Here is a 57,671-nt window from a genome sequence, read left to right as displayed (position 1 = left end):
TCGGGGTCTACATCGGCAATGCCTTCACAGGCTTCAACAGCAAGCTGATGGATTCGGCTGGCATCCAGCGGCTGCAGACTGCCGTCTGCACCCCGAACATGGAGCTGCGGGGCTTCTTGTACGGCGGCCGACTCGGCCTGCTTCGCAGCCCGCTTTTGCGCCTGTTGGTCGCGGTACAACACATAGGAGCGTGCCACCTTGTGTTCACCAGAGCGCATCAGCGCCAGTTCGACTTGGTCTTGGATGTCTTCAATGTGAACGGTGCCACCGCCGGGCAGGTTCCGGGTCACCCCTTGGCTGACTTGTTCGGTGAGCTGCGCCACCGTGTCGTGAACCCGCTTGGATTCCGCTGCTTGACCACCTTCTACAGCCAGAAAGGCCTTGGTCAATGCGACCTTGATCTTGCTGGGGTCATAAGGTGTGACTTTGCCATTTCGGCGAATCACCTTATAGGTGCCAGGAGCAGTGGCGTTGACTTCGGTGTTGGCGGGCTTTGCGCTCGACTGCGGTAGACGACCGGCAGGAGCAGCAGGAGCTTCGGTGGTGGCATCCATGGTTTTGTTCTCGCAAGAGTGAAGCGGCAAGTGTCTCGACCGTGCTTTATTCGGCACGGGTGCACAATATCTTGTGTTCGGGATGCGCTGTCAACCCACCATCTTGTGTTCATAAGGGGTGGGACACACTATGCATAGTCTGCGAAAAAGCTGTGGATAAGCGCCAAAAATCCGCCAGAAGCAGGGCCTTGCGAGCCCGCCTTGCTATGCTCCGCGCTTCACCAAAAAAAATATTTTTTTATGCTGACTTGTGTGTTGCTGACCGGTGGCTCCGGAACACGGCTTTGGCCGCTGTCGCGGCGAGATTTTCCCAAGCAATTTTTAGCTTTGGATAACGAGGCCAGCTTGCTGGAAAACACGGTGCAGCGCATGCGCGGCATCTGCGCTGATCAGCAGTTGCTGGCGGTGGGTGGTGAAGCGCATCGCTTCATTGTGCGCGAGCATTTAGATCGCCAAGACGCCCATGCAGCACCCGTGCTCCTTGAGCCCTGTGCGCGGAATACCGCGCCAGCCGTGACCTTAGCGGCCTTACACGCCGCCGCAACCACTGGGCCCGATACCATTTTGCTGGTCAGTCCTGCGGACCACGTGGTCCGTGATCAGGAGGCTTTTAAAGCGGCGGTGCGCAGCGCCATGCCCCTGGCTCAGGCCGGCGCTTTGGTTACCTTTGGCATTCAGCCCGATCGCCCTGAGACCGGCTATGGCTACATCCAGGCTGGCGCGCAGCGGCCGGATGGGGCCTTCGACATTGCGCGCTTTGTGGAGAAACCCGATCTGGCCACCGCCCAGAGCTACTTGCAAGATGGGGGCTACACCTGGAATGCGGGGGTTTTTGTGTTTACCGCAGACACGTTGCTCAGCGAGATGCGCCAGTTCGCGCCAGACATCGTGCGTGCCTGCGAAGAGGCTTTGGCCGGAGAAACGCAGGACGGTCTGTTTGTTCGCGTAGATGCCCAAGCCTTCGCGGCCTGTCCGGAAGACTCTATTGACTATGCCGTGATGGAGAAAACCGACAAAGCCGTGGTGCTGCCCTTGGATTGTGGCTGGAACGATGTGGGGTCCTTCAACTACCTGCGTGAGCTCGGCAGCCCGGATGCCGAAGGCAATGTGCAGCGCGGCGATGTGCATATGCAGGATTGCAGGAATACCTCGGTGCTGGCCCGCTCGCGTTTGGTGGCCGCGGTGGGTTTGGATGATCTGGTGGTGGTGGAAACCGATGACGCGGTGCTGGTTAGCCGTGCAGATCGCCTCCAAGAGGTCAAAACCGTTGCCAAGGGCTTAGATGCGCAGGGGCGTAATGAAGCCGTACACCATCCCCAAGTGTTCCGCCCCTGGGGGTCCTATGAGGGTGTGGATGCGGGACCGCGCCACCAGGTAAAGCGCATTGTGGTCAAGCCAGGGCAGAAACTGAGCCTGCAGATGCATCATCACCGCGCGGAGCATTGGATCGTGGTCAAGGGCACTGCCAAAGTGAGCTGTGGCGATAAGACCTTTTTGCTCACCGAAGACCAATCCACCTACATCCCGCTGGGCACCACGCACCGCCTAGAAAACCCCGGCACCATTCCTTTGGAGCTGATCGAGGTGCAAACCGGCAGTTATTTAGGTGAGGACGATATCGTGCGCTTTGAAGATGACTATGGACGTAAACAATGACCTTAGATGATCTCAAAGCCGCTTTTGAGCTGGCGGGCGATTGGGAAGAGCGTTACGCCATCATTATTGACCTGGGCAAAAAAATGCCTGGGCTGCCTGCCGAGCTGCAGGTCGAAGACAATATCGTGAAGGGCTGCATGAGCCAGGTCTGGATGGTGGCTGAAGTCGACGAGCAGGGCCGTTTGCATGTCCGCGCGGATTCCGACGCTTTGATCGTCAAGGGCTTAATCGCGGTGCTGCTCCTCATCATTGCCGATAAAACTCCGGCTGAGGTTGCCCAGCTCGATATAGCGGCCGAAATGGATGCTCTGGACCTAGCCCGGCACGTAAGTGTGAACCGCCGTAATGGCCTGTCCTCCATGGTGCTGCGGGTCCGCCAACTGGCGGCAGAATCGCTGGCGGATTGAGCGTATTCCTGCGGGCGGTTTGGTCGGAAGTGCCGCTGCGGTCGTCGGTGTGGGGGCGTGCCGTCTCACTGTAGGAGCCGCCCCGTCCGGGCGCAGGATCAGGCCCCGCAGGGGTGGCGGACAGGAGGTCCGCCACTTTCAGTGGAGGCAGGATGCCGACTCTGAAAGCCCCGCAGTCCGGGCGGAATAGGCGGCGACGTGTGAGACGGTACGCCCCCACAGCGAAGGTCAGTGACTGCCTTTAGAGACGGGCCTCCACAGCTTGCATGGTCCCACGCCTGCCTCTTCTGAATTGACGCGGCCGTCGCGACTCTTACAGTGAGATTTCACGCCCCCACAACGGCCATCATCGACCACAGACCGAGCATGCCTCCACAGCCTGCTTGGTCCCCCTCTGGTATCTGCTGCACTGACGTGGCCGGTGCGACATCCTTAGTTTGGTATGTCTCGGGGCCGCAATGGCCTGGAATCGTCTTTCCGATTGCATAGGAGGCGACTCCTTCATCGTGAGCGCAGTCGGGACACTGGGTGTTCAACGCGACAATCGCGTTTCCAGAATCACCGAAGTTTGGGTGCGCAAAATACCCTCCAGGGCACTGACTCGGTCTAGCACCTGATTCAACGCGGGCGGCCCGTCTGCTTCGACTTCTACGATCAGGTCAAACTCCCCGCTGATGGCATGCAGGGCTACGATTTCTGGAATGCCCTCCAGCAGGCGATTGAGACGGGGCGTTAATCGCTGCTCCACAGTAATGAGCACATGGGCCCGCATGCGCCCCTCCAAATAGCGATCGCCTAGGACCACCGAGTAGCCCTGAATGACACCCTCCGACTCCAATTTCTGAATACGGCTTTGCACGGTTGAGCGCGACACTCCCAGGGTTCTTGCTAAGGCGGAGGTGCTCATGCGGGCGTTGTGTCTGAGCGCTGCGAGTAGCTGCCGATCCAGCTCTTTCATCAAAATGTATAAGAGTTTCGTCAAATTGCAGTATAGAGCAGCGCAATCGACCAAAGTTTTCACTAGGAATCGACACCGTCGCTGCTTAAACTGGAGAGCTTGCTAAAACCACATGTAACAAAAGTTGTGTGGGTGATGCTCAGCCCTTTTATTCGCGCGACCCCTTAGTTGCCGTCATTCTTGGAGAAAATTTGATGACCGTGGACCGCACCACTTTTGATGCCGTAATGGCTCCGAATTACAACCCCGCCGCGGTCATTCCGGTGCGTGGTAAAGGTGCGCGACTGTGGGATCAAGAAGGCCGCGATTTCATCGATTTTGCCGGTGGCATCGCGGTGAACTGTTTGGGGCATGCCCATCCCAAGTTAGTGGCCGCCTTGGAAGAGCAGGGCCGCAAGCTTTGGCATCTCAGCAATGTTTACACCAATGAGCCCGCACTGAAGTTGGCGCAAACCCTCTGCGAGGCCACTTTTGCCGACAAGGTGTTTTTCTGTAATTCGGGGGCTGAAGCCAATGAAGCGGCGTTGAAACTGGCGCGGCGCTGGGCTTATGACAAATTCGGTGAAGACAAAGACCAGATTATTGCCTTCAAGCAGGCCTTTCACGGCCGTACCTTCTTTACCGTCACCGTCGGTGGGCAGCCGGCCTATGCCGAGGGCTTCGGCCCCAAACCCGGCGCTATTGACCACGTGCCCTACAACGATCTGGCCGCGCTGGAAGCGCTGATTTCCGAGCGTACCTGTGCGGTGATGCTAGAACCCTTGCAAGGGGAGGGCGGTGTGATTCCGGCCGACCCCGATTTCCTGGCAGGCGTGCGTGCCCTGTGTGATAAGCATCAGGCGCTGATGATCTGCGACGAGGTGCAGTCTGGTGTCGGGCGCGTGGGTTCTTTGTATGCCTACCAGGAATACGGAGTGACACCCGACATTCTCACCACCGCTAAAGCCTTGGGCGGAGGCTTCCCCATTGGGGCAATGCTGAGCACGGCCGAGATCATGGAGCACCTCAAGGTAGGTACCCATGGCAGCACCTATGGCGGCAACCCACTGGGCTGCGCCGTGGCTCAAGCGGTGCTGGATGAAGTGAATCAGCCGGCCTTCCTGGCCGGCGTTAAAGAACGTGAGCAGCTGTTCCGCGAGCATCTCGAGGGCATCAAGAGCCGCCACGGCGTTTTCGCCGAAGTGCGCGGCAAAGGCTTGCTGCTGGGCGCCGTGATGGCCGAGGAGTATCAGGGCTGCGCCCGTGATGTCCTCAACGCAGGGGTTGCCCATGGTGTGATGGCCTTGGTTGCCGGGCCGAATGTGGTGCGGATGGCACCGGCGCTGAACATTACTCCTGAGGACATCGCCGAAGGAATGCAGCGACTAGATAAGGCTGTGGCTCATTGGCTGGAGCAGCGCGCAAGCGCCTGAGGCCCATCATGATGATGCGCATCCGCCCAATTGCCGCACCGGATTACCCGGCTCTACTGCACTTTGCGGAAGAGTCCGGGCATGGGTTTACTTCGTTACCCAAGGACGAGGGGCAACTCAGCGACCGTATTGAACGGGCTGTGGCAGCGGTGAACACCAGCGAGGACCATACTGGGGCGGCTGGATACCTCTTCGTGATGGAAGACATCGACTCCGGGGCCGTAGTGGGCACCACGGGTATCGAAGCCCGAGTGGGCCTGCAGGATGCCTTCTACCACTATCACCTGAGTAAGGTCGTGCATCACTCGCGAGAGCTGGGCATTTACAACACCCAGGATGTGCTGACGCTGTGTAACGACTACACCGGCGTGTCAGAACTATGCACCTTGTTTTTAACGCCGGCGGCTCGTGCGCGGCAAAACGGGCATTTGCTGTCGCGCTGCCGCATGCTGTTTATGGCCGAGCACCCACAGCGCTTTGCTGATCGTGTCATCGCCGAGCTACGTGGCGTCAGTGATGCTCAGGGGCGGTCTCCATTTTGGACTTGGCTGCAGAAGCACTTTTTCAGCATGGATCTTGCCGATGCCATTCACCGGGTTGGCATGGGACAAAAATCCTTCATCGCTGAGTTGATGCCGCATTATCCGGTGTACGTGAGCTTGCTCGACCAAGCAGCGCAAGATGTGATCAGCGAGGTTCACCTGGAAACCCGTCCTGCCCGCCGTTTGCTAGAAAAAGAAGGCTTCACCTTCCGCGGTTATGTGGACATCTTCGATGCCGGGCCTTCGGTGGAGGCTTACCGTAAAGATATTCGCAGCGTGCGCCATTCAGAGCGCTACATCATCGCCGCGGGTAACGGCTTGGCTGGTGCCCCTATGATGCTCATTGCCAATACGGCCGTTGCCGATTTTCGCGCCACGCTGGCGCCTGCGCGGGTCAACCCCGACACAGACACGCTCACCGTTGATCCAGAAGTTTTGCGGGCACTGGAACTAGGCTCCGGCGATGCGGTGCGCGCACTCCGTATTTAGCCTGCCTCCCACAACACAGCAGCGGTTCACATGCGGCCGCGCACTGCGTCGGCCGAAGTTGCACAGCCAGACGCTTATTCATACTTAGGAGAACCTGAATGACTACGCACTATTGGTCCGGCCAATGGCATGCCGGGACTGGCGCTGAGCAGCAATCCACAGACCCCGCCCATGGCCGCGTACTCTGGACCGGTCGTGCTGCAGGGCCCGAGCAGGTCGACGCCGCAGTTCTTGCCGCGCGCCAAGCTGCGCCAGACTGGGGGCGGCGCCCCCTAGAGCAGCGCCAGGCTTTGGTAGATGCCTTTGCGACGGCGCTTCAGCGCCATCAGGAAGACCTCGCGCAGCTCATCGCCGCGGAGGTGGGTAAACCATTGTGGGAGGCGCGGACTGAAGCCGCGGCCATGGTGGGCAAGGTGGGCTTGTCGCACAAAGCCCAGGCTGAACGCGCGGGGGAGCGTGCTCAAGCCATGGGGGCCGGCCAAGCTGTACTGCGCCATCGCCCGCATGGTGTGCTGGCCGTATTCGGTCCGTATAACTTCCCGGGTCACCTTCCCAATGGTCACATTGTTCCCGCCTTGTTGGCCGGCAATACCGTGGTCTTCAAACCCAGCGACCTCACACCCGCAGTCGGTGCCGCCATGCTGCGCATTTGGGAAGAGGTGGGCTTACCTGCAGGCGTACTGAACCTCGTCCAGGGCGGGGCTGAAACTGGAAAGGCCTTGGCCGGTCACGCGCAGATCGACGGCCTGCTATTCACAGGAAGTTCGCGCACCGGCCGACTGCTTCATGAACAGTTTGCGGGGCAAACAGGCAAGTTGTTGGCATTGGAAATGGGGGGCAATAATCCCTTAATCGTCGATGAGGTGGCCGACACTTCGGCTGCTGTGCACTCCATTATCCAGTCCGCGTTTATTACCAGTGGACAACGCTGTACCTGTGCGCGGCGGCTGTTTTTGCCGCAAGGAGCTGCTGGTGATGCCCTGCTGGCAGACCTCATCGACAAAACGGCGCACATTCAGCAAGGGGCCTGGGACGCTGAGCCTCAGCCCTTCATGGGGCCGGTGATCTCAGCCGCTGCGGGGCAGGCGCTGGTCGCCGCGCAAAGCCGCCTGCAGGAGTTAGGCGCAAGCACCCTGCTGAGCATGCAGGCCCAAGCCGACAACGCCGCTTTTGTATCGCCAGGCATTGTGGATGTGAGTGCGATCAGCGACAAACTGCCAGACGATGAATATTTTGGCCCTTTATTGCAGGTGATTCGCTACACCGATCTGGATGCGGCGATTCAGGGAGCGAATGCCACCCGCTATGGGCTGGCTGCAGGCTTCATCGGTGATGATGAGTCCCGCTATCGCTATGCATGGGAGCGCATGCGCGCTGGGATTATCAATTGGAACGGCCCCACCACAGGGGCCAGTGGTTCGGCCCCATTTGGCGGTATTGGTGACTCCGGTAATTTGCGGCCCAGCGCTTGGTATGCGGCCGATTACTGTGCTTATCCCGTGGCCTCCGTTGAACTGTCGCAAGCCTCGTTGCCGGCCAGTCCCGTCGCCGGTTTGCCTTGGACTGTGGAGGAATAAGCGTCATGCAGCAGCAAGATTTTTTTGCCCGGCTATGGGCGGACTACCTCAGTTTCGCCCCCAGCGCCCAGCCCATACACGCGCTACTCGGCCAGGGCCATCCCATTGTGAATGACCACATCGCCTTGCGGACCTTCAATACGCCAGAGTTGGGCTTAGAGGCCTTGGATCCACTGTTCACACACATGGGTTTTGTCATTGGCGACCATTATCGATTCGCTGCCAAAAAGCTACGCGCCCGGTACTACATCCACCCCGATCCAGAGGTGCCCAAAATCTTCATCAGCGAGCTGTTACTCGAAGAGTGCAGCCCACGCTTGCAGGAGTTGGTTGCGCCCTTGTGCGCCCAGGTGCCGGTAGACGCTACCCAGAGTCCGGCTTTTTTGGCCTCTGGCCGCCATTGGGATCTGTCTTTTGCGGTATATGAAGAGTTGCTTCAAGAGAGCGAATATGCGGCTTGGTTGGCGGCCTTAGGCTTTCGCGCGAATCATTTCACGGTGGCCGTGAATCAGCTTCCGGGTTACGACTCGGTCGCGCAGGTGAACGCTAGGCTCAAGGAGGCGGGCTATACCCTGAATACCTCCGGAGGCGAGATTAAGGGCTCGGCCGAGGTGATGCTGGAACAATCATCGACCTTGGCAGACCGAGTGTCGGTGTCATTTGCTGACGGCGATAAAGTGATTCCGGGGTGCTTTTATGAGTTTGCTTACCGTTATCCACAAGCGGATGGAGAGCTCTACCAAGGTTTTGTAGAAGCCAGCGCTGACAAGATCTTTGAAAGTACAGACCTGCGTCGCTGACCCTTGGAAGGAGCCTGAGTAGATGGATACCCCGCTGACGCTGCTACAGCAGCAGCTAGGTGCGGCTGATGCTGTGCTCCGTGCCGAGGACGACCGACGTCGCTACGCTGGGGATCGCTCTCGGCTGCAGTCCGAGTTGCCCTTGGCGGTGGTGCGCCCCTCCAGCGTGGCTGAAGTTCAAGCGGTCGTGCGCTGGGCACGGGAGCACAACATTGCCTTGGTGCCTGCTGGTGGGAGAACGGGTTTGTGCGGTGGAACCCAAACCACCAGTGCTGAGGTTCTGCTGTGCCTGGAACGCATGAATCAATGCCTGGGGCGTAGCGTGGTGGATCAAAGTCTCAGTGTTCAGGCCGGCATGGTCACGGCCCAGGTGCATAGTTTGGCTGCGGAGATGGGTCTGCACTTTCCTGTGGATTTTGCCTCTAGCGGTTCATCCCAAATTGGCGGCAATGTGGCCACCAACGCCGGTGGTATTCATGTGATTCGCTATGGGATGCTCCGAGATTGGGTACGCGGTCTCACGGTAGTTACGGGGGCCGGAGAAGTGCTGAAGCTGCAGCAAGGCCTCATCAAAAACAATGCAGGCTACGATTTTCGACACCTGATGATTGGCTCCGAAGGCACCCTGGGAATCATCTGTGAAGTGACATTAGGCCTGACAAGCCCGCCGGTAGATACCAGCGTGGCCGTTTTGGGCTTGCCAGATTTGGAGGCCGCTACGCGAATCTTGCCCGCTGCGCGCACCAAACTACCCATCACGGCGTTTGAGTTCTTCTGTGCGCGCTCACTGCAGGCCGTTCAGGCTCACTGCGGGGTCGCGCCGCCTTTTAGTAGTGCTTGCCCCTACTACCTGCTCATGGAGTTTGAGCATGCGGAGCACAACCAAGCCCTGATGCTGGCTCTCTTTGAGGAGCTTCTGGAGCAAAACCTCGTGGTCGATGGCGTCATCGCCGGTTCTGGCGCCGATGCCAAACGCTTGTGGGGCCTGCGGGAGAACATCTCCGAGAGTTTGTCGCCACTCAAGCCCTATAAGAACGATGTGAGTGTTTGCGTGTCGCAGCTGCCGGACTTTGTGACAGCGGCTCAAGACTTTTGTAGGGAGCAAGCCCCAGAGCTAGAGATAGCGTGGTTTGGACATATCGGCGATGGCAACCTGCACATTAATGTGTTGCCGCCTGTGAGTTGGACCGCGCAGCAGTTCCACCGACACTGTACCAATCTGGCCCAGGGTTTGGCGGCATTGCTGCATGAATACCGGGGCAGCGTATCTGCCGAACATGGCATCGGGCTACTGAAAAAGGCTCAGCTTGGCTTTACTCGCAGCGCGGCCGAAGTGCAGCTCATGCAGGGAGTCAAAGCTGTATTCGACCCCGATGGCATTCTCAACCCCGGGAAGATATTCGATGTGCCAGCGCTGGCCGTGGGCTGAGCTAGTACCCTAGCCTTTGGAGAACTTGGCGGCCTAGCGAAAGTCGTGATGGAAGACTCCCGGCTCGCTGCTGCCCTCCAAAGAGAGCATCTTCTGCGCTACGGCCATGGCTGGTGTGGCTCTGTAGGGGCGTAAGGGGCCCTGCAGTAGGGGGTGGAGCAAGGGCATCAGCCGTTGGCTGAGCGCTTCGGCAGGGCGGCGTTCCTGGCGCGGGCCTAGCAGTAAAGAGGGGTGCAGAATATCGACGCGCTCAAAGCCTAAGCCGGCTAGAGCGGAGTCGACCTCGCCTTTAATGCGGTTGTAATACACCACAGAGCGCGGATTCGCGCCCAATGCAGACACCTGAATCCAATGCTGTACCCCGGCCGCTTTGGCGGCATGTGCCAAATCCAAAGTGAGCTCGCGATCGATGGCAGCAAAGGCGGCTTTGGAGCCCGCATTTGCGCGCGTGGTGCCAAGAGAACAAAACACGGTGTGGATTCCCGCCAAAGCCTCTGCGGCAATGACGCGCAGATCAGCGGCGCAATGCCACTGCTCCAACTTGGGGCGCGACTCTGGCTGCCTGCGGGCCAGAATGGATAAGTTGCTGTTCTTACGCGCATTTTCATCGAGGAAACATTGCCCAATGAGCCCGGTTGCACCGATGTAAAGACGGTTATTTGACATGTCTTCAACTAAACCTAAAAGCGTAGACCTGCGGAGGTTACCGCGCGATGTCGGAAAATAGTCTTACCTGGCTGCAAAAGCTCCACAGCAGGCGTACAGTGCGCGCCATGGACAGAGCCTTTGAGCGAGGTGCCCAAGGCGCGGCATGTACTCGCCAACTGCAACGCGGACTGCGTGGGTTGCGCTTCGACGACCCTGAACTCGAGCGCGAGTTTCGCCGCCGGTACACCGATTTACACATTGGTCGCATTCGTGCGGCTATTGTGCTGGCGATTGGCTTGGTCGCTATGGCCGCGGTCCTCGACTTGTTAACTGCTCCGGACAGCATGCGCACCACATTGTTTGTGGAGAAGCTGCTGCTCATGCTGCCTATTCCGCTCCTGACCTTATGGGTGAGCTATCACCCACGTCATTATCGGCGCGTGGGCTATGCCATGAGTATGGCCATTGTCTGCGCCGGGATGATGCTGGCAGGCGTGGCCGCCCAAGCCGGGGTGGATGGGTTTGTGATGACCAATACCCCGCAGTTATTGCTGATCGTCTATACCTACTTCGTCAGTGCCTTACTCTGGCCTGCATGTTTGATTACGGCCTTGCTCGTCACCCTGGCGGCGGTTGCTGGTGACCTTGTTGTAGGACTGCCTCGGGCTGAGTTTGCGGCGCATTTGATGCACCTGTTCGCCGCCAATACCATCGGGATTGTTGGCAGCTTCATGTTGGAACGGGTCAGTCGGCTGGACTACCTGCATGCCGGAAGCGCGTCTGAGATGGCCGATATCGACCGGGTGACCAGCCTGCGCAGCGCAGCCTCCTTCGATCGCCGCTTATCCAGGTGGTGGGACAAAGCCACCCAGCGTGGCCGACCCATTGGCTTGCTGCTCATCGACCTGGATTACTTCAAGCGTTTTGATGAAAGCTGCGGCCATTACGCGGCCGAGCGTGCGCTGCGCGCGATTGCGCAATCCATTCAAGACCTGCGCAGTACTCAGGAATGCTTTCTGGCACGCATGGACGATGATGGGTTTGGCGTGATTATGCGCGATGCCAATGGGCCCGCTTTGGAAGCTTTGGCCGGAGACATCCGCGACAGTATTGCTGCTTTGCACTTGCAGCATCCTGATTCTCCGATTTCGAGTGAACTCACCGCGTCTATTGCTGGCCGAGTAGTGCAGCCGCGACATGAAGAGCAGCCCGCGAGTCTATCGAGCCAAGTGCGTCAGGACTTAGATCGCCTCAAGCGCTGTGACCGCAATAGCGTATGGATTGACGTTGCAGAGGACCTGCTTCCTCCAGACCCCACCGAAAAGGTCACGCCCTTTAGACGCCAAAGCGTCTGAGAGTCAGCACGCTAGAGCGTCTTAGCTGTTGCTTCATAAGTCCATTGGACGCCCTTAGCACCTTAGTAGCCAGAAGATGCAGGCATAAAAAACCCGGCGCGGCCGTGGGGCAGGCGCCGGGCTACGCATGTGATGCGTTTTAGGCTTCTGTTTTTGCTTCGCGCAGCATTTGTGCCAGCTCAACCAGCAGGGCTTCAGTGTCATCCCAGCCTAAGCAGCCATCGGTAATGCTCTGGCCGTAGTTTTCCGGTTTGCTTTGCTTGCCGCCAACCAAATGGCTTTCGAGCATGAGGCCAAAAATGCGCTGATCGCCAGCCGCGCGCCGGGCAATACAGTCGCGGGCAATCTCCGGCTGGCGTTCGGGTTTTTTGCCAGAGTTTGCATGGCTGCAATCCACCATCACCTGCGCAGGTAGCTCAGCTTTTTCCAGGCGAGCGGCTGTGTCTTCGATGCTGTCGCCATCGAAGTTTGGGCCATCGGAACCGCCGCGCAAAATGATATGCGTGAGCGGGTTGCCCGTGGTTTCAAAGATGGACACCACCCCCGTTTTGGTCAAAGACAGGAAGCGGTGGGGGTGCTGGGCGGATTTAATGGCATCGACCGCGACCTGGATGCTGCCGTTGGTCCCATTCTTAAAGCCCACAGGGCAGGACAGCCCGGATGCCATTTCCCGGTGCAACTGCGACTCGGTGGTGCGCGCTCCAATGGCGCCCCAGCTCACGAGGTCCGATAAATATTGTGGGGTGAGAATATCCAGGTATTCCACGCCCGCTGGCATGCCCATGGCATTCAGGTCGATCAGCAGATGCCGCGCCAGGCGCAGGCCATGATCGATGTCGAAGCTGTCATCGATGTGCGGGTCATTAATTAAGCCTTTCCAGCCGACGATGGTGCGGGGCTTTTCAAAGTACACCCGCATCACGATGAGCAGCTCTTGGTTGACCTTTTCCCGCAACGCGGTCAGCCGCTGCGCATATTCGCGGGCGGCTACGGGGTCGTGAATAGAGCAGGGACCAACAATGACCAGCACACGGTCATCCTGACCTTTGAGTACAGCCTCAATTTCAGAGCGGGTTTTTTGTACGGTCTGCGCGGCGGCGTCGCTAATGGGCGCCGCTTGTTGCACGGCAGCTGGTGTGGCTACCGGGCGGATAGATGCAATGCGCAGATTGTCGAGACGATGCATGGAATCCTTCCGGGCAATCAAATCGGTCTAGCATACCAAGCATGCGAGCAGACTTTGCGACCGGATTACCAATTGCCGCTTACTTACCGACCATCGTCGATACTTTGGGCCGGGAGCGCCGGCTCATTTTGCAGGCAGAGCCTGGCGCAGGAAAGACGACCACCGTTGCTTTGGCCTTATTGCAGTCGCCCTGGCTCCAAGGTCAGGTGTGGCTGACCCAGCCGCGCAGGCTAGCGGCGCGCGCGGCCGCGGCGCGTCTGGCCGTGAACGCGGGTGACAAGCAGGCTGGTGGTCTGGTGGGCTTGCAAACGCGTGATCAGACTGTGCTGGCTCCCACGAACCGCGTAGTGGTGATGACCGAGGGCGTTTTGGTGCAGCGCATCCAGCAGGACCCGGAGCTGAGCGGCGTGGGGGCTGTGCTATTGGATGAGTTTCATGAGCGCAGCCTCCAGGCTGATCTGGCATTGGCCTTGTGCTCGGAGGTCAGTTCGTCGCTGCGGGAGGACTTAGCTCTGGGGCTGATGTCGGCCACCTTGCAAGGGCAAAACTTAGAGCAGCGCTGGTCCGCTCCGCATGTGCACTGCCCTGGTCGCTGCTTTCCATTGCGCTACCACCACCGGCCGCATAGTTTGGACCAAGCTTTGGAGGGTGGCCTGCGGCAAGTGGTGCTGGAGGCCATAGAGCAGGGTTCTGGCAGCGTTCTGGTGTTCTTGCCGGGTGAGCGTGAAATTGCTGCGGCCGCGCGCAGCCTGCAGTCGCTGAGCACGCCGATATTTCCCTTGTATGCGCGGCTCAAAGCTGCCGAGCAGCAGGCCGCCTTACAAACTCAACAGCGCCGCATCATTTTGGCGACGGCGGTTGCCGAAACCAGCCTCACGGTGCAGGGTGTAAACACGGTGATAGACCTGGGCTGGTCGCGCTATGCCGAATACGATCCACGGGCGGGCTATAGCCGTTTGGTCACTCGGCGAGTGACACAGGCCCAGGCCGAGCAACGCGCGGGTCGTGCGGGTCGGATTGGGCCGGGGCAGGTTTTTCGGCTATGGCCTCAGGATGAGTTACTCCCACCGGCGCTGGCGCCGGAAGTACAGCGCGCTGACCTGAGTCCGCTAGCGATGGAGCTAGCCCGCTGGGGCTCAGCAGAGCTGCCGTGGCTAGAGCCACCGCATCCTGGACGGCTACAGGAAGCGCAGCAAAGACTGCGTCAGTGGGGTGCGCTGGAGAGTACAGGCCGCCTCACGCAGCAAGGGGCGGCTATGGCGCGGTGGGGTGTGGACCCACGCTGGGCCAGCCTCCTGGAGCAGGGGCATGGTTTGGGCAGCTCCGCAGAGCAGCTTTGCCTGTTAGCCATCGCAGCCATCGGCACGGTGGATCTTCCCTTGCCACAGAGCTTGGTCGACTTGGAGGAGATACTCCAAGCCTGGGCTGATCAGCGTCTGTCGCGCGTGCAGCGCTCCGCCCTGGACCAGGCTTTGCGCCGGCTGCGTGGTCGCGCTCCACGCGAATGGGGCTCGGCCCGCAGTTGGCAGCTATCTGCTGCGGTGCGCCAGGCCTGTGCCCACGCTTTTGTAGATCGCATTGGGCAACAGCGTGGAGGGGCAGGGCGTTTCAAATTAAGCGGGGGTGGCGGCGCAGTTTTGAGGGGGGATCCGGATTTGGCTGAGCAATCCTTCCTGGTGGTGCTGGATATCTCTGGTGGTCCGGAAGGGCAGATTCGGCGGGCGCTTCGTATTCGTCTCACAGAGCTGGAAGCGGCAAGCCCCGAGCACATTGCGCAGCAAGAGCACTTGCGCTGGGACCCCACCCGCGGGCAACTCCAATGCCGGCGAGAGCATCGGCTACTTGAGCTAGTGCTGAGTCAGAACACGGCGCCACTGCCGAGTGATGCCGAGCGCCTTGGCCAGACGCTGCTGCAAGTTCTGGTCAACGAGGCGGCCGATCAATGGCCTTGGACACCCCAGTTACGGCAGCTTCAGGCCAGAGTGGCCTGGGCGCGCGCCCAAGGCTTAGCTTGGCCGGATTGTAGTGATGCGGTGCTCAGGGCAGAGGCGCAGGATTGGCTGGCGCCATTTCTGCGCGGCATGAGTAGCCTGGAGCAGTTGCGCAGCGCCCACGCGCTCGAGCAGGGTTTAGGATTTCGGCTGCAACAGGTTTGGTCTGAGCTGCAAGGCTTTTGCCCATCTGAAGTGACAATTCATGGACGGTCGTGGCCATTGGACTATCTCGCACCCGAGGGGCCGGTGCTGGCCATTCCGGTTCAGCAAATGTTTGGCTTGGCCACGGGGCCGCAGGTGGGCCCCCATCAGTGCCCCATCTTGTTGCACCTACTCAGCCCGGCACGGCGGCCGCTGGCTGTCACTCGCGACCTTGGCAGCTTTTGGGCGGGCGCGTGGAAGGAGGTCCGCGCGCAGATGAGGGGGCGTTATCCCAAACATGATTGGCCGGAGCGCCCTGAGCTCGCAAAACCCCCTGAGCCTAGGCGCCGTCGCTGATGTTAAGCCGGCGGCGTTAACGCGGGTGCCAGGACACGGCGACCTAGGTGTTGATGTCTTCTGTTAAGGGACACCAGGGGCGTATGGACAAAGCGTAGATTTTCAGTAGTACGCGCCGATTGCACCCCTACGCATTCAGCTTTGGCTTATATTTTGCTGAACCCTGCTGCGCGACTTCGCGTCGTGCAAGAACCTTGACATCTCTAGGGAAGGAGAATCCCCCACATGACTCGTCGTCTGCAAGCGGCGGCTCTGGGCTTGCTGTGTAGCGGCCTGGTAGCCTGCCAAGGCGGAAGTAATTCTGCCGCCTCATCATCCCCTGTGACCGCTCGCGCTGATGCCGGGCAGGCCCAGGTGGTCGTGGCCGTGATCGATTCCGGCATTAACGTGTACCACGACTTTTTCCATGCCGGTTCGGATATTTATGCGAAGAGTGCTCCCTCGGCGGTGACGCCTGAGGTTCTAGACGCCTTTGATATTGGGCCGGAGCAAATTATCTCGCTGAGTCGCAGCGGTGATTTTTTCGCCGACTTTGCTCAGGATGCCCAGATTTGGAACAACATCCGGCCCTTCCAGTTTTACTGGTTTGAAGGCACCAACATTATCGCCACCACCCACCAGATTGCGGACCTTGCGGCCGGGAACATTCCCATTCTGCCGGATACCGAATCGGATACGCATGGCGTCGGTACTAGCGCCGCCGTGCTCACGGCCAACCCTGAAGCGATCGTGCTGTTTGTAGAGCCTAACGGCTTGGGCTCGGTGGATTCCCATGAATTGGCCTTTACCCATCCGGCTGTGGATATGATCTCCACCAGTTATGGGGTATCGATTCCTGGAGTGGCCTACCCCATTCCGGAAACCGCGAACTTCGAATTCTCGTACCAGGGCATGGTCGAGCTAGGCAAAATGCACTTCAGCTCTGCGGGTAATGCGCCAGGCTTTTCCCCCTTTCGTGCGGGTGCCGGCCCATGGTGGAGCATTGGGGTGTCGGGAATTGAAGAGGGCACCTCCGAGGGGCGCACCAGCTTGTCCGGAATTTTTCCGGACTTTGTGAGCGACTTCGTGCAGGATCTACCGTACTGTCAGGCCTGCCAAAATGGCACGCGTAGCGTTGGTGGTACCAGCTTTTCCACACCGCGCGCTGCGGGCGTAGCGTCCAAGATTCTGCTGGAAGCCCGCCGCGCTGCAGGGCACACCGGTGGTATTAAGCTGATTGATGGCGAGGCCTTCATGGTGGCCGCGAATGATGTATTCATCACCAACTGGCAATTGCGTCGGGCCATGGAAGAGGCGGCCTGGGTGCCACCCATTGGTGACTACGACCCTGTTGAGGGCGTGCTGGACCTGGGAGCGCTGCCGGTCAACCCCGTGGCGCCTTGGCTACAGATAGGTTGGGGCGACTTGACGGCGGATCCGGACAAAGCGGTAGTCAGCGAGGCCCTAGCTCAGTTAGGATTCGGAGAAGTAACGCGGGTGAAGGAGGCCGGCTTTTGCGAACATCAAACCGCATGGATTGAAGCGCGCAAGGCCTACTGGAACAACCTGGCTTTTGGCTCGGAGAGCTTTGGAACCAGTGCGGATCCGTTTGAGTATTGTGATGGGTTGCTGCCCTAATACGAGTTTGGTGCTGCCGGGATCGGGGGAGCCTGGCGCCTAAACTCTACGGGGGGCAAAGTGCGCGGGTCGCCTTGGGGTGGCCCGCGTTTTTTTTGGCCCAGAACCTGGAGAAAGACCAGCCGCAGATTGTTTTTGTTTTTTCCACAGATGGTCACTGATGGCCGCAGATGGGTGCTGTGTAGATCTGCGTAAAAGCGGGGATAGTGGCAGTGACTTAGCCGTAGTCAGAAGTAACGCTTTTTGTGAGGCGGGCGTTGGGCTTCCAGGTCGGCCGCAAGGCCCCACAACAATCTGAGTCAATCTGCGCAAATCTGCGGCAAAAAACTCAAGCCCGCCGAGGTCGCGAGTCTCGGAGCTTGTTGTTACTTTTCGAATGGTGGTTTCCACAGATGGTCACGGATGGCCACAGATGAGTACTGTGTAGGCTTGGACCTAAGCGTAAATTGCGGCAGTGACTTAGCGATTGTCAGAAGTCGCACTTCTGTTAAGGCGAGCGCTGGTCCTCCAGGTCGACTGCCAAGCCTCCCCATAATCTGCGCGAATCTGTGCTCATCTGTGGAAAAAACAAAACCAGCGCCGACTAGGGCGCATCGTTTTAAGCTTCCTCCAAGCTTCGGTGGCGCCGGAAATGCTGTCCATCCTCCGCGTGACTCTACGCGCATCTGTGGCCTATGTGCCCGGTACGTCATCGCGCTGTGGTCTCTCCATGGTCGCCACCTGCGGTTGCTCCCGTTTTTGCCGGCCTACGCGGTGCTCAGAAATATCGGGTGATATTTAGCTCTAGGTAATCGTCGTTCTGGATGGCGGAGAAGAGCTGGTCCTCGGCAGAGACGTTGCTGAAGACGCGCGTTTGCAGGCTCCAACTGGTTTGGCCGTTGAAGCGCCCGCTAGCCTCCAGGTTAAAAAAGCGGGTGTCGTTATCTAGGTCGACCACCACCCCACTGAGTATCGCCGTACCCAGCACGTCATTGAAGGCTAGGCGTCCGCCTAAGAAGAGGTCGTTTTGGAAGGCGGTGTTGGCGGCCTCCCCACGTTCATCCCAGAGATATTCCACCACCATGCCCAGGTCTGCGCTGGTGCTGGCGATGCCGTAGCTGGTGTATTCCAGCCCTCCCGTTGCCGCATAAAACTGCTCATCGCCCCATTGCAGACCATCTGCAGGAAACTGCGGAACGCCGCTGTCGCGATACAGGGCCTCTAGCTTGTAGAGCCAGCCGCCGGCAGTGTATTGCGCGTCAATGCTGGTTTGCTCCATCTGACCATAGGCCGGCACCAGGGCCGTGGGCATCATGGGGTTGTCTGGAATGAGCAGAGGTTGGCGGTTGGTTCCCTGAAAGTGGGCAATGCCAAAGTCTAGGCTGCCTACATAACCGGCATAACGGACCGCCCAATCCACGTGCGAATCCTCATCCGTAGATTCGTAAACGGGGTCGCTGTCGCGCACCGCTAAGGGCGGCGATAAACGGGCTTCTTGGCCGGGAAAGCGCTGTTCCCTAAAGCCCGGCAGTACAAAGCCAATAAGGTAGCCGGGGCCGGTGCGGTAAGCGGCGCGCAGCATAGGCTGGCCCAGGCGGTCTTCGCCGTCGAAATTCTCCAGCAAGTTCAGCTGGTTGATGACGTCTACGAGGGGAAAGATTTCGGTGCGCCCCCAATACACTTTGGAAATACCCGCTCTTAACTCCCAGTCCCCGAATACGCCTGTCCACTGCAGCTCGCGAATGTCCCAATGCGAACGCGATTCGGCTTCCACAGCCTGTCTGGCCCAAGGCGTAAAGGTGAAGGAGTGATTACGGTCATCCGACTCCCAGTAAAACTCAGCCAAGACCCCCAGCGAATTATCGGTGTGCTCTTGTTCCGAGCGCGGGCCGTCTTCGGGATGAATACGGGTTTGTATACTGAGTTCAGCCTCGGTGTACCACGCCCCTGCGAGCACCGCAGTTGGACAGATACACGCCATGCACGCGATGGCGGTGAGTTGCGCAGCGGCGCGGCGGGTTGTGATTGGCGCAGGACTGCGCATGGTGTCTCCTCGATAACAAACTGGTGGCTTGGGCTGCAGCAGCGCTCGCGGCGCGCCGCAGCCCAGCCAAATCTCCGTAGCACAGTGGGACAGGCCGCAGCTAACCCTGCGGCACCGCCTTCTAGCTATCGCGCGCGGGCCAAAGCGCCCTGGTCGAAGTCGCGCTCGCCTAGGCCCAGGTCGAACTCATATTCGGCGAAGCTCAGCGTGGTGGACTTGCCGGTTTGATGGTTCACCATCTCCAGGCGCAGCGGACGCCAATGCTTGTCTTTGTACTGCTCGTACTCGTGCAGCGTCAGCGTCTTCAGGTGGCTTTGCTTGCGGTCGTAAAACTCCACCTTCAGCGGGATGTAACGCTCGCTATCCATCCAGACGATTTGCCGGGTGTAACCAGAGTTGTCATCCACAGGAAACCGTTCGATAACGAAAACCGGCTGACCTTCGTAGCTCTCATCACGCAAGTACTTGTAGGTGTACTTTTCCACTTCCTGTGAAGACAAGTCTTCGTAGGCAAACTCGGAGCCCATGAAGGGGCCGGATTTGTTATTCGACGCGATTCGTTTGGTGCGCTTGAGTGCGGGCAAATACAGCCACTGATCATCGCTACCCGATTTATGCGAGAAGGTCAGCAAAGCGGTACCGCGTACGTCTTTGGGGTGATCAAAAATAATCAATCCCTTATCGCCATCATCGGCCACCTCCAAGGAGCGGCTGCGCATCTCACGTGTTGACTCTTGGCCTTGCTTGTTGCGCAGGGTCATGGTCATCACCGTAGATGAGTCGCCCCAGCCCTCATCCCGCCGGTCGGCTTCTTGCGCAATTTCCAAACCGCGTTGGGCAGGGTCTGTGCTTTGTGCCATTGCGGGCAGGCTAAGGCTGGCCGCGAGGCCAACGATTAAGGAACGCTTAAGCGCTTGCATGTTGAGTCTCCAAGAGGGTTTCAGTATCGGAAGAGTCGGCCGCGGCGTCGCGGTCGACCAATAAAATCAGCGGCGGTAGCAGCAAGAAGTCGGCGAACAACGCCGTGCCAATGGCAATGGCTGTGAGCTGGCTCATGCCGTTGTTGGGCGTAAACGCACTGGTGGCCAGAATGAGAAAGCCGCAAACCAGAATGATGGAGGTCACCACCAGGGCGGTGCCCACGGTGCGAAAGGCAAAGGGAATCGCCTGTTCCGGGCTCAGCCCTAGCTCGCGTCTGGCGCGCAGGTACTTGGCAAAAAAGTGAATGGTGTCGTCCACAATAATGCCCATGACCATCCCTAAACAGATGCTCATGGTGAAGTTGATGGTGCCGTTGTACACGCCCCAAACCCCAAAGGCCATCCCTAATGGCAGCAAGTTTGGGATCAGACTCAGCGCTCCGAACTTGAAGCTGCGCAGAGCAAACACCAGGAGTACCGAAATGGCCGCGAGGGCCAAGGGGATAGACCACATCATCGCGGTGATATTGCGCTTGGCAATGTAAGCAAACATCACCGCAGGCGACACGCCTAGAGTCGCCATATCGGGGGCATTGGCTTGGAGCCAATCCCTGGCGGCATCGGCCAGTGCGCGGGTTTCTTTGCTGGTCAGGTGTTTGGTGACCACGAAGAAACGCGAGCCATCCTTATCGATGTTGATGGTATTGGCTAAGTCCAGGCCAAAAGGCAGGCTGAACTCGTAAAGCAGCAAATACTGCGCGGCTAAATCGCGTTGCTCGGGCAGCCGATACCAGGCGGGATCGTCCCCGTGCATGTTCTTGTTCAAGCGCTTGAAAATGTCCGACACGCTGGCTACATGCAGTGTCTTGGGGTTTTGCAGCCACCACTGCTTGAATTCATCGAGTTGCTGCAAGTATTCGGGGTCAGCGACGCCGTTCGGTGCAGCGAGGTCGAACTCGAAGGTGTACAAGCCAGAGATGTTGTCGACGATGTAATCCGTGTCGGTCCGAAACTCAATGCGTGGATCAAAGTAATGCGCAAAGAGGTCATTGGTTTCATTTTTGGGAATGAGAGCCACCAGCCCTAAGCAGACGATGAGCCCGCCGACCAGTAAGGGGGTGCGATGACGCAGGCTAAACCGGCCATAGGCTTCCAAGGCGCCGGAAATACGGTCTTTGGAGGCAGCGGGCACCTTGTGCGGAAACATCATCATCAAGGCTGGCAGCGTGGTTACAGAAACCATCCAGGCCAGAATGACACCCATGGCGGTGATATTGCCTAAATCGCGCAGAGGAGGGGAGTCGGTGAAGTTGATGGTGAGAAAGCCCATCGCCGTCGTCACCGAGGTCATGAGCACCGGCATGAAGTTAATTTTCAGAGCGTCGACCATGGCAGGTTCGCGATCTAGCCCCTGACGCCGGTCGGCAAAATAGGTCACCAGGATATGCACGGAGTCAGCGATGGCCAGCGTGGTGATAATGACCGGAGCGGCCACCGAGGGTGAGGTGAGGCCAATGCCAATCCAACCGGCAAGGCCCATGGCACCGGCTGCCGACAAGATGATCACAATCACACTGGCGACCGTTCCTGCAATGGAGCGCAGGAGCAGGTACATGATCACGATCAGCGTCAGATACATCAGCGGATACAGCGTTTGGATATCTGCTTGGCTGGCCTCCGAGAAGGCGTTGCTCATCATGTTGGAGCCAGACATATAAATCTTATGCCCGGGGTATTTGGCCAACATTTCGTCGCGCAGCTCGCGCGCGGCGGCTACCGTAGTCGGCAGCTCGCTAATGTCTTGTTCGGGGAACTCAGAAGTCACGTTGACGGCGACGACATGCCCGTTTGGTGAGGTGAGTCGATTGAGCAGCAAGGGCTCATTGATGGCGATTTGGCGTAAGGCCTCCAGCTCATCGGGCGTTTTTTGCGCAGCGTCGCTGACCAGGTCGCCGACCTGCAAATCATCGCCCAGGGCTTCTGTGTGCTGATAATTTGTGATGGAGTCAACGCGGCGCGTGAAGGGCAGCATCCACGCCTTTTCGGTCATTTCTTCCGCCAGACTCAGAGTCTGTGCGTTAAAGGCCGTATCGCCTTCCGGTTCGATGACAAACAGGACCGAGTCGTTTTTGTTGTAGATGTTCTGGACCCGGTCAAAGGCCACCAGTTGCGGATTTTCTTTGCCGAAAAACACGCGGTAATCGGTGGAGAAGGTGAGGTATTGAGCCCCATAGCCCATGCCGGCAATGGCCAGCAGGCTGGCGATAAGCACCAGCCATCGATTTCGAATCACCCAGCGCGCGTAGCGCTCCAAAAATGCATTAAAGACCGCACCCATAATCAATCTCCCGACGGTGTAGCGGGGTTTGCCCGCAAGCTATTGAGGTAATGCTCTAAGCCACGCATTCCGCCATCGTAGATGCGTGCGCATTGAGCACCCTTGGCCATCCCGATGCAGCCTTCAATGGCGGAAATAATGAAATCGGCTGTTTCTTCGGGGGCGACGTCGCTACGCACATCGCCCCGCTGTTGTCCCTGGCGAATGGCCGCTGAAATCCCCTGCCGCCAATCTTCCAAAATGGAGTGCAGGCGGGTGCGAAAGCCATCGTCAACCGCGCTCATTTCTTGAATCAAATTGTTGAAAGGGCAGCCCAAGGTGAGCGCCATATCACTGCGTTCGTGAACCCGCGCATGCAGCACTGAGATGGCGCCGTCAATGATGTTGTCTGCGGCTAGTACTGGCTGCCAGTTCGACTCAATAAAAGGACGAATCACCTCATCAATAACGGCATAACCCAGGGCCGCTTTATTTGAGAAATGGTGATACAGAGCCCCTTTAGTCACGCTAGCCGTGCGCAAAATGGCCTCTAGGCTCGCGGCCCTGAACCCGTTGCGATGAATTTCTTCGAATGCGGCTTGAACGAGCCGGCTGCGGGTGAGATCCGCGGCCTCTTTGCGTGACATATTCATGTCGAGCAGCAGGTCCCCAAGTGGTCTACATACCAACTAGTATGTATGTGAATTGCTGGGAGTCAAGTTCTTGCCGAGCTGAGTTCTTGAATCTGGGGGCTAGGGCATACTGCCCGCCCATGTTGAGTCAGGCCGCTTGTCGTGATGTTGCCGCTGCTATGTGTTGTTGCCGTGTTTGCCGCTGTGCTCTCTGCTGTGGCGGGCGTCGGTGGCGGCACGATCCTTATTGCTGCGCTTTATGCGGCAGGTTTGTCCCCGTTGGTGGCGCTGGCATTACATGCCATCGTTCAGGCAGTGTCCAATGGCACACGGGCCTGGGCCTATAGACACGATGTGGACTGGCGTAACGGCGGGCTGTGCGCCGCTTGTGCAGCGCCTTGGCCGTTTTTGGTGGCTCCTTGGCTGGTGAACCTGGATGCCAACCTGTTGCGCTTGGCCTTAGGCGGTTTTGTGCTGGCCAACCTACTGCCTAAGCCGGGGCGGGTGCATGGCTTGAGTTTGCCTTGGCGAATGGTGATAGGAGGCTGTCTTAAGGGAATCATTGGCCCTGTAGTGGGGGCCAGCGGCTTGGTGCTGGCGCCGTTTTTCTTTGCACCCCAGTGGCGCAAAGAAGAAGTTGTAGGAACACTGGCGCTGGTCCAGGTGATCGGTCACTTGGTTAAGCTCGCCGCCTACAGCACAGCCGGGATTGCGGTTTTGGGCCATTGGGATTGGGCCTTGGCGCTATCGCTGGCGGTGGTCATGGGTACTTTCGCCGGTCGCCGCCTCATGAGCCAGCTGTCTCAAGCCCGTTTTGAACGGGTATTTCGCCTGGTGTTAGCTCTGCTGGGTGTGCAGTTGCTGCTGCGCGGTGTTTGGGGTTTGCTGAGCCTGAATTAGCGCAGCCTCGAATGCCAGTATGAGGTGGGTAATCAACTCGGCCACGTAAATCGATAAGGCAAAACCACTGGCCAGCAATACCCAGAACAAGAGGGCGAACTCACCGCTGGGATCTTGGGGCAACAACCGCCCGGCCCACAGCATGAGTCCAGTGCCGGCCAATAACATCATCACCAATACCCCCACCATTCGGCGGATGGACTTCCCGAGCATGAGCTGGGCCGGTGCCGTACGGTCTAAGCCCACATCTTCTAGGCCGCTGCTGAGGATATAGACCTCGCGCAACACCCAAGCAAGGTTCGCGACCAGAATGGCGAGTACAAACTCTCCAGCTAAAGCGAGTGCATCGCCGCGATCCTCGCGGGAGACGAAGACCACAATGCTGATGCCGCAGGCCATCGCGGAATACAAAATGCGCCGGGCCCAGCGAACACGACGTTCGCCGTGCAGCCAAGAATCAGGGATGGCCATGCTGAGCCTCCGTGGTGCATACCGCGACTGGCGGCAAGGGCATAATTCGGTTCATGAGTACTTACTTCGCAAATCCTGCAGAACTGGAGGCGCTGCTGCGACCGCAGCTTCCAGGTTTGGCCGATTCCGGCATTTCCATATTGCACGCCGGCGATGGTGAGGCGCGTGTTCGCCAAGCCGCCAGCGATCAACAGCTGCGCCCAGGCGGCACCTTATCTGGCCCCACCATGATGGCGTTGGCGGACACGGCTATGTACGCCGCCATCCTAGGCACCGTAGGTCCGGAGCTGCTGGCCGTCACCACGGATATGAACATGCATTTTCTGCGCCGGCCTGCCATGCAGGACTTAGAGGCGCATGCGCGCATTATCAAACTTGGGCAAAGACTCATTGTCTGCACCGTGGAGATTTCCAGCGGTGAGGACCTCGTAGCGCATGCCACAGGGTCTTATGTGCGACCTCCTGCTGGCAAGCAATGAGGGCTTGGTTACTAGATGCGGGGAATACGCGTCTGAAGGCCAGTCATTGGTCCGGCCAGGGTGACATTGGTGACGTAGAAGTGGTGGACTATGCACAGCTCTCAGCTTGGGCTGAGCGACTCGCCCCAGGTGAGCGCGTTGTTATCAGCAGTGTTGCCTCCCCAGACCGAGAGCGGCAGCTGCGCCGGGTTCTCCCTCCCCACACCCAGTGGGTACGCACTCCCAAAGAAGGCTTAGGCATTCGCTGCGCGTATTCCGATCATCGCAAATGGGGCGTTGATCGCTGGCTGGCGTTGGCAGCGGCTTATGCTCAGCAGGGTGATGCTTGCGGGGTGATCAGTATTGGCACGGCAATGACTTTTGATCTCTGCGACGCAGGCGGGCAGCACCTGGGTGGGTGGATTGCACCCGGCCCGCAAGCCTTATTGGAGGCCTTAGGCCCGCGCACGGCCTTGCCGCCACCTGCAGATTTGGAACAAGGAATCCGAGATCTGGCGACTGATACCGAGCCCGCTCTACTGTCCGGCGCGATGCAATGTGCCCTTGGCGCAATCCAGCGGGCGCAGGCTCAAGCCCAGCCGCACCCGATTTGGCTTACTGGCGGAGGGTCAACATTTTTAGCGCAACTCATGGAGCCTTCCAGCGGGCTGAATGCCGCTCCAAATCTAGTGTTGCTTGGGCTCAGTGCGTGGGTCCGTCACCAAAATGACGAATACGGCGGTATAGACCCCAGGCCGGCAACCCCGTAATCTAGTCTGGAGCGTGCCTAGTGGCGGCTCGATCCGATGGGGATGGGATGATGTCTGAGGCATCGACCGTATTCGTGTGCAGTTTGGATGGACTGCCTGCGCACACTCCCAGCGGTGTAAGGAAATCATGAGGTGTGTTTACAAACGCGCCCGCTTAGGGGTTTGAGTTGGCTTGGAAGGTACTCGTCGCAGACGACAGCGAAGACACCTGGGGTGTGGTCAGGGCTTGTCTGCGTAAATTTGCCTATCGCGGACTGGCGGCAGATGTGCTTTGGGCGGCTACTGCTAGCGAGGCTGAGGCAATACTGCATCGGGACTCAGATATCGCACTGGCATTCGTGGACGTTGTGATGGAGTCTCCGACTGCGGGCTTGGACCTCATTGAGCGTATTCGGCAGGAGGGGCGCATATGGCGAACGCGCGTGGTTTTGCTGACGGGGAATCCCGATGTTGCTCCGCGATCCGAAGCGACACAGCAGTTCGACCTAGATGGCTACATTGATAAAGCCCAAATGACTCCTGAGCGCTTATACGCGACCACCTATTCTGCAGTGCGCGCATATGATCTGATTTCGCGTTTAGACCGCGCTCGAAAATCGATAGTCGATGCAGTGACAATGCTGCAGTCAAAAGATCAACGCGACGTGGTCGCACGTTCTTTGACCGAAGCGCTGCATAGCATCACTCAGGAAGAAACAATTGCGGATTCGCAATGGGAGTGGGGCTCAGTCGCAGAGCGACCTAAGAGCTAAGCTCACCCTAGTAGGCGTGGTTAGTTTGCTGCAGCAGGCCAGTAAATAGTGAACCGAGCACCATGCCCCGCCTGTGGTGAGCCCAGTTCAATTCTTCCTCCAATATGCTGCACCATGCGGCGACAAATCGCTAAACCCATCCCCGTGCTCGGCTGAGTTGCCGAAGAGTAGAACGGTGCAAACACTTGGTCCCGCAACTCTGCGGCGATGCCAGGGCCATCATCATCTATCCTAAGGATGATCTCATTGTGCTCCAGTGTCACACCAACCGTAATTTGTCCTTGGGGGCGATGATGGTGTTTTGCCGCATTCTCCATAATGTTGGTCAATACTGAGCGCAATATCGCCTCCTCGGTTCTTAGGATGGGGGCAGAGTCCGGGAGCGTGATGCTCATATGAGGATGCCGGCTAAGAACCTCAGTCTTGATGTCCTGTAGCAGCACCTTAAGGTCTACTTCTGCTGGATGAGAGATATCCAAACCTAAACGGTAGAACTCGGTCAGCCCGCCGAGAATTTTCTTCGCTGCCGCCGCGGAGCTCTGCAGTAACTTCAGTGAATCCAAACACCCAGCCACATCCTGGTCCTGGCCCAGTTGTTCCTCGGCAATGTCGGCCAGCATCGAAATATTGACGATCGGTGATTTGAGATCGTGAATAACCGCGAACAATATATCGCGATGAGCAAACTGCTCACGTATGAATCTGTCGCGCTGTTGAACAAGGTTCGTTTTGACTTCTTCGTGCAAAGAATGGAAGCCCTGCTCACGGGGCTCATAGGGAAGTAGGTAACACACCAATAACGCGGGTGCTCGAGCGTTGCCCGGTTCGACCATTCTGAGATGCAGACTGCACTTGTGGAGTCGGCCGGTTTTGTCGGTGAGTTGGAGTTTTGTGCGAACGCCCTCCGTCATACCGCTTGCCTGCCTGAGTAAGCGCTGGATAACAGTCGCCGCATCCTCCATGGTCGTGGCCTTAGCAATCAGCCCTTGGAGCTTAGCTTGGCCAGCAGCCCCCAAATCGAAAAACTGTTTGGCGGCCATGTTGCCAGAGTGGATTTGGCCATCACCGCTCACATACAACCCTGCCCATGGTGATGCCTCCAGCAGCCGTTGCTGAAGCTTAGCTGCGGACATACCCAACGTTAGCCAACGGCAAAGTACTCCCGGCCGACGCCCGGCGCAGCATCTGCATGGGGTTGGAGGTGCACCTTGACACGGCAGTGGTTATCCCCGCGTGCGATCGTTCGCGCCAACTCTACTCGAGCGTAGCCAAGATTCTCTGCGGCTATTCGGCCGAATACATTGGAGGTCATCATGCACAGCGAAGGCCGTCCAAGAACGCTCATGCCGAAAGGGCAGCGACTGTTATGAAACTCGATGGCTCTTGGAGTTGATGCTGTATTTGTAAATTCACCGCCAATACGACGCTTAAGATCAACCAACACCGCAGCAACCTGTGTTTGGTCTAGATAGGCAGCTCCTAAGGAGTGGCGATAGCGGCTATTGATATCGTCTCCCATCGCGGCGCCTACGACGGAGACAAAGCCTTTGGCTTCTTCTTCACCAATGGTGTCTTGCAAAGCACCCGTGATATTCCGAATGACGGTGCGGAAAAAGGCATCGCGCTCGATGGGCGGCGGGCTGAGGTCTGTTAACTCAACTACAGTTCCATCTGTCATTCCGACGCTCCATTGGCTGCCACAGAACCAGAGTACTCGATGAGGAGCATCGTTTGATCATCTTCTGGGGTCGAGGGCCCAACCATGGCTGTGAGCATTGACCATAAGGTGTCCACATCTTCCTGAAGAGAGTCCGTGCCTGCGGCGCGAAAAACGGCCTCGCGCACCGGGTTGGGGAGCACCAATGTGCTCGAGCCCGTGTGGCGTCGCTCTAGCAATCCATCAGTGAGCAAAAGAAGTCGGTCACCAGGTTGCATCTGTGCTGGCGTGCAGCTGAGCTCTGGCACATCCCTAAAGGCTCCTAGAGGTGGGCCGTGTTCAGCGGGTAAGGTATCGACAGTTCCATCGCCGTGCATCCACAGAAGCGGGATATGCCCAGCACTAGCCACACACAGAAAACCGTCCTTTCTAAGGTTGAGCAGCAGCCCCGTACACAGCGGCATATGCGCACTGTCTTCGTATAACAGGGTGTTGAGATCCTTAAGCCCCTCTGCGCAATTGCCCAGGTTTTGGCTGTGCAGAGCAGCCATCAGGGCTACGGCGACAAAGCCGGCATCAGCCCCATGCCCTTCAACATCACCGATGAAGGCATTTAAAGAGCCGTTTCCGGCGCCCTCCCAAATCATGACAAGGTCGCCGCTGACTGCGGCATGCGGCCGCATGCGTACAGCCCACGCAGCATGATCCAGACGCGGCTGCCGCTGCATAAGACGCTGTTGAAGAACCCCTAATGCTCGCGCTCTGTTGGGGCGCACGTTCGCCTCGATAGATTTTTTCACCTAAAGCTCACCCCCAGAGCAAGTGGTCGATGCCAGCTATCCACGCCGACAAAGCTGAGAACAGTGCACCCGTGCTGTGGCCACCCATGTCGTGCTTACGCTGCGATGGTACACCGGACACAGCCCTAAAACGCGCATGCGCCTAGTGACGACACGGCTAGCAAACGGCTTTAACCGCCTTATATATCGGATTGTGTCGCGCAGTGGGGGATGCCTTATGAGTCGGGTATTCGGCCTGTTATCGATAGTTTTGCCGGAGAAATTGGTACAATGCGAGCCGAGTGCCGGCTTAGCACAGCTGGTAGTGCACCTGATTTGTAATCAGGGGGTCGGGGGTTCGAATCCCTCAGCCGGCACCATTTTCCCGATTGGCCATCCGCGCGCATGCGTCATGGACTCCAGAGTATTGCGTGTTGCCATCCGCGGATTACAGCGGGGCTGCGCGTTCATCGTCTTCCGCGCTCATTGCTCTCTTTGGCTTTGGTCGGAACGCAGGGATAGCTAGGACTGCCATTTGTGTGGCATCACAGATGCTGCGACTTCTTGGGGCTTAGGCCTTGCGAAACCTTGTTTCTCTTTGGGTGCCATGAGTCACTTTCTCCTACGCAGCGTATCGATGGTCGTTTTGCTGGCGGCTTCACGCCTGTCATGGGCGCAAGACCTTCCACCGCTGCGCACGGATGCCTTCGAGAGCTGCTTGCGTGAAGCTCTGCTATCCGCGCCAGGTGAGACCGCTGTCGCAAATTTGCGCGCGATCTGTGCCGAGGCTAAGAGCGCGCCGGAGGGCGTAGAGTCACAAGGGCCTTCGCCTTTGGAGCGGCGGGTGCAGGTGGAACGGGCTACGCAGTGGATGCCTTTCGTGCTCACGCCCTACAGGCCAAATTATGTGATGCCGTTTACGTATCACGACAGCCCCAATCAGGCGAGCACCGGGGGAGATGCCTTCACCGACCGGGCCGAGATTAAATTCCAGTTGAGCGTGCGGTTTCCCGTATGGCAGCAGGTATTGGGTTCACGCGCCAGTCTCAATGTGGCCTATACGGCGCAGTCTTTCTGGCAGGCCTACGACGCGGCGCGGTCGCGACCCTTTCGCGAAACAAATCATGAGCCCGAACTTTTTCTGAGTATTCCGGTGGACTGGAATGTGTTGGGCTCAAGACTGAGTGCGATGACATTGGGCCTGGTGCATCAGTCCAATGGTCGGGATTTACCAGACTCGCGCAGCTGGAATCGCGTGGCCGCCAGCTTCATTTGGGAAGTGCAGGGGCGAACCCTCATCGTTCGGCCCTGGGTTCGGATTCCTGACCCGGAGAAAACCAGCCCAGATGACCCGCGCGGGGACGAAAACCCCAACATTGAACGGTTCGTGGGTCAGTTTGAGGTGATTTTTGCGCGCAAGCTGGGCTCAAAGACCTACTCGGCGGTGTGGAGGAATAATGCGCGTAGCGACAATCGGGGCAGTTTAGAGCTGAACTGGAGTTTTCCTCTATCAGGCCGCGCTCGCGGTTATGTGCAGTACTTCGCGGGCTATGGGGAAAGCCTCATCGATTACGACCAGCACCACAACCGGTTGGGTTTTGGGGTGGCAATTACCGATTGGCTTTGAGCCGAAAACGCTCAGCGGGGCTAATGAATGCGGTCCGCGCAGTTTGTGATTGAGCACTGGCTGCAGTCTTGATACTCGGGGATGAGCAAGCTCACGGTAGTGCCTTCGCCGGGGACTGAGTGCAAGCTCACCGAGCCGCCCAAGGACTCGCAGACGCGACGAACGACACTAAGCCCCAGGCCGCGTTGAGTAGGGCTGCGCTGGTGGCCGCTGTAGAAGAGCTCTGTAGCGTGGGTGAGCTGCTCTAAGTCCATGCCGATGCCATTGTCCTGGCAACGTAGCTCGCAAAACCCATCGACGACTCGGCCGCTGATGGTTGCCATGGGAGCGCGCTGGGGGTGACTGTGCTCCAGTACGTTGCGCAGCAGATGCGTCCACACTAGGCACATGTCTTCCAGCCCGAAGCAGCTGCGGGGCAGGTTGGAGGCGTGAATGCGAGCATCGCTCTTGCGAATGGGTTCACGCAACACAGAGACAGCCTGTTGCACCGAGTCATCCAAAGACAAGTGTCCATCAAGATGACCCAGCCCTACGCGGTGCAATTCTTCGACCGCGTGAAGGATCTGGTCGATGTCGCCCGCCTCTCGTTTTGCCGATGTCCATTGTTCCTGCAACGCTGGGTAGGCTTGCAGCGGTTGCTGTACATCAGGGTCGGTGGTGTTCAAACACTGCATAAGCTGCGTCAAGGGGCGCTGTATTGCTTTGCGAGACTGGCTGCACTGCGCCTCAGCGGTGTGATTTTGGTAAAGGCGTAGCCGGTTAATGCGGTTTGCATCCCTTGGGCTGGCGCATAGGTCGCTAATGTCCTGAATAAGGCCGCAGAACAAGGGCGTAGAACCGACAAACCAGCGTGCGAGTGCGACTTGTACCGGGAACTCTTCGCCATTGCGACGACGACCGTTCAGGCTGAAGGTTGTGCCCGCCATCTTGGGAACACCCGTGCGGTTGTGGTTTTCCAAGCCGCGGGCAAAGGCGCAGTGATGTTCGGTAGGCATGATGAGCTTGAGGCTCTGACCTAAGGCTTCGGCGCAGGTATAGCCAAAGGCGCGTTCAGAGCCCCCGTTCCAGTAAACAATACGTCCATGGGTGTCGGTGACAATGACCGAATCCTGGAGTACGTCGAACAGCCCTTTGGCGCTGGGGTCCAAGGTGATGGCCGGGTCGTCCATGCCTGAAACACACACAAAGAGCGAGCCGCTGCAGGTTTCGTTCCTTGGGTGGCCAGGCCTAAGCCATGCCTAGTTGGTTCCCCATGACAAGGGCTCCAGCCGGTCGCTATTGTTCACCGGCAGCAACAACTGCGTGTCGCTGAGCTCCAGACTAATGTTCGCGCCAAGGCCCAGCGGTAGTGCGCTGGGCCCTGTTGTCAGGAAGTTCCCACTAACCGAACCGGTAGAAATGTCTGCGCTGGGGATGTCGCCAGCAATCATAAAGACCAGCTGCCAGCCAGCCTCAATGATGTTGTCCTGAGGATAGAAGTTGAGCCGCAGATCCAGAACTTCCCCGCTAATGTCGGACGCCGCCGCGCTGGGGTCGACGATATGGTTAAGGCTTTGCAGGGCAAAGTTCAGGTAGCGGCGTTCACCAGCGGGGTTTTGCGCAAACAATGTTGCGGTGAAGTTGCCACGACTTGCATCGCTGCTGAGCCGGGTGACGATCTGCGGCACGCCCGTCAAGCGCATGGGCTGGCTTAGCGGCGCGCTCACAAACTCGATAGCAGTCCCGGCAATGATGGGTAGGGCATCATTGAGCGGCCCAAGGTTGCCATCGATATCGCGCAGTTCTTCTGGGCGAGCTCCAATGCGGTCTGTATAACTGACCACGCCGCTACTCGGCTGTTGGTTCAGCTGACCATCTGCATGCAGGTGCCAGCTTTGCAGTGTGCTTGTAAGCGGTGGCCAGTCGTCTTGGTAGCGCCAGCGCCCATCATCAGCCTGCGTTTGCACAGCAGGAGCGTCAAGAATGCCGGTATCGCGCCCTTTGAGGAACTGATCCAACCAAGCGAGCAGAGCTTGCTCGAAAAAATCTCCGCGACATGGTTCCAGCGGCAAACAGTCCCCAGTCCGCGGTTGGGGATAGGTGTGCACCCATTGGCCCATCCATACATGCCAGGGTGCGCCGGTCGCCTTGACCGCTGCAATGAAGCCATCGGTCATTTGCGGGTCGACGTTGGCATCTTGGTAGCCTTGGATGTAGAACATCGCCGGGCGCGGATGCTCTGCATCTTGCTGAAGCAGGGCAATCGCGTCACGTTCGTCCCAGTAATCGGAACGATTTCCTGTAATACCCGCGGTGAGGCTCTCTTGTTGATAGGCCAATTGCTCCGAGCAAAGTTCGCCAGTGAGTTGCACCGCGAAATCTGTTGGGCTACTCGGGCCCACACCACCAGACAAACCCACCGGGCCTAAGCCCACAATGGCGTAGTAGTAAGTGGTGAAGAAGGGCGTGTTTTCGCGAATGATGCCGTTGACGAAGCTATACCGGTAGTAGTCGCTAATGGCTTCGATAGGAATGACTGCTTTGAGTTCTGCGGGCGGATCGACAAAGAGCTCGATGGCAGTGGTGCCATCGTAGCTCACGCCCATGGCGGCTACCGCCGCGTTTGACCAACTTTGCTGGCCTAAAAATGCCACCGCGTCTTTGAGCTGCTGTCGCTCAATCGGGCCTCCGTTGTGGAAGCATCCCCCAGAGTTGCCGGTGCCACCCACCGATAAAAACCCTACGGCATAGCCATACGGAATGAGGTATTCCGCCAAAGTGCGAGAGGGGTCGCCGAGAGCATTGCCGGGAAAGTCGGGGCTACCGCCACCGTAGTAGGGGGTGATGAACAACACCAGCGGCTGAGGGTCGCTGCCCGGTGGGCGTCGAATCCAGGCGTCTAGTTCCGCCCCGCTGCTCGTGGGAATACGAAATTGCTCTAGCGTCGCTGTATCTATGGAATAGCCATCAACCGGAGAGGACAAGTTGCGCAGGTAGTCCACCAGAGGCTTTTCAGGCGTGGCTTGGGAGCGCCCATCAGCGGTTGAAACCACCGGAGAACGTCCGCCTCCACAGGCGCTCAATAACATCAGCAGCAACACCGCGGCTGCACATTTCGCACTGGCTAAGCACATAGTGATTTGCGGCGCTACGCGGGCGCCGACTCATTCCCAAGGTTGGATCAAAAATTAGCGGGTAAAACAGCCTTTGGCAAGCGGGATGGGGGCCTACAGTTTGAGGTTGATCTGTGGTCAATCACCGATTGAAGAGTAGGTGACACTGAAAGCTAGTTGGGTGGTAAGGGAATCCATTCCTTGTCGCCCGGCACGTCAGGAAAGTCGCCATTGCGCCAGGCGCGCACAGCTTGTTGTATGCGTCTGGGGTCGCTGTTGACGAAATTCCATTCCAGCTGGCGTGGCCCTAAAGGCTGGCCTCCCAACCAAATCAGTCTGGCGCCGTTGGGACTGTGCAAACTTGGGGTGGCGGCCTGGGCCAAGACTCCCATTTGCCCCTGGCTGAGCGCGTCTTGATCTACGCGCACCTGGCCTGACACCACAAATACGGCTTGTTCAGCGGCATCGGCCACCAAGGGCAGCCGGCCGCCGGGCGGCAGCTGAATATCCACATAAAGGGTGGGTGAGGCTGTCATCACTGGGGAGTGCTCGCCGAAGGCTTGGCCCATCACCACTTTAATCTGCGCGCCAGCAAGCTGGGTGCTGGGTATCTCATCGGCGGCGTAATGGCGGAAGGTGGGAGCGCAGGTTTCGAGGTGCTCGGGGAGGGCCATCCAGGACTGGATGCCATGCAGCACCATAGGGTCGGCATGCTCGACGGGGCGTTCTGAATGCACGATGCCCTGTCCGGCGGTCATCAGGTTTACGGCCCCGGGGCGAATATCCTGGACGACGCCCAAGCTGTCGCGGTGCCGGATGGCGCCAGCGAACAAGTAGGTCATGGTTGCCAGGCCAATATGTGGATGAGGGCGCACCTGCACGCCGTCATTAGGGGCGTACACGGCCGGGCCCATTTCATCAAAAAACACGAAAGGGCCTACGCTGCGTTGCTGGGGGCTTGGCAATACGCGGCGGACAATCAGGCTGCCAATGTCCCGGCTACGCGGGGTGATCACATGCGCCAAGTGACTGAGGGCAGGAGCGGTCATCGAAAATCCTATGCGATAAAGCAGCGCCGCACTATAACGCTTGGCTGGGCGCAGTACGTAGGGCCTCGCACAGCTGTAACGCTAGCGGGCCCATCGCATCGTGGTCTCGGCTGCTGAGGTAGAAATTTTCAGCCCGGCGTTGGCCTTGTTCTAAAGCGAGGGGCTGTAAACGCCGAGCATCCAGTGCTTCTTGAATGTGCATCGCAGGCAGCCAGGCATAACCCAGGCCCCGTTGCACCAGCGCTGTAGAGGTGTGGAGGTGGTCTACGGTCCAGCGTTGTTCAGACCCTAACCAGCCTGCGTCATGGTCGCGATTGCGGGCCGAGTCGCGGAGCACAATTTGCCGATGCGCTTTGAGGTCCTCTAGCTGCAAAGTCCTGTCTAGCTGGTGCAGAGGATGGTGCGGGGCCGCAACACACAGGAAGTCCACGCTGCCCAGGAGCTCATTGAGACAATCGCGCAGTGGCAAGGGGGTAATAGCAAGGTCTGCCTCATGGTTTTGGAGCATCTCTGCAGCTCCGCCGAGCACAGGCTCGCGCAGCTCCAGACGGCAATGTGGATGCTGCTCAAGCAAGGATTCCAAGGGCAGTAACACCTGGGTGAGCGGATAAGCTTGATCCACAGCTAAGCGCAAATCTTGACGCTGTTGGCTCAGGGCTTGGGCGACCCCAAGAATACGCTGCGATTCGTCGAGCAAATACTGGGCCCGCCTGCCTAAAGTGACTCCGGCTGGGGTCAACACCACCTGTTTGCCTTCTACTTGAACCAAGCTGAGGCCGAGCTCTGCTTCCAGCTTGCGTAAGCCGTGGTGGATGGCCGAGGGAGTTTTATGCACTTGGGTACTGGCGGCATGGAAGCCACCATGCTCGGCCACGGCGCAAAGCATGCGCCAAGATTCAAGAGTGGGTGCGCGCATCGATATCGCCAAGATGTTCAAAATAAATAAACGTAACAGCCTAAATAAAACAATTCCAATAAATACAAAGGGGGTCTAAGCTGAGCTCTCATTCATCAACACAAGGAACGCACCATGCTTGACTATCCACGTCCCGCAGCCGATCGTGGCGCTGTAGATATGGGCTGGCTGCAGAGTCGGCATAGCTTCTCGTTTGGCAGTTACTATGACCCTGCCCATATGGGATGGTCGGTGCTACGGGTGATTAATGATGATGAAGTGGCGCCGGGTGCCGGTTTTGGAACGCACGGGCACCGCGATATGGAGATCATTTCTTATGTGCTGGAGGGTGCCCTGGAACACCGCGATAGCATGGGTCACAGCTCTATTCTGCGCGCCGGTGAAGTGCAGCGAATGACTGCGGGGACCGGGGTGCAGCACTCGGAGTTCAATGCCTCGCGTACTGACCCCGTCAAGTTTTTACAGATTTGGGTGATGCCTGAACGCAGTGGCTTGCAGCCTAGTTATGAGCAAAAACCTTTTGCCAGGCAACCCGGTTTGCAGGCCTTGGTGACCCGCGACGGTCGCGAGGGGAGTTTGAAGATTCATCAAGATATGCAGTTGTTACAGCTAGAACTGGAGCCTGGTGAACAGAGGGACTTGGCGCAGCCCGAACGTTGGGGCTATTTACATGTCCTCCAGGGTCAAGCCGAGCTGCACCAACGGTCCTTGGGGCAGGCCGACGCCGTAGGATGGCGTGAGACCTCATCGGCGACGGTTAAGGCGGGTCCTGAAGGTTTACAAGCCCTGGTATTCGACTTGCCAGCTGGTGCCCATGGCTGATCTTTGGGCTGATTCCTGGGCTGACCCTTGGGCCTTTTGGCTCCTTGCTATTGCCGGTGTGTATTTCACCGGCATTTCCAAGGCAGGCTTCGCTGGCGCCGCTGGCGTGGTGGCTGTTCCGATGCTGGCCTTGGTGCTTCCCGTTCCGCAGGCGCTGATGCTTATGCTGCCCTTGCTGCTATTCATGGATCTGGGCATTTTGCTGCGCCATCGTGGCCTATGGGGGCAGCTGCGTTTAGGCAGGCTTTTGCCAGCGAGCATATTGGGTGTGATTCTTGGAACCCTTGTGCTCAGCGTGTTGCCTGAAGCTCTCACCAAGATCTTAGTCGGGCTTTTATGCCTGATTTTGTTAGTGATCCCCTCCCGCCTTTCGGCCGCTTGGGTGAGTCGGCCCTGGGCAGGGCCCGTGTTCGGAGCCCTGGCCGGACTGAGCAGTAGCTTGGTGCATGCAGGAGGTCCGGTTCTGAATGCCTACTTGGCCAGGCAAGCCCTCAGTCCCACGCTTTGGATTGCGACCGCGGCGACCTTTTTTGGCGCGGTGAATCTTCTCAAAGTGCCAGCTTATGTCTCTGCTGGCTTTGCTCTTCCTGGCGGATGGACCACCGTTGCATGGTTGATACCCGCAGCTGTGGCCGGTATGGCAAGTGGGAATGTTCTGCGTGAGCGTCTGCAGCCCGCCACATTTGGTCGCGTCATGCGCGGTGTGTTGCTGCTCATGGCCCTCAGTTTGGTGCTACAGGGCAGCTTGGCGTGGTTATGAGGCTCGCCGAGTGACCAGCCATTGGCGTAGCTGCGCACCGAATTGGTACAAGCTCAGCCCTAAGAGAATCAGCATTGCGCCGTATAAGGCGCTGGCTGGCGGCTCCTCATTGAGTAACCAATGCCCCCAGTACAAGGCCAGGACAGGAGTCATGACTGGGATCAACGCAGCTTGAACGGCTGTGGTGTGGCGTAGTACCTGAAAATACAACACAAAGGCTAACACTGAGCCAATGATGGCGAGGTATACCGTTGCCCCCACACTGGTTGCACTCAGCTGCGACGGCAGGGTGCGGTCTAGCAACAGCCAGCTGGCAAAGAACAAAGGCAACGACAGTATTAACGACCCCGTGGTGTGTTGTACGGGGTCCAGGTGCCTGGCCCAAGCCTTGACCAGAACGCTGCCCAAGGCGAAAAGCGCAGTGGCGACTAAGGCCAAAATCAGACCCGGCCAGGCGGAAGGGTCGACCTCGAGCGCTCCTTCAAAGACGAGGCCTAGGCCGGCAATGGCAAGCAGCAGGGCCAGAGCTCGCATGGGAGTGAGGTTGCGCTCATGCAAAATAAAATGTGCAAACGTCCCCGACAATACCGGAGCCAGTCCAAAGATCACCGAGACTAACCCGGTAGGAATGGTTTGTACGGCCTGGTAGGTCAAGCTGAGTGAGCCGAACATGCCCAGGTTGGCCGCGGCGTAGGAGGCGAGCGAGCGACGATCCAAGGGCAGAGCTTGGCGGAGGTACGCCAGCAAGCTCATGCTGATGAAACAGGCTAAGAGCATGCGTAGGCCGGTTGCCGCGGGCACGCTCAAGCTGTGAGTGGAGAGTTTGACCATGAGCGGCGTCGTGCTCCAGACAAACACCACGCCCGCATAGGCGAATATCAGCCGCCAGTTCATCATCGCAGCCCGGCCCGCAGAGCCACATGGATACTCAAATGCCCGGAAGCCGCAGGCTTAACTCTTGGCGCGACGGTCGCGGGCAGCGCAAAGAGTATTGTGCAGCAACATGGCAATGGTCATAGGACCTACGCCGCCGGGGACCGGAGTAATGGCGCGGGCCCGCTCAGCCGCCGCAGCGTATTCCACGTCGCCGACCAAACGCCCATCGTCAAGACGGTTAATACCGACATCGATGACGACCGCGCCGGGTTTGATCCAGTCACCCTTGACGAACTCGGGGATGCCCACCCCAGCGACGACAATATCGGCTCGCGCGACTTCGGCTGCGACGTCGCGTGTGCGTGAATTACAAATGGTAACGGTGGCGTTCGCTAACAGCAGCTCCATCGCCATGGGTCGTCCGACGATATTCGATGCTCCCACCACCACGGCATGCTGCCCACAAGGGTCCACTGCACAGGCTTCCAACATTTTCATCACGCCATAAGGCGTGCACGGGCGCAGGCCGGGGCGCTTCTGCAGCAGTTTGCCAATGTTGGAGGGATGAAAGCCGTCTACATCTTTGCCGGGGTGAATACGGTCGAGGATGGCATCAGCGTCCAGGCCTTGAGGGAGGGGTAGCTGCACCAGTATCCCATCGATGTCGTCGCGGGTATTGAGTGAGTCGACCAAGGCCTCTAACTCTAGCTGACTGATGTCAGCCGGCGGTGTGATCTTCTCAGAGACAAACCCCACTTCGGCGCAGGCGCGCTCTTTGTTCCGTACATAGACCTCTGAGGCGGGGTTGTCGCCAACTAAAACGACGGCTAAGCCTGGGGGTTTGTGGCCGGCCTGAGCGTCAGCCTGGACTTGATTGGCGATGTCACGGCGTAGGTTTGCGGCAATCTCTTTGCCGTCTATGCGTTGAGCTGTCATGCACGTATTATCGAACAACTTGGGCTCGGGAATCGAGCAAGGCTAAAAAATTGCGTTATAATGCGCAGGTCGGCGTGTAGCGCAGCCTGGTAGCGCAACTGCTTTGGGAGCAGTGGGTCGGGAGTTCGAATCTCTCCACGCCGACCATTTCCTGCCCCCGCTGCCCCCGCTGCCCCCGCTGCCTCCGATTGGCGAGGCGTGCGACTTTCCCACGGGCCCTATCATATTGTGAGCACTGTCTTGAACGCGCTGGCCTCGGCGGATTCTGTGCTTTACTTGGTCGTGTTGGCGACAGGAATCATCGCTGGTGTCATCAACACCTTAGCCGGAGGGGGAAGTAACCTCACCGTGCCCGCGCTTATGATGTTTGGCCTCCCCGCGGATGCTGCTAACGCAACGAACAGGGTGGGGGTGTTCTTGCAATGCTTGGTGGGTATACGCGGCTTTAGTCAGGCGGGAAAGCTAGCGCTGAATGATGTGCGCCCCATCCTGGGGTGGACCATGGCGGGGGGACTGATCGGGGCTCTGAGCGCGTCGTTCATGCCCAATATTGTGCTCAAGCCCCTGATGTTATTTGCGATGATCAGCATGGCGGCCTTGGTATTGCTGCGCCCGACGACCTTGGCTCCGAAACCTGACGAGCCAGCTCGCGCAGTGGCCGAGCAGCCTTGGGCATGGTTGTATCTCCTACTGACTGGGGTTTATGGCGGCTTTGTACAAGCTGGGGTGGGTTTCTTGTTACTAGGAAGCTTAAGTGGCGCTCTGCGCTACGATCTTTGGCGGGCGAATGCACTCAAGCTGCTATGCACCATGATGTTTACGGCCGTGGCCCTGGTGGTATTTGTCAGCCGTGATCAGGTTGTGTGGGTCCCGGCTTTGGTTTTGGCCCTAGGCACCATGCTCGGCGCTCGCTTGGCCGTGAGCTGGTCGCTGCATATCAGTCAGCGCACTTTGAAATGGTTTGTGTTGTGGATGACTGTGGCTGCCAGCGTGGCCGCCATGCTGCGTTAGTAGCCAGCCATGCAAGCGGCATTGATGCCCACCGTTTGTGATCTCGCTGCGCTACGCCTTATCTATGAAGACGAGGCCCTCGTCGCTATTCACAAGCCCGCCGGCTTATTGGTTCATCGCTCACCCATTGATCGGCAAGAGACTCAATTTGCCCTGCAGCTCACCCGCGACTTAATTGGAACGAAGGTCTATCCAGTCCATCGGTTGGACAAAGCCACCTCAGGCCTTTTGCTGTTTGCGAAATCCTCGGCCATGGCGAGCCAATTGCAACCTCAGTTCGCGCAGCATCGCATGCAGAAGATGTACTGGGCTTTGGTGCGCGGCTGGATGCCTCCTGGCGGCAGCATCGATCAAGCCTTGGTGTATAAGTGCGACGCGCATGGTGATCCCAGGCGGCGTCAAAGCGACGCCCCACAGCCAGCCCGCACCGACTGGCTGCGGTTAGCAACCACCACCTTAGACGAGCCACTAGGGCGATACCCACAGCAGCGATATAGCTTGGTCCAGCTCACCCCCCTGACTGGCCGCAAGCATCAGCTGCGCCGGCACCTCAACCGGTTGAGCCATCCCATCATTGGGGATGTGAACTATGGTGACCGGCACCATAACCGTCTCTTGGCCCAATGGCTGGGCTATCACCGCTTGTATCTGGCCGCTAGACAGCTACGTTTTGAGCATCCATTGACGCGAGAGTTATTCACACTGAAGGCACCGCTACAGGATGACTTTGTGCATGCTTTACAGCGTCTTAACCTTGGTCATTGCTGAGGGCGATACACTTTGCTCCTTATGCAATGGCCGTGGCTGAGCAGTTGCGCCAGGAGACTTAGATCATCGTCATGAGTACAGGAGTCACTATGCGAATCACAGGAATGGCGCTTGCTGCAGCGCTGGTTAGCGCGCTTAGCAGCTGCGCCGTGCAAGTCCCCGCTGGGTCTCTAGAGCAGCAGGCCTTGCTGCCCGCTGGTTGGGACCAGAAAGTCGCCAAAGCGCGGCAAGTGGAAACCATCGCAGAGCGTTATCTGGAGCTCAGCTTGGCCATGCAACCCACGCTGGGTGTGGCCTTGGGTCGCCACGGAACGGCTGAGGCACCGCATCTGTATGACCGCAGCTTGCCCGATATGCGACCACTCGCGCTGCAAAGCGCGGTGAACCGCTTGCGGCGTTTGGAGCAGGCACTGGAGAACATAGACCCAGACCGTCTTGATCCACACATTCGTGCCGACCGACGCATTGTCTTGTCCAAAATCCGCCTGGATATTCTCGAGCTCACCGACTTGCAGGTCGCGCGAGATCCGCTGACCTACATTGGTACGCTGGGGAGCGCGTATTCCTCCTTGTTGCTGCGCGATTTCGCGCCTTTAGAGCAACGCTTGCATAGCCTTGCTGCGCGCTGCGCTGCCACTCCGGCGTTCTTAGCGCAGGCGAAGTCCAATTTAAGCCCAGAGGCAGTGCAGCCGACGGCGGTGCAAAAAATGTTGGTGCAGCCGCGTATCAAGGGCATGGTGAGCGACACGGGTCTGTTACGCCAGACGGTTCCGGAACTGGTAGACCGAGCGGGTTTGACCGGGCTTATTGGAACGCAGATTTCCGAGGCCTGTATTGATGCAGCAGAAGCATTGGATGACTTCGGGGAATGGTTTGCCAGCACCGTTACGCCAAGGCCAGATAGCCCTTGGCGACTGGGGCCCGATCTCTACGCGCGCAAGTATGAGCTGTACATGGATTACCCCTTAGGACCACAGGAGCTGTTGGACAAAGCCACGACCGCGCTGCAGGACCGACATTACCGGCTACGCTCTATCGCTCGGCGTATCCACGATGGCTATTTAGAAGATGCGATCACTTCAGGCGAGGTGAAGCCCTCGGCCCAGCTTGGCGATGAACAGGTTGCCCGCAATGTTCTGGCCAAGATGGCAGAAGATCGGCCGACCGTGGAGAGCCTGATTGAAGACAGTTATGCCTTAGCAGACTCCATTGTTAGCTTTGTGCAAGACAAGGAACTTCTGGACCTGCCGCCTACAGCCAAGCTGCGTATTGAGCCTATCCCCGCTCACTTGTCTGGCTATGCGGTGGCTATGATTCAGACGGCACCACCCTTTGAGCCGGAGCTCGATTCCGTATGGTTTTGGGACCTGCCCATGCTGTCGCAGTCAGAGGGTTTCCTGAAGGAATACAACCGCCCGGCCTTAGCTGAGGTGTACATTCATGAGGGCGTGCCGGGCCATTTCGTTCAATTGGAATATTCCAATCGGGTGGAGCGCCTGGTTCCCAAGGTCTTCCGAAATGGGCCGATGGTAGAAGGTTGGGCTTCTTATATTCAGAGCCAGCTCGTGGATGAGGGCTACACGGTCTACGTCGATCATCCCCAAGGGCGGGAGTTGCAGCAAATTGCCAATCTCAAGCTGCAGCTGCGCAGCATTATCAACGCCATCATCGATATCCGACTGCACACTACGGATTGGCCTGAGGAGAAGGCTCTTACTCTGATGACTCGGCAAGGCTTTCAGGAGCCTGCGGAAGCACAGGGGAAGCTCACACGGGCCAAGCTCAGCTCTGTACAGCTGGCCAGTTATTACGCAGGCGACTTAGCCATCCGGCAAATACTGCGCGAATATCGCAAGCGGGAAGGCGACAACTTTAGCTGGAAGCGTTTCAATGAAACCTTGTTGTCCGCAGGTTCGCCGCCGATGGATGTGGTGCGTGCCACCGTTTTAGGGGAAGCGCAGTAGTCTCGCTGGAATAATCCATTCAATGATCGAGTGCCGGCCCTTTGCGGCCGGCATTTTTGTGTGCTCATGCCCGCCAGCGGCCAAGGTCACGTTCACGCCGATTTTCGGCATGGGTATGGATAGGGGACCGGGTACGGCCTGGGGTTGCAAGCGTAATCAGACGATGGCGAGGTGTTAGCTCCTCATTGTCAGGTACGCGATATGCGACGTTTGAGTCGGAGAGACGTACTACCGGTGGTTTTGACGCGTTAATGCTTAGGGGGAGTGCTCGCGGCATTCTGGTAACAACGGCGTCGCGCAAAAAAAACGGCACTCCGCAGAGTGCCGTTTGTCGTCCTGGTATGAACTCGCGCCCAGAGCAGCGAGTGGTAGTCAGGCTAGATTTTAGATCTCGAAGCCGTAACGCACACCGAAGGATACGGTGTTGTTTTCGGTGTTGTTATCCAGATCAGCGTAGGAGTACAGACCGTAGAGCTGGAAGTCTTCGATCAGGTTCACGAAGGCACCCAAGGTGGCGCCTTCACCCTCACCGGCGCCTTGGTCCACTTGACCGACAGTTGCAGCCAGGGTGATGTCACCCAGGTCGAAAGTGCCGGACAAGAAGGCGTAGCCACGCTCATCATCAACTTGACGCAGGTCGATGAGTTCATAAGACGCGCCCAGGGTCCAACCTTCGCCTTCGTAGTGAGCGGTAACCTGGGTTGAGGTGTCGACGACTTGGCCCGCTCCGGCAATCACGCCGTCAGCCAAGTCAGCACCGATGGTGAGGTACTGCACGCCAGCGGTCAGCGAACCCAAACGGTAGTCGATGCCGACACTGTAGTCATGATCTTCGTCGTTCAGCTCTTGCAGATGAACACCAGCATTCACGCTCAGGCCAGCTACTTCTGGTGAGAGGTAGGTAATGCTGTTGTCCGTCCATCCGTTGATCAGGTTGGACAGGCCGTAGGTCGCGCCTTCAGTACCGAATCCGCCAACGAAGTTGGCCGACGAGGTGTCGTAGAAGGGATCCAGGCGTTGACCAGCCAGTTTGTAGGCGGTGTTCACGCGTCCAAAGGTGAAGGTACCAACGCCACTGTTGAAGCCAACGAAGGCGTGGCGGGTGTCACCCAGGCCAAGGAAGCGATCGCCACGACCGTCGTCTTCCGTGCCCAGCGCCATTTCGATGGCGAAGAAGAATTGGCCTTGCTCACCTTGAAACCCAAGGCGGGAGCCATTGTTGTCTGCGCTCTGGCCGTCTTGAACTTGGGAGCCGAAGCGTTGTCCCTGAGCGCTACCGGCAGCGGTACGATCAACAGCAGCTTGCGTGTTGTCGACTTGGTTGGCAGAGATGTTGAATACGCCGTAGATCTTGCCTTCGGCTTGTGCGGACAGCGGAGCAGCCAGCGACGCTAGTACCAGCGCACCGGTCAATTTGGTTTTCATTAGAACTGTGGTCCTCAAAGAAGTTGGAATCCCGATCGCTGCCGTTCGCGAGCAGCGTCCCCAAAAAATCGCGGGCCTGCATTGTATACGACATCCCGGCCCGGAATGAAAGCTACTTTACCTAGGTTGCAGAAAAATTATGACATCTGCTCTTCGCGGATTTTTTGCAGATGAGACTCGATGTTGCAGCGGGCTAGTGGCCACAAAGCCTTTGGCACTGCGGCGTATTCCTGTTGCAAAATCGCCTCTACGTCCAGGCCTTGTTCCGACAACGCTCTGATATGCGCCTCGCGCTTCTGCCGGTGCTCCAGCGTCAGGCGAATCTGCCGAGTGCCTGGTAAAGCCATGCCATGAGAGGGCACAGTCACAGCGGGACCTAGCTTCAGCACCTTTTCAAGGGTATGGAAATAGGTCGCCATGTGGCCTTCAGGCTGAGCGATCACGACCGTGCCCACGCCCTGATACAAATCGCCGGTAATCATCCAGCGATGATCGTCCGGTAGAAAGGCTAGCTGCCCGGCATCGTGGCCGGGTACGGCAACCACTTTGACGGCGCGCCCGCGGCTGCTGCACAAGGTGTCGCCCTCACATAAGGTGTGTACGCAAATCCCGGCCAAGTAATCATCGCCCCAACGCCGAGCAATGCGTTCCTGCGTATCTAAGGACATCGCCAGGGGTAGGTCCCATTCCCGAGCCAGCTGAGGTGCCTGCTGATGGTGATCAGGGTGATGATGGGTCAGTACCAGTCTTTGTGGGCGCCCCCAGGCGGTTAAGAAGGACTTAAGCTTTGCGTATTCCTCAGCGTCGCAGGGCGAGGGGTCAATAAGCTGTAAGTCTTCACCCGGCTCGCCTAGCAAGAAGGCATTGGTATGGGTCGCCGGAGGCAGGGTATGCGAGCGCAAGGGCAAAATTCTCAGCCCATAAATGGGTTCGGACAGGTTGAGGCCATATTCCTGCCCTGGACGAACTCCCAGTTCGAGGATATCAGTGGCTGAGGGCTGCGCGGCTAAGGCACGTAATAGTTGCTGTTGGGCAGAGACGCAAAGCAGCTCGCCGGCTAAATACTCCTTCCAGAAGACCTCTGCGCTGGCCCAGCGCATGTGGCTGTGTTCGCGCAGATCTAAGGTGAAATTAGGCTTGCGAGCTAAATTGATGCGGAAGAAGGTCGTAGCAAATCGCCTGCCCACTCCAGGTGGGGTGGTGGCAACACCAAGCTCAAAGACGGAAACATCACTACGATGCAGGTCGAAGCCCAACTCCTCGCGAAGCTCTCTGGCAAGTGCGCCGATAAGCTCCATATCCAGCCCGCAGTAGCTGGCGCGCGGCGGCGCTAGTGCTTCCGTGGGCTCAACCTTGCCACCAGGACAGGCCCAATAACCAGGGAAAGCCCGAGCGTGATCTTGGCGGCGCACCAGCAAGATTTCATCATCCACGCAAAATAATGCGGCAACCGCGCGTCGAATTGTGCCACTCATTGTGTTTCCATTTTCTTCAGCTCGACTCTCAACACGTTTCTGAAAAAGCCTGATTTATTGGCATTTTGCACCTGCCTTGGGCAGAATGCCGACATCACGTTTGGGATGGCGGCTTTGCGCCTTTACATTGAAGAGGGATACATCTATGCGCAGTCATCGTATGCTCGGGCTAGTCAGCCTTGCGGCGGCGTTGTTTTTGGGAGGCTGTGATGAAGGTGTGCGCAGCCCAGACTTTCAGCGGCAGCTAGACCGCATCGAAGTTTGCGCGCAGCCGCAAAACGGCGTGTGCCCCACTTCTGGCTGCCCAACTGCTAACGCCATCGTCGCCTCGGGATTGACTCAGCAGTTCTGTGCAGTGGGCTTCTTCACGGGCGTGAGCAATGACGACGTGGTCGTCGATCGAATCAGTCGAGACATCACTGGTGAGGTTTCCTGGGAGAGTTCCATTACTGCTGTCGCCACCATTGATGCGACGACTGGATTAGCTCAGGCCATCGCCACGGGGCCAGTAACGACCATCTCGGCGTCAGCGGATGGTGTGGTGGGCTCCACCTCATTACAAGTCACACAAGCTGGTTTGACCGGACCAGGCTTGGTGGATCTATTTATTGAGCCACCTTTGCTCAACCCGACCGTGCCAGGTGTGGTCACCCCATTCCGCTGCACGGCGCAGTTCACAGATGACTCTTGCCTGGGTGCGAACCCTGTGGTCTGTGACGTAACCAATAACCTAGAGTGGGATTCGTCATTGCCGCTTGTTGGCACTGTCGGCAACACGGCTCAAGCGCGTCTAGACCAGGACGCCAAAGGGGTTTTCACTGCGGTGAGTGCTGGCGTTACGAGTGTCAGCTGCACCGCGCCCGAGTCGGACAGCGATAACAATAGTGAATTCGCTCGCGTCACCGTCTGTGATGCTCAGCTGCTAAATGAACCGCAAGGACTGCGGCTGCAGGTAGGTGAAGTGACCGTGCCGGACGATCAGCCACTGACCTTGTTTCCAGATCAGCGCTTAAGCTTATCTTTGATCGGGACCTTCCGAAATGACGACCCAAACTGTGACGTGGGTCCAACCTTCGAGTTGGACTTGACGCAATCGGCGCAATGGCAGTCTCAGCGGGCGGATGTCGTCGCTGTGGGAAACACCGTCTTCCTCAACAAGGGTGAAATCCGTTACGTCAGCCCTGGACTGGCCACCGTGAACGCCAGCTTCGGCGGGCAGACGGCATCGGTAGACGTTATTGCGACAGACGCACGCGTACGGGAACTACGCATAGATGGCCCCCGGTTCCTCTTTGCGCCAGGGAGTTACGATTACACCGCCACAGCTTTGTTTGAGTTGGCGGCTGGCGAGACCAGCGAAGCCTTGCCACCAAATTGCGAAGCAGAAACACAGGAGCCAGCAGAGGGTGACGGTGAACCGGTCGTATCGGAGACGCGCTTCTTGTGCGATGTCACGCAGTCCCCAGACATCATCTGGCGTACCCGGTTAGCATCCGGTCTGGACGGTGCTGGTGTAGCAGATATCCCGAATAACAACGGAGTACTAGGTGTGCGCGCTGATGCTGAGCCTCAAGGGCTTACGGTGGTGGCGAACTACCGTGGCAGCACAGCAAATGCCGACGCCATTATCGTTCCTGCAGACTTGGTAGACCTGAGAGTGAATCCGGGGCTGGCCTGTATTTCCAGCGGAACATTAGGGCTCGGCGATGTTCTTGGCAGCGCCCGTCAAGTGCAAATGGACGCGGACTTGATTTTTGAGGTGCAGCTACCAGGAGCGGATGCTCCCCAGCAGTGCTCGATTACGAACTCTGAACGCGCCGCTTGGCAACTGACCCAAACCAGCCCTCTGGCGGCTGCTGGGAGTGACCTCATCGATGCAGTACCGAATTTGTTGGCCTCATTGGCGGGCTTGTTCGGCGCAGAGGAAACGGTCGCTGGCTTCAAGCCTGGTTGTCTACCCCTATTACCGGTGACAGTGGGAGGAGGAAATGACGACTTCCTGCAGGCGCCCCCTGCCTTCGTGAGTAACCAAGCCGGTTCCCGCGGTTTGGTAACCGCTAATGAAGAGGCTGTTCTAGGGTTAATTCCTAATCTCACCGTAGGCACAGCCTGTGTGAGCGCTAGCGTGACGAACAATGCGGGTGAAAACATAGAGGGCAGTGGCACCGTCCTTGTGGCCGTGGATTTGCTGCCCGAAGTCTGTTCTTTGGTGCAACCGCTCACGGATGATCTGCTGACGGATGGTGTCCCCCCCGATCTGTTGTCGTTGCTCTCAAACTTGCTGCTGAGTACGGGGAACCCGAATGACCCGCCAAGCTGTAATGACGTATTGGAGGGTACAGCCGGTGAAGAAGGCGAGGATCCAGGAGATGGTGAATCTGGCGGAGCTGGTGGTTTGGGCGGACTACTGGGGCAACTGTTGGGCGCACTTATTGGCGCGAACGGTCGCTAGGGAGCAAGAAGCAATAATGGCAAAGCTACAGGGGATGACCATGGTCGCATTCAAGAATCAGCGCGCGTGGGCGCTCGGCATTGGGGCGCTGGCGTTGGTCGGAGTGGCCCAGGCGCAGTCCGACCGCTCCATTGATGAGCGGGCCGAAGAGATGCTGCGTGGGGGAACACAGCAACAAAGCTCTTCCAGCAGGGAGCCTACTGCAGCTGCGCCACGCCCACGGTCAGCACCAACAATGAATAACTCGCCTGAGCCGAATTTTGGCTCGCCCTTCGATGACCGCTTCTGGATTGGTGCGGCTGGTGGGGCGACCTTTGCTGACGATGACGATTTCGATAACGGAGTGTCCGCGATCGTCAGCTTCGGAAAAACCCTGTTTGAGAACTTCGCTATGCAGGTCGAAGGCCAATACAGCAATCTCGAAGTGGGTAATGTGGCCGGCGGTGGCTTTAGTTCAGATTTCGAGCGCTTAGGCGTCGGTTTGACAGGGCACTACCTACTGCCTCTGGGGCGTCTGCTCATCGGTCCCACCTTCGGGGCCTCATTTCGCCAAATCGATTTCCTGGGAAGTGATGAGACTGGTGTAGGTGTTCACGGTGGTGTTGGCGCAGCGCTCAAGCTCAACCAAATATTCGATCTCACCTTAGACGCCCGATATGTTGTTGACTTCATGGAAGGTGATGGAGCTATTGACGAGACAGGTTTCTACGGCTGGCACGGGCTGGTAGGCCTGCGGGCCAAGCTTGGCACTTGGCCGCCTGCACCCCCCGATGGCGATAATGACGGCGTGCCCGATTATCGTGATGACTGTCCGAATACACCGGCGGGCGCCATCGTGAATGAGCGTGGCTGTGCTTTGGATTCGGACGGTGACGGCGTTCCGGACTTTCTTGATCGCTGTCCGAATACGCCCGCCAATGTGGCTGTGGACGAATTTGGCTGTCCATTGGATCAGGATAAGGACGGTGTTCCTGACGTCGTCGATGAATGTCCTGACACACCTGAAGGCACTGATGTGGATGCATTGGGTTGCCCGCTGGATACCGACCAGGATGGCGTTATCAATACCAAGGATCTGTGCCCGAACACACCCTTCGGCGCGGAGGTGGACATCCATGGCTGTCCCTTCGATACCGACCAAGACGGTGTGCCGGACTTCCGTGACGATTGTCCGAACACGCCATTTGGAACGCCGGTGAATGAACGGGGCTGCTCTTTAGATTCCGATGGCGATGGAGTGCCGGACACGATTGACCAATGTCCGAACACCTATCCTGGCCTGGAGGTCAATGAGGTTGGCTGTCCGATCAAGGATCAAGTTCTGGTGCTGAATAACGTTCACTTCGAATTTGACAAGGCGGTACTGCTCCCGGATGCCAAACAGCTTCTGGATAAAGTGGCCAAGTCACTGCTGGATCAGCCTGAACTCAAAATTGAAGTGGCGGGCCATACCGACAGCCTGGGCTCCGACAGCTACAACCAAAAGCTCTCTGAGAGGCGGGCAGCCTCAGTCAGGCAGTATCTGGTTCAACGCGGAGTTGCGCCGAGCAATGTCTACTCCAAGGGTTATGGTGAGCGCGTACCCGTAGCGACTAACCAGACCGAAGAGGGTCAGGCGTTGAATCGTCGGGTAGAAATCCACCTGCTTGATGATTAACTAAGCTTTGAGACTGAGCGAAAAAGCCGGGGCCAGACCCCGGCTTTTTTTGGCTCTTTGTTTTGATTGTTGCTGAGCTGTTGCTGAGCTGTTGCTAGGTGGCTTGAAGCGACGGTCTCAGAGCTTGGCAGCAAGTTCGGCGCAGATCGCATGTTGAGGGCAATGAACGAGGTGGTCGTTCACCATGCCTGTGGCCTGCATGTGGGCATAGGCAATCGTGCTGCCGAAAAAGCGAAAGCCTTTTGACTTCAAGTCGCGTGACAAGGCATCGGAGACTGGTGTTGTGGCTGGAACATTCTCCTGGGAGCGCCAGCGATTAATGCGGGGCCGGCCTTCGACGAACTGCCAGATATAGTCGGCAAAGCGTCCATGTTTGGCTTGCATGTCGCAGAAGACTTGGGCGTTGTTGATAGCAGCTTCGATCTTGCCGCGGTGGCGAATGATGCCGGTGTCTTGCACCGCGGCGTCCACATCCGCCGTAGTCATCTGTGCGACCTGGACGGGGTCAAAATTGGCAAATCGTTGGGCATATCCCTGTCGTCGACGCAAGATGGTCAACCATGACAAACCCGCCTGGGCGGATTCGAGGACGAAGAATTCGAAGATGCGGCGGTCATCGAATGTCGGCCGCCCCCACTCCTCGTCATGGTACTGGCGCTCGATATCGGTTTTGGTCGCCCAAGGGCAGGTGAGATCATGCATGTGTGGGTGTCCTCCCTAAGCACGGCTCACTGTACTACGAGAGCAGCACTCTTGTTGGCGCTGGAGTCATCTCGCCAGTGACGGAGTTCTAGGCCCTCGTCACGTCAAGCGCGACCATTGCCACGCTCGTACTGTCCTGTCAGCTCACCCGGTGGGTATCTACGGTTTCTAGCACGACCTGCAGGGCATCGGGTGTGACATCCGGTGTGATGCCGTGGCCGAGATTAAAGATGTATCCCGGAGCCGGTCCTGCTGCATCCAGCACCTGCTGTGTTTGCTGGGCAATCATGTCGGCCGTTCCCAGTAATGCCGCTGGGTCCAGATTCCCTTGGAGACAGGCACGGTCCCCAACTTGGGCACGGGCCGCGGCAAGATCCACCGTCCAATCCAAGCCCAGGCCCTGAAATCCCGCATTGACCTGCGGTTCTAGCCATTGCCCACCGCCTTTGGTGAACCATAGCATTGGGATCTCGGCAGGAATGGTAGCGCGGATCTGCTGGCCATAATTGAGTGAGAAACTCAGGTAGTCGGCCGTGCTGAGTTGTCCGCCCCAAGTATCAAACACCATGAGAACCTGGGCGCCGGCTTCCACCTGGGCTTGTAAATAGGCGATGGTTGTCTGGGTGATTTTCTCCAGCAGCTGATGCATAGCCGCAGGCTCTTGGAAACGCAGCGCTTTGACGTGATGAAAGTTCTTGCTGGATTGCCCCTCCACCATGTAGCAGGCAATGGTCCAGGGACTGCCGGCGAAACCAATTAATGGCACGCGTCCATCAAGGTCCTTTTTGATCAGGCGTACGGCATCCGTCACATAGGCCAATTCTGTGCCTACATCCGGAATCGCTAAAGCCTGGATTGCCCCTGTACTGCGAACAGGGCGATCAAATACTGGGCCTTCTCCAGCCGCAAAACGCAGACCCAACCCCATAGCGTCTGGCACCGTGAGGATGTCAGAAAACAGTATGGCGGCGTCGAGCTGCGGAAATCGCTGTAGGGGCTGCAAGACGACTTCTGAGCACAATTCGGCATTCCGGCACAAATCCAAAAAGCTGCCGGCTCTGGCCCGTGTTTCCCGGTACTCAGGCAGGTAGCGTCCTGCTTGGCGCATCACCCAAACGGGAGGGCGGTCTACGGGCTGTCTGGCAATAGCGCGTAAAAAGCGTGACGCCTCCACGGTGTGCGGGTCGGCTGGTGTCATGTCGCGGCTCCTGCAATTTGGGCTTGGATAGCTAAGGCGGCTTCACGTGGGTCCTTTGCATCGCGGATGGGACGACCCACAACCAGATAGTTCGAGCCTTGACGAATTGCCTGGGCTGGCGTGAGGACACGCTTTTGATCGTCGCTAGGGCGATTATCTACCGGGCGAATGCCTGGGGTTACCGCAATTAAATCTTGCAAGCCGGCCGCACGCAGTGCCTGAACCTCCATCCCCGAAGACACAACGCCATCGCAGCCCGCCTCTAAGGCGCGTTTAGCACGTGACAACACCAGAGCGTCAACATCACATGCGAAGCCAAGGTCGTCGAGGTCACCGCGGTCCAAACTGGTTAAAGCGGTCACTGCCAATACGCCCATGTCCCCAGATTTATTGGCAGCGGCTTCCTCCATGATGCCCTGGTTACCGTGCACCGTGCACAGGTGCACACCACGTTCGGATAAGCGGCGCACAGCCCGGCCAACGGTTGCTGGAATATCGAAGAACTTCAGGTCTACAAAGACCTTCTTATCGTTCTCGAGCAGCCAATCGATAAGGCACCAGTAGTCGTCGGTCATCGCCAATTCCAACCCCACCTTGTGGAAGCTTACGCTGTCGCCCAGCGTACGGACCAGCTCCTTTGCTTGGTCAGCCTCAGGGAGGTCCAAGGCCACAATGAGGCGCTCGTGGTTGGGAATGGCAGTTTGCATGGGCGGGAATCAGACCTCGAGGTAATCCAGGATGCCTTCAGCGGCTTCCCGGCCTTCAAAAACAGCGGTGACGACGAGGTCAGAACCACGCACCATATCGCCACCGGCAAAGACCTTAGGGTTGGCGGTTTGGAAGTTGTGAGAGTGCCCATGTGTCACGACCCGGCCGCTGTCATCCAAGCGAATGTCGAAATCGTTGAACCAGTTGGCAGGTGAGGGGCGGAAGCCAAAGGCAATCAACACCCGGTCTGCAGGGATGATGGACTCCGAGCCCGGAATAACTTCAGGCCGGCGCCGGCCTCGCTCATCAGGCGCGCCGAGCTGAGTTTCGACAACCTTTACGCCTTCCACCCTGCCATCCCCAATGATTTCTACAGGTTGGCGGTTGAACATGAACTGAACGCCTTCTTCTTTGGCGTTTGCCACTTCCTTACGCGAGCCGGGCATATTGGCTTCGTCACGCCTATACACACAGGTGACTTTAGCTGCACCCTGGCGGATGGAGGTGCGGTTGCAGTCCATAGCCGTATCGCCGCCGCCTAGAACCACTACACGTTGCTCACGGGCACTGTCAAAGGCCTGGTCGCCCAAGGTGCCCATTTCGTTATGGATGTTATTAATGAGGAAGGGGAGTGCTTCACTCACGCCTTGCAGGTCTTCGCCGGGAAATCCGCCTTTCATGGCCGTGTAGGTGCCCATACCCAAAAAGACCGCGTCGTACTCATCGAGCAGGCTTTGGAACGCGATGTCTTTGCCAATTTCCGTATTCAAACGAAACTCGATCCCCATGCCTTCCAGCACTTCACGGCGCCGGGTAATGACATGCTTTTCGAGCTTGAAAGGGGGGATTCCGTAGGTGAGCAGCCCGCCAATCTCTGGGTAACGATCGAAGACCACCGCGTCTACACCATTGCGAATGAGCACATCCGCACAACCCAGGCCTGCAGGCCCAGCGCCGACAATGGCCACGCGCTTGCCGGTTTTGACCACCTCTGACATGTCAGGCCGCCAGCCTTGGTCTAAAGCGGTATCGGTAATGTACTTCTCCACCGAGCCGATGGTGACCGCCCCAAAGCCATCATTGAGCGTGCAGGCACCCTCGCATAGGCGATCTTGGGGACATACCCGGCCACAAATCTCCGGCAGCGTATTGGTTTTATGCGAAAGCTCGGCGGCTTTGAAGAGGTTGCCCTCTTCAACAAGTTTCAGCCAATTCGGAATGAAGTTGTGTACAGGACACTTCCATTCGCAATAGGGGTTCCCACAAGACAAGCAGCGCCCGGCTTGGTTGGCCGCCTTTTCTTCAGAGAATTCGCCATAAATTTCGCCGAATTCCAAAATGCGCTCTTCAACCGGTTTCTTCGGTGGATCATGGCGGGGCAGATCCAAGAACTGTAGTGCGTTTTTAGCCATATTTATTATCCCTTGTTCCACAACTGTTCCCAGAGGAACATTGCAGCGCCGCTAGTAGCGCTGGAGCCTAAGGGGCTTCCAGCATTCTGGCGTGATGTCGTTAACCCATGGCGATGCATGGGGATTAAGCTGCCTCGCGTATTTGGTCGAAGAGCGCCCCAATTTCTGTGGCCTTCGCTTTAATCAGCCAGAACTTGGGCAAGTAATCGCGGAAATCCTCAAGGATCTCCAGCGCACGCTCACTTCCCGTGGCCTCAGCATGCTCCAGGATGAGTTGGCGCAAAAAGTTCCGATGAGCCTCGGTGGACTCAGATGCAATGCGGTGAATGTCGATGAGCTCATGGTTGTAGCGGTCGACAAACAGACGGTCTTCGTCCAACACATAAGCGAAGCCGCCGGTCATGCCAGCACCAAAGTTCACACCGGTGCTACCCAGCACACAGACAACGCCTCCGGTCATGTACTCACAACCATGGTCGCCAAGGCCCTCTACGACGGCGGTAGCGCCAGAGTTACGCACGGCGAAGCGCTCGCCCGCCTGGCCGGCCGCGAAAATTTTGCCTCCGGTGGCCCCGTACAAGCAGGTATTCCCAATGATGGCGGCCTCGTGGGCGGCAAATTTGGACCCGGCGGGTGGGCGGATAACAATCCGGCCGCCGGCCATACCTTTGCCCACGTAGTCGTTGGCGTCGCCCTCGAGCTCTAGATGTAAACCACCGGCATTCCAAACGCCGAAGCTTTGCCCAGCAGTGCCTTTCAACTGGAGCACAATGGGGCTGTTGGCCATGCCCTGATTGCCGTGCCGAGCAGCAATTTCTCCGGAGAGGCGCGCACCAATAGAACGGTGGACATTGCGCAGGGTGTAGGTGAAATGGCCGCCGCTACCAGACTCAATGGCTGGTAAGCAGTCGGCCACCATTTGTGCCGCCAGCTCGCCTTTATCGAAAGGCGTGTTGGAAGGCGTGACGCAGTAGTGCGGCGCATCCAGGGCCAAGCTAGAAGCATTGAGGATGGGTTGCAGGTCCAAGTTGCGTTGGCGCTCAGTGCGACCCTCAATGATCTCCAGCAAGTCGGTGCGCCCGATGAGGTCTTGTAAGCTCGGCACACCTAATTTGGCGAGCCACTGACGAACTTCTTGAGCGACAAACTGGAAGTAGTTCATCACCATTTCGGCCTCACCAATGTAATGGTGCTTACGCAGTCCGTCGTGCTGCGTGGCGACCCCCGTCGCACAGTTGTTGAGGTGGCATATGCGCAAGTATTTGCAGCCGAGGGCCACCATGGGGGCGGTACCAAAACCAAAGGATTCAGCGCCCAGAATGGCCGCCTTAATCACGTCCAGGCCGGTCTTCATGCCGCCATCGGCCTGCACCCTGACCTTGTCGCGAAGGTTATTCCGGCGCAGGGTCTCATGCGTTTCCGCCAGGCCAATCTCCCAGGGTGTGCCCGCATAACGCACGCTGGTGAGCGGACTGGCCCCGGTACCACCGTCGTAGCCAGAAATGGTAATCAGATCAGCATAGGCTTTGGCCACACCCGCGGCAATGGTGCCGACTCCTGGGCCCGACACCAGCTTGACCGAGACCAAAGCGTTGGGATTGACCTGTTTGAGGTCAAAGATCAACTGCGCCAGATCTTCAATGGAATAGATGTCGTGGTGTGGGGGCGGGCTGATCAGCGCCACGCCAGGCCGCGAGTAGCGCAGCTGCGCGATGTATTCATTGACTTTGTGGCCGGGTAGCTGACCGCCTTCGCCGGGCTTGGCGCCCTGAGCGACTTTGATTTGCAGCACCTCGGCGTTGCGCAGGTAATGCGGTGTGACCCCGAAGCGCCCGGATGCAATTTGCTTGATCTTGGACATACGATCCGTGCCATAACGCGCAGGATCTTCGCCACCTTCACCGGAATTGGAGCGGCCGCCCAAGCGGTTCATAGCTTGGGCCAAGGACTCGTGGGCCTCCGGCGAGAGGGCACCCAAACTCATTCCGGCAGAGTCGAAGCGTTTGAAAATCGCATCTACCGATTCCACCTCATCCAGCGAGATTCCATCCTGAGGCTTGAGCGCTAGCAAATCGCGCAGCGCAGCAACAGGGCGGTTGTTCACCATGTCTGAATAGACCTGGTAGTCGCTGTAGTCGCCAGAGCGTACTGCAGTGTGCAGTGCACGAATCACATCTGGGTTATAAGCGTGGTATTCGCCGCCTTGCACATATTTGTACAGGCCGCCCTGCTCCAGAGGCTTGCGCGGGTTCCAGGCAAACTTCGCCAGCATTCTGGAGTCGGTTTCGAAGTCGATGAAGCGGGTGCCCCCGATCCGCGATGTGGTGCCGCGGAAGCACAGTTCCACCACGCTCTTATCCAGTCCCACCGCCTCAAATAACTGAGCGCCACGGTAGCTGGCAATGGTGGAAATGCCCATTTTGGACATGATCTTGTAAAGGCCCTTATTAATGCCCTTACGGTAAGCGCGGGCAAGGTCCGAGGCTTGGCGATTCTTGATTTCGCCGGTGCGAATCATGTCCGCCAAACACTCGTAGGCCAGATAGGGGTAAACCACCGAAGCGCCATAGCCAATGAGGCAGGCAAACTGGTGTGAGTCGCGCGCTGTGGCCGTTTCTACCACGATGTTGGCATCACAACGAATGCCCGCATCGACTAAGCGATGTTGGACGGCTCCTGTGGCGAGCAGAGCATGAATGGTGAGCTTGTCCCGGCTGACCGAGCGATCACTGAGGACGAGCACGACAGTGCCGTTACGCACGGCGTCTTCAGCTTTATCGCATAGGGCGCGAACGGCGTCTTCCAGGCTTTGTTCCTGGTCGTAGTTCAAATCTAGGATGGTATGGGCATAGGCCGGATCATCCAGGCTGAGCAGTTGCCGGAATTTGCCCTCAGACAGCACCGGCGAATCGACCAACAAGCGTGCCGCACGTTCCGGTGTTTCCTTGAACACCGACTGCTCAGCGCCGAGGCAGCACTCCAACGACATCACAATCTGCTCGCGCAAAGGGTCGATGGGAGGGTTGGTCACCTGCGCGAAGACTTGGCGGAAATAATCGTAGGGGCTACGGATTTTCTCGGAAAGCACCGCGAAGGGGGTGTCATCGCCCATGGACCCCACAGCTTCCATGCCCGCTTCGGCGAGCACCCGCAACACTTGGTCGCGCTCTTCAAAGGTGACCTGAAAGAGCTTTTGGTAAATGTTGAGCGTCGACGGAGCCATGGTGGGCTCTTCCCCATCATGCTCAGTCAGCTTGGACTCCAATCGTTTGACGTGATCTTTGAGCCACTGCTTATACGGGTGACGACCGGCCAGGCGCTTGTCGATTTCCGCGCTGGTGAGCACTTCGCCACGCTCGGTATCCACGGCCATCATCTGGCTGGGGCCGAGTTTGCCTTTGGCCACCACCTGTTCCGGCGAATACTCCCAAACGCCGACCTCAGAGGCCAAGGTGACGTGATCGTCATCGGTGACCACCCAGCGCGCTGGCCGCAGGCCGTTACGGTCTGTGGAGCAGGCCGCATAGCGACCATCCGTGAATACGATGCCTGCTGGGCCATCCCAGGGCTCCATGTGCATGGAGTTGTATTCAAAGAAGGCCCGCTGGTCTGGATCCATCTGCTCAATGTTTTGCCATGCAGGAGGGATCAGCATGCGCATGGCAGAAAAGACGTCCAGGCCTCCAGCCAGGAGAACCTCCAACATGTTGTCCAGGCTTTGCGAGTCCGAGCCAGACATGGTCACCAAGGGCTTAATAGCCTCGATGTCCTCAATATCGCCCTGGGCGAATTTGTCCACGCGGGCTTTGGCCCAGTACCGGTTGCCCTGGATGGTATTGATTTCGCCGTTGTGGGCGAGGAATCGAAACGGCTGCGCCAGCCGCCACTGAGGCAGGGTGTTGGTCGAAAAGCGCTGGTGGAACACCGCCATGCTCGACTCCAATGTGGGGTCGGCAAGATCCTTATAGAACGTGGGGAGGGCGGCCGGCATGACCAAGCCTTTGTAGAGGATGACACGCG

General features: G+C 58.0%; 47 protein-coding genes and 2 tRNA genes (2 of these 49 cut by a window edge). 24 read left to right on the top strand and 25 right to left on the bottom strand.

The window, feature by feature from the left end; genetic code table 11:
• A protein-coding gene (locus KI787_08920) for a ribonucleoside-diphosphate reductase subunit alpha (protein ID MBV6630072.1) crosses the window boundary here: on the bottom strand, nucleotides 1-554 show its 5' end (the start). The gene continues 2,386 nt to the left of window position 1, outside the view; only the first 554 of its 2,940 coding nucleotides appear in the window; its start codon is at nucleotides 552-554; the stop codon falls past the left edge of the window.
• 240 nt (nucleotides 555-794) lie between these two features.
• Here KI787_08920 and KI787_08915 point away from each other — a divergent pair, with 240 nt between their 5' ends.
• Together KI787_08915 and KI787_08910 are read left to right on the top strand one after the other, a co-directional pair.
• Nucleotides 795-2,210, top strand: coding sequence for a mannose-1-phosphate guanylyltransferase/mannose-6-phosphate isomerase (locus KI787_08915; GenBank protein ID MBV6630071.1), 1,416 nt, complete (start codon nucleotides 795-797; stop codon nucleotides 2,208-2,210).
• The gene (locus KI787_08910) at nucleotides 2,207-2,617 is read left to right on the top strand and encodes a SufE family protein (protein MBV6630070.1); all 411 of its coding nucleotides are present in this window, start codon (nucleotides 2,207-2,209) and stop codon (nucleotides 2,615-2,617) included. Before KI787_08915 ends, KI787_08910 begins: the two co-directional genes overlap by 4 nt.
• A gap of 532 nt (nucleotides 2,618-3,149) precedes the next feature.
• On the opposite strand, the gene KI787_08905 is transcribed toward KI787_08910, so the two are convergent.
• Nucleotides 3,150-3,578 carry an Lrp/AsnC family transcriptional regulator gene (locus KI787_08905; GenBank protein MBV6630069.1) on the bottom strand — a complete coding sequence of 143 codons (429 nt, stop codon included), beginning with the start codon at nucleotides 3,576-3,578 and terminating at the stop codon, nucleotides 3,150-3,152.
• Between the two features lie 191 nt (nucleotides 3,579-3,769).
• Between KI787_08905 and KI787_08900 the strand changes: the two genes are divergently transcribed.
• From KI787_08900 to KI787_08880, 5 genes are all read left to right on the top strand, one after another.
• Nucleotides 3,770-4,987, top strand: a complete 1,218-nt coding sequence (locus KI787_08900; GenBank protein ID MBV6630068.1) for an aspartate aminotransferase family protein — start codon at nucleotides 3,770-3,772, stop codon at nucleotides 4,985-4,987.
• A gap of 11 nt (nucleotides 4,988-4,998) precedes the next feature.
• Nucleotides 4,999-6,018, top strand: a complete 1,020-nt coding sequence (gene astA / locus KI787_08895; protein ID MBV6630067.1) for an arginine N-succinyltransferase — start codon at nucleotides 4,999-5,001, stop codon at nucleotides 6,016-6,018.
• A gap of 98 nt (nucleotides 6,019-6,116) precedes the next feature.
• Nucleotides 6,117-7,595 carry a succinylglutamate-semialdehyde dehydrogenase gene (gene astD / locus KI787_08890; GenBank protein ID MBV6630066.1) on the top strand — a complete coding sequence of 493 codons (1,479 nt, stop codon included), beginning with the start codon at nucleotides 6,117-6,119 and terminating at the stop codon, nucleotides 7,593-7,595.
• Nucleotides 7,596-7,600: 5 nt separating this feature from the next.
• A complete protein-coding gene (locus tag KI787_08885) occupies nucleotides 7,601-8,395 on the top strand; it encodes a DUF1338 domain-containing protein (GenBank protein MBV6630065.1) in 795 nt (264 codons plus the stop codon).
• Nucleotides 8,396-8,417: 22 nt separating this feature from the next.
• Nucleotides 8,418-9,824, top strand: coding sequence for an FAD-binding oxidoreductase (locus KI787_08880; GenBank protein ID MBV6630064.1), 1,407 nt, complete (start codon nucleotides 8,418-8,420; stop codon nucleotides 9,822-9,824).
• Between the two features lie 33 nt (nucleotides 9,825-9,857).
• Here the strand turns inward: KI787_08880 and KI787_08875 are convergent, their stop codons facing one another.
• The gene (locus KI787_08875) at nucleotides 9,858-10,490 is read right to left on the bottom strand and encodes an NAD(P)H-binding protein (GenBank protein ID MBV6630063.1); all 633 of its coding nucleotides are present in this window, start codon (nucleotides 10,488-10,490) and stop codon (nucleotides 9,858-9,860) included.
• Nucleotides 10,491-10,597: 107 nt separating this feature from the next.
• Between KI787_08875 and KI787_08870 the strand changes: the two genes are divergently transcribed.
• On the top strand, nucleotides 10,598-11,827 hold the full coding sequence (locus KI787_08870) for a diguanylate cyclase (protein ID MBV6630062.1): 1,230 nt from the start codon (nucleotides 10,598-10,600) through the stop codon (nucleotides 11,825-11,827).
• Nucleotides 11,828-11,966: 139 nt separating this feature from the next.
• Here the strand turns inward: KI787_08870 and KI787_08865 are convergent, their stop codons facing one another.
• Entirely contained in the window at nucleotides 11,967-13,013 is a 1,047-nt protein-coding gene (locus KI787_08865; GenBank protein MBV6630061.1) for a 3-deoxy-7-phosphoheptulonate synthase, read from the bottom strand.
• Nucleotides 13,014-13,054: 41 nt separating this feature from the next.
• Here KI787_08865 and hrpB point away from each other — a divergent pair, with 41 nt between their 5' ends.
• Nucleotides 13,055-15,505 (top strand): ATP-dependent helicase HrpB, encoded by a 2,451-nt coding sequence (hrpB, locus tag KI787_08860; GenBank protein MBV6630060.1) that lies wholly within the window; start codon nucleotides 13,055-13,057, stop codon nucleotides 15,503-15,505.
• 225 nt (nucleotides 15,506-15,730) lie between these two features.
• Entirely contained in the window at nucleotides 15,731-17,122 is a 1,392-nt protein-coding gene (locus KI787_08855; protein ID MBV6630059.1) for a hypothetical protein, read from the top strand.
• 757 nt (nucleotides 17,123-17,879) lie between these two features.
• Here the strand turns inward: KI787_08855 and KI787_08850 are convergent.
• From KI787_08850 to KI787_08835, 4 genes are all read right to left on the bottom strand, one after another.
• Nucleotides 17,880-19,145, bottom strand: a complete 1,266-nt coding sequence (locus tag KI787_08850; GenBank protein MBV6630058.1) for a hypothetical protein — start codon at nucleotides 19,143-19,145, stop codon at nucleotides 17,880-17,882.
• Nucleotides 19,146-19,270: 125 nt separating this feature from the next.
• On the bottom strand, nucleotides 19,271-20,065 hold the full coding sequence (locus tag KI787_08845; GenBank protein ID MBV6630057.1) for an outer membrane lipoprotein-sorting protein: 795 nt from the start codon (nucleotides 20,063-20,065) through the stop codon (nucleotides 19,271-19,273).
• Entirely contained in the window at nucleotides 20,052-22,403 is a 2,352-nt protein-coding gene (locus tag KI787_08840; GenBank protein MBV6630056.1) for an MMPL family transporter, read from the bottom strand. Before KI787_08840 ends, KI787_08845 begins: the two co-directional genes overlap by 14 nt.
• A gap of 2 nt (nucleotides 22,404-22,405) precedes the next feature.
• A complete protein-coding gene (locus tag KI787_08835; protein MBV6630055.1) occupies nucleotides 22,406-23,035 on the bottom strand; it encodes a TetR family transcriptional regulator in 630 nt (209 codons plus the stop codon).
• Between the two features lie 144 nt (nucleotides 23,036-23,179).
• Between KI787_08835 and KI787_08830 the strand changes: the two genes are divergently transcribed.
• A complete protein-coding gene (locus KI787_08830) occupies nucleotides 23,180-23,914 on the top strand; it encodes a sulfite exporter TauE/SafE family protein (GenBank protein ID MBV6630054.1) in 735 nt (244 codons plus the stop codon).
• On the opposite strand, the gene KI787_08825 is transcribed toward KI787_08830, so the two are convergent.
• Nucleotides 23,852-24,385 carry a hypothetical protein gene (locus KI787_08825; GenBank protein MBV6630053.1) on the bottom strand — a complete coding sequence of 178 codons (534 nt, stop codon included), beginning with the start codon at nucleotides 24,383-24,385 and terminating at the stop codon, nucleotides 23,852-23,854. The two genes, KI787_08830 and KI787_08825, sit on opposite strands and share 63 nt — an antisense overlap.
• Nucleotides 24,386-24,438: 53 nt before the next feature.
• Here KI787_08825 and KI787_08820 point away from each other — a divergent pair, with 53 nt between their 5' ends.
• From KI787_08820 to KI787_08810, 3 genes are all read left to right on the top strand, one after another.
• Entirely contained in the window at nucleotides 24,439-24,864 is a 426-nt protein-coding gene (locus tag KI787_08820; protein MBV6630052.1) for a PaaI family thioesterase, read from the top strand.
• Nucleotides 24,861-25,613, top strand: a complete 753-nt coding sequence (locus KI787_08815) for a type III pantothenate kinase (protein ID MBV6630051.1) — start codon at nucleotides 24,861-24,863, stop codon at nucleotides 25,611-25,613. The genes KI787_08820 and KI787_08815 overlap by 4 nt, the downstream gene beginning before the upstream one ends.
• 167 nt (nucleotides 25,614-25,780) lie before the next feature.
• The gene (locus KI787_08810; protein MBV6630050.1) at nucleotides 25,781-26,365 is read left to right on the top strand and encodes a response regulator; all 585 of its coding nucleotides are present in this window, start codon (nucleotides 25,781-25,783) and stop codon (nucleotides 26,363-26,365) included.
• 20 nt (nucleotides 26,366-26,385) lie between these two features.
• On the opposite strand, the gene KI787_08805 is transcribed toward KI787_08810, so the two are convergent.
• The 3 genes from KI787_08805 to KI787_08795 are packed head-to-tail and all read right to left on the bottom strand — an operon-like array spanning nucleotide 26,386 to nucleotide 28,669.
• Nucleotides 26,386-27,498 (bottom strand): HAMP domain-containing histidine kinase, encoded by a 1,113-nt coding sequence (locus tag KI787_08805; protein MBV6630049.1) that lies wholly within the window; start codon nucleotides 27,496-27,498, stop codon nucleotides 26,386-26,388.
• 8 nt (nucleotides 27,499-27,506) lie between these two features.
• Nucleotides 27,507-28,043 (bottom strand): transcriptional regulator, encoded by a 537-nt coding sequence (locus KI787_08800; protein MBV6630048.1) that lies wholly within the window; start codon nucleotides 28,041-28,043, stop codon nucleotides 27,507-27,509.
• Nucleotides 28,040-28,669 carry a serine/threonine-protein phosphatase gene (locus KI787_08795; GenBank protein ID MBV6630047.1) on the bottom strand — a complete coding sequence of 210 codons (630 nt, stop codon included), beginning with the start codon at nucleotides 28,667-28,669 and terminating at the stop codon, nucleotides 28,040-28,042. Before KI787_08795 ends, KI787_08800 begins: the two co-directional genes overlap by 4 nt.
• A gap of 436 nt (nucleotides 28,670-29,105) precedes the next feature.
• On the opposite strand from KI787_08795, the gene KI787_08790 reads away from it, so the two are divergent.
• Both KI787_08790 and KI787_08785 read left to right on the top strand, forming a co-directional pair.
• Nucleotides 29,106-29,181 (top strand) — tRNA-Thr (locus KI787_08790).
• A gap of 227 nt (nucleotides 29,182-29,408) precedes the next feature.
• On the top strand, nucleotides 29,409-30,428 hold the full coding sequence (locus KI787_08785; protein ID MBV6630046.1) for a phospholipase A: 1,020 nt from the start codon (nucleotides 29,409-29,411) through the stop codon (nucleotides 30,426-30,428).
• A 20-nt stretch (nucleotides 30,429-30,448) separates the two neighbouring features.
• On the opposite strand, the gene KI787_08780 is transcribed toward KI787_08785, so the two are convergent.
• The 4 genes from KI787_08780 to KI787_08765 form a co-directional block, all read right to left on the bottom strand.
• Nucleotides 30,449-31,597 carry a PAS domain S-box protein gene (locus KI787_08780; protein ID MBV6630045.1) on the bottom strand — a complete coding sequence of 383 codons (1,149 nt, stop codon included), beginning with the start codon at nucleotides 31,595-31,597 and terminating at the stop codon, nucleotides 30,449-30,451.
• Between the two features lie 69 nt (nucleotides 31,598-31,666).
• A complete protein-coding gene (locus KI787_08775) occupies nucleotides 31,667-33,460 on the bottom strand; it encodes a CocE/NonD family hydrolase (GenBank protein ID MBV6630044.1) in 1,794 nt (597 codons plus the stop codon).
• A gap of 233 nt (nucleotides 33,461-33,693) precedes the next feature.
• On the bottom strand, nucleotides 33,694-34,569 hold the full coding sequence (locus tag KI787_08770; protein MBV6630043.1) for a pirin family protein: 876 nt from the start codon (nucleotides 34,567-34,569) through the stop codon (nucleotides 33,694-33,696).
• 31 nt (nucleotides 34,570-34,600) lie between these two features.
• Nucleotides 34,601-35,485 carry a LysR family transcriptional regulator gene (locus tag KI787_08765; protein MBV6630042.1) on the bottom strand — a complete coding sequence of 295 codons (885 nt, stop codon included), beginning with the start codon at nucleotides 35,483-35,485 and terminating at the stop codon, nucleotides 34,601-34,603.
• A 114-nt stretch (nucleotides 35,486-35,599) separates the two neighbouring features.
• Here KI787_08765 and KI787_08760 point away from each other — a divergent pair, with 114 nt between their 5' ends.
• Entirely contained in the window at nucleotides 35,600-36,307 is a 708-nt protein-coding gene (locus tag KI787_08760) for a pirin family protein (GenBank protein MBV6630041.1), read from the top strand.
• Complete coding sequence (locus tag KI787_08755) at nucleotides 36,300-37,067, top strand: sulfite exporter TauE/SafE family protein (protein MBV6630040.1); 768 nt, start codon at nucleotides 36,300-36,302, stop codon at nucleotides 37,065-37,067. Before KI787_08760 ends, KI787_08755 begins: the two co-directional genes overlap by 8 nt.
• On the opposite strand, the gene KI787_08750 is transcribed toward KI787_08755, so the two are convergent.
• Both KI787_08750 and folD read right to left on the bottom strand, forming a co-directional pair.
• Nucleotides 37,062-37,964 carry a DMT family transporter gene (locus tag KI787_08750; GenBank protein ID MBV6630039.1) on the bottom strand — a complete coding sequence of 301 codons (903 nt, stop codon included), beginning with the start codon at nucleotides 37,962-37,964 and terminating at the stop codon, nucleotides 37,062-37,064. The genes KI787_08755 and KI787_08750 overlap by 6 nt on opposite strands.
• A gap of 54 nt (nucleotides 37,965-38,018) precedes the next feature.
• Nucleotides 38,019-38,879: a bifunctional methylenetetrahydrofolate dehydrogenase/methenyltetrahydrofolate cyclohydrolase FolD gene (folD, locus tag KI787_08745; protein MBV6630038.1), complete on the bottom strand. Its 861-nt coding sequence runs from the start codon at nucleotides 38,877-38,879 to the stop codon at nucleotides 38,019-38,021.
• 70 nt (nucleotides 38,880-38,949) lie between these two features.
• On the opposite strand from folD, the gene KI787_08740 reads away from it, so the two are divergent.
• The 4 genes from KI787_08740 (at nucleotide 38,950) to KI787_08725 (ending at nucleotide 42,622) form a co-directional block, all read left to right on the top strand.
• Nucleotides 38,950-39,026: transfer RNA gene (locus tag KI787_08740), tRNA-Pro, on the top strand.
• Between the two features lie 81 nt (nucleotides 39,027-39,107).
• Entirely contained in the window at nucleotides 39,108-39,890 is a 783-nt protein-coding gene (locus tag KI787_08735) for a sulfite exporter TauE/SafE family protein (GenBank protein ID MBV6630037.1), read from the top strand.
• Between the two features lie 9 nt (nucleotides 39,891-39,899).
• Entirely contained in the window at nucleotides 39,900-40,658 is a 759-nt protein-coding gene (locus KI787_08730; protein ID MBV6630036.1) for a pseudouridylate synthase, read from the top strand.
• A gap of 89 nt (nucleotides 40,659-40,747) precedes the next feature.
• A complete protein-coding gene (locus KI787_08725) occupies nucleotides 40,748-42,622 on the top strand; it encodes a DUF885 domain-containing protein (GenBank protein ID MBV6630035.1) in 1,875 nt (624 codons plus the stop codon).
• Nucleotides 42,623-43,006: 384 nt separating this feature from the next.
• Here KI787_08725 and KI787_08720 read toward each other — a convergent pair whose 3' ends face one another.
• Nucleotides 43,007-44,047, bottom strand: a complete 1,041-nt coding sequence (locus KI787_08720; protein ID MBV6630034.1) for a porin — start codon at nucleotides 44,045-44,047, stop codon at nucleotides 43,007-43,009.
• 137 nt (nucleotides 44,048-44,184) lie between these two features.
• Complete coding sequence (locus KI787_08715) at nucleotides 44,185-45,522, bottom strand: NUDIX domain-containing protein (protein ID MBV6630033.1); 1,338 nt, start codon at nucleotides 45,520-45,522, stop codon at nucleotides 44,185-44,187.
• A 145-nt stretch (nucleotides 45,523-45,667) separates the two neighbouring features.
• Here KI787_08715 and KI787_08710 point away from each other — a divergent pair, with 145 nt between their 5' ends.
• Nucleotides 45,668-47,974 carry a hypothetical protein gene (locus KI787_08710; protein MBV6630032.1) on the top strand — a complete coding sequence of 769 codons (2,307 nt, stop codon included), beginning with the start codon at nucleotides 45,668-45,670 and terminating at the stop codon, nucleotides 47,972-47,974.
• A gap of 40 nt (nucleotides 47,975-48,014) precedes the next feature.
• The gene (locus KI787_08705; protein ID MBV6630031.1) at nucleotides 48,015-49,631 is read left to right on the top strand and encodes an OmpA family protein; all 1,617 of its coding nucleotides are present in this window, start codon (nucleotides 48,015-48,017) and stop codon (nucleotides 49,629-49,631) included.
• Between the two features lie 117 nt (nucleotides 49,632-49,748).
• On the opposite strand, the gene KI787_08700 is transcribed toward KI787_08705, so the two are convergent.
• The 5 genes from KI787_08700 to gltB form a co-directional block, all read right to left on the bottom strand.
• Nucleotides 49,749-50,333 (bottom strand): DNA-3-methyladenine glycosylase I, encoded by a 585-nt coding sequence (locus KI787_08700; protein MBV6630030.1) that lies wholly within the window; start codon nucleotides 50,331-50,333, stop codon nucleotides 49,749-49,751.
• Nucleotides 50,334-50,472: 139 nt separating this feature from the next.
• Nucleotides 50,473-51,531, bottom strand: coding sequence for a uroporphyrinogen decarboxylase (hemE, locus tag KI787_08695; GenBank protein MBV6630029.1), 1,059 nt, complete (start codon nucleotides 51,529-51,531; stop codon nucleotides 50,473-50,475).
• Complete coding sequence (gene pyrF, locus KI787_08690; protein MBV6630028.1) at nucleotides 51,528-52,238, bottom strand: orotidine-5'-phosphate decarboxylase; 711 nt, start codon at nucleotides 52,236-52,238, stop codon at nucleotides 51,528-51,530. Before pyrF ends, hemE begins: the two co-directional genes overlap by 4 nt.
• A gap of 9 nt (nucleotides 52,239-52,247) precedes the next feature.
• The gene (locus KI787_08685; GenBank protein MBV6630027.1) at nucleotides 52,248-53,651 is read right to left on the bottom strand and encodes an FAD-dependent oxidoreductase; all 1,404 of its coding nucleotides are present in this window, start codon (nucleotides 53,649-53,651) and stop codon (nucleotides 52,248-52,250) included.
• 124 nt (nucleotides 53,652-53,775) lie between these two features.
• Nucleotides 53,776-57,671: the 3' portion of a glutamate synthase large subunit gene (gene gltB, locus KI787_08680; protein MBV6630026.1), read on the bottom strand. It continues 556 nt past the right edge of the window; the window shows 3,896 of its 4,452 coding nt (coding positions 557-4,452); the start codon falls outside the window, past its right edge; its stop codon occupies nucleotides 53,776-53,778.

This window comes from Oceanococcus sp. HetDA_MAG_MS8 (genome assembly GCA_019192445.1).
In the GTDB taxonomy this organism is placed as follows: Bacteria; Pseudomonadota; Gammaproteobacteria; order Nevskiales; family Oceanococcaceae; genus MS8.
Note: the sequence above shows the minus strand (reverse complement) of the source record. Positions and strands in the feature narration are given on the sequence as shown.

Coding starts and splice junctions, on each gene's coding strand:
- KI787_08915 (MBV6630071.1), top strand. CDS start 795: ATGCTGACTTGTGTGTTGCTGACCGGTGGCTCCGGAACACGGCTTTGG.
- KI787_08910 (MBV6630070.1), top strand. CDS start 2,207: ATGACCTTAGATGATCTCAAAGCCGCTTTTGAGCTGGCGGGCGATTGG.
- KI787_08900 (MBV6630068.1), top strand. CDS start 3,770: ATGACCGTGGACCGCACCACTTTTGATGCCGTAATGGCTCCGAATTAC.
- astA (MBV6630067.1), top strand. CDS start 4,999: ATGATGCGCATCCGCCCAATTGCCGCACCGGATTACCCGGCTCTACTG.
- astD (MBV6630066.1), top strand. CDS start 6,117: ATGACTACGCACTATTGGTCCGGCCAATGGCATGCCGGGACTGGCGCT.
- KI787_08885 (MBV6630065.1), top strand. CDS start 7,601: ATGCAGCAGCAAGATTTTTTTGCCCGGCTATGGGCGGACTACCTCAGT.
- KI787_08880 (MBV6630064.1), top strand. CDS start 8,418: ATGGATACCCCGCTGACGCTGCTACAGCAGCAGCTAGGTGCGGCTGAT.
- KI787_08875 (MBV6630063.1), bottom strand. CDS start 10,490: ATGTCAAATAACCGTCTTTACATCGGTGCAACCGGGCTCATTGGGCAA.
- KI787_08870 (MBV6630062.1), top strand. CDS start 10,598: ATGGACAGAGCCTTTGAGCGAGGTGCCCAAGGCGCGGCATGTACTCGC.
- KI787_08865 (MBV6630061.1), bottom strand. CDS start 13,013: ATGCATCGTCTCGACAATCTGCGCATTGCATCTATCCGCCCGGTAGCC.
- hrpB (MBV6630060.1), top strand. CDS start 13,055: ATGCGAGCAGACTTTGCGACCGGATTACCAATTGCCGCTTACTTACCG.
- KI787_08855 (MBV6630059.1), top strand. CDS start 15,731: ATGACTCGTCGTCTGCAAGCGGCGGCTCTGGGCTTGCTGTGTAGCGGC.
- KI787_08850 (MBV6630058.1), bottom strand. CDS start 19,145: ATGCGCAGTCCTGCGCCAATCACAACCCGCCGCGCCGCTGCGCAACTC.
- KI787_08845 (MBV6630057.1), bottom strand. CDS start 20,065: ATGCAAGCGCTTAAGCGTTCCTTAATCGTTGGCCTCGCGGCCAGCCTT.
- KI787_08840 (MBV6630056.1), bottom strand. CDS start 22,403: ATGGGTGCGGTCTTTAATGCATTTTTGGAGCGCTACGCGCGCTGGGTG.
- KI787_08835 (MBV6630055.1), bottom strand. CDS start 23,035: ATGAATATGTCACGCAAAGAGGCCGCGGATCTCACCCGCAGCCGGCTC.
- KI787_08830 (MBV6630054.1), top strand. CDS start 23,180: ATGTTGCCGCTGCTATGTGTTGTTGCCGTGTTTGCCGCTGTGCTCTCT.
- KI787_08825 (MBV6630053.1), bottom strand. CDS start 24,385: ATGGCCATCCCTGATTCTTGGCTGCACGGCGAACGTCGTGTTCGCTGG.
- KI787_08820 (MBV6630052.1), top strand. CDS start 24,439: ATGAGTACTTACTTCGCAAATCCTGCAGAACTGGAGGCGCTGCTGCGA.
- KI787_08815 (MBV6630051.1), top strand. CDS start 24,861: ATGAGGGCTTGGTTACTAGATGCGGGGAATACGCGTCTGAAGGCCAGT.
- KI787_08805 (MBV6630049.1), bottom strand. CDS start 27,498: ATGTCCGCAGCTAAGCTTCAGCAACGGCTGCTGGAGGCATCACCATGG.
- KI787_08800 (MBV6630048.1), bottom strand. CDS start 28,043: ATGACAGATGGAACTGTAGTTGAGTTAACAGACCTCAGCCCGCCGCCC.
- KI787_08795 (MBV6630047.1), bottom strand. CDS start 28,669: ATGATTTGGGAGGGCGCCGGAAACGGCTCTTTAAATGCCTTCATCGGT.
- KI787_08785 (MBV6630046.1), top strand. CDS start 29,409: ATGAGTCACTTTCTCCTACGCAGCGTATCGATGGTCGTTTTGCTGGCG.
- KI787_08780 (MBV6630045.1), bottom strand. CDS start 31,597: ATGGACGACCCGGCCATCACCTTGGACCCCAGCGCCAAAGGGCTGTTC.
- KI787_08770 (MBV6630043.1), bottom strand. CDS start 34,569: ATGACCGCTCCTGCCCTCAGTCACTTGGCGCATGTGATCACCCCGCGT.
- KI787_08765 (MBV6630042.1), bottom strand. CDS start 35,485: ATGCGCGCACCCACTCTTGAATCTTGGCGCATGCTTTGCGCCGTGGCC.
- KI787_08760 (MBV6630041.1), top strand. CDS start 35,600: ATGCTTGACTATCCACGTCCCGCAGCCGATCGTGGCGCTGTAGATATG.
- KI787_08755 (MBV6630040.1), top strand. CDS start 36,300: ATGGCTGATCTTTGGGCTGATTCCTGGGCTGACCCTTGGGCCTTTTGG.
- KI787_08750 (MBV6630039.1), bottom strand. CDS start 37,964: ATGATGAACTGGCGGCTGATATTCGCCTATGCGGGCGTGGTGTTTGTC.
- folD (MBV6630038.1), bottom strand. CDS start 38,879: ATGACAGCTCAACGCATAGACGGCAAAGAGATTGCCGCAAACCTACGC.
- KI787_08730 (MBV6630036.1), top strand. CDS start 39,900: ATGCAAGCGGCATTGATGCCCACCGTTTGTGATCTCGCTGCGCTACGC.
- KI787_08725 (MBV6630035.1), top strand. CDS start 40,748: ATGCGAATCACAGGAATGGCGCTTGCTGCAGCGCTGGTTAGCGCGCTT.
- KI787_08720 (MBV6630034.1), bottom strand. CDS start 44,047: ATGAAAACCAAATTGACCGGTGCGCTGGTACTAGCGTCGCTGGCTGCT.
- KI787_08715 (MBV6630033.1), bottom strand. CDS start 45,522: ATGAGTGGCACAATTCGACGCGCGGTTGCCGCATTATTTTGCGTGGAT.
- KI787_08710 (MBV6630032.1), top strand. CDS start 45,668: ATGCGCAGTCATCGTATGCTCGGGCTAGTCAGCCTTGCGGCGGCGTTG.
- KI787_08705 (MBV6630031.1), top strand. CDS start 48,015: ATGGTCGCATTCAAGAATCAGCGCGCGTGGGCGCTCGGCATTGGGGCG.
- KI787_08700 (MBV6630030.1), bottom strand. CDS start 50,333: ATGCATGATCTCACCTGCCCTTGGGCGACCAAAACCGATATCGAGCGC.
- hemE (MBV6630029.1), bottom strand. CDS start 51,531: ATGACACCAGCCGACCCGCACACCGTGGAGGCGTCACGCTTTTTACGC.
- pyrF (MBV6630028.1), bottom strand. CDS start 52,238: ATGCAAACTGCCATTCCCAACCACGAGCGCCTCATTGTGGCCTTGGAC.
- KI787_08685 (MBV6630027.1), bottom strand. CDS start 53,651: ATGGCTAAAAACGCACTACAGTTCTTGGATCTGCCCCGCCATGATCCA.